The sequence below is a fragment of the Cellulophaga geojensis KL-A genome, from assembly GCF_000568425.1.
Classification (GTDB): Bacteria; Bacteroidota; Bacteroidia; order Flavobacteriales; family Flavobacteriaceae; genus Cellulophaga; species Cellulophaga lytica.
On record NZ_ARZX01000009.1, the window covers coordinates 1 to 57,671 of the forward strand.

General features: G+C 31.3%; 60 protein-coding genes and 1 tRNA gene (1 of these 61 running past the window's edge). 36 read left to right on the forward strand and 25 right to left on the reverse strand.

The genetic code is table 11. The features are described 5' to 3' along the window. The 7 genes from KLA_RS17555 to KLA_RS08375 form a co-directional block, all read left to right on the forward strand. A partial coding sequence (locus KLA_RS17555) for a collagen-like protein (protein ID WP_051456070.1) occupies positions 1–896 on the forward strand: 896 nt, incomplete at its 5' end. Positions 897–927: 31 nt separating this feature from the next. Further along, positions 928–2,946 carry a gliding motility-associated C-terminal domain-containing protein gene (locus KLA_RS08350; RefSeq protein WP_034645035.1) on the forward strand — a complete coding sequence of 673 codons (2,019 nt, stop codon included), beginning with the start codon at positions 928–930 and terminating at the stop codon, positions 2,944–2,946. Positions 2,947–2,956: 10 nt separating this feature from the next. Further along, on the forward strand, positions 2,957–3,910 hold the full coding sequence (locus KLA_RS08355) for a type IX secretion system membrane protein PorP/SprF (protein WP_034645036.1): 954 nt from the start codon (positions 2,957–2,959) through the stop codon (positions 3,908–3,910). 109 nt (positions 3,911–4,019) lie between these two features. Continuing rightward, the gene (gene idi / locus KLA_RS08360) at positions 4,020–4,547 is read left to right on the forward strand and encodes an isopentenyl-diphosphate Delta-isomerase (protein WP_013620096.1); all 528 of its coding nucleotides are present in this window, start codon (positions 4,020–4,022) and stop codon (positions 4,545–4,547) included. Position 4,548: 1 nt separating this feature from the next. Further along, positions 4,549–4,956 carry a 6-pyruvoyl trahydropterin synthase family protein gene (locus tag KLA_RS08365; RefSeq protein ID WP_013620095.1) on the forward strand — a complete coding sequence of 136 codons (408 nt, stop codon included), beginning with the start codon at positions 4,549–4,551 and terminating at the stop codon, positions 4,954–4,956. A 30-nt stretch (positions 4,957–4,986) separates the two neighbouring features. Next, the gene (locus tag KLA_RS08370; RefSeq protein WP_034645039.1) at positions 4,987–5,949 is read left to right on the forward strand and encodes a type I phosphomannose isomerase catalytic subunit; all 963 of its coding nucleotides are present in this window, start codon (positions 4,987–4,989) and stop codon (positions 5,947–5,949) included. Positions 5,950–6,035: 86 nt separating this feature from the next. Beyond that, on the forward strand, positions 6,036–6,305 hold the full coding sequence (locus tag KLA_RS08375; protein ID WP_013620093.1) for a hypothetical protein: 270 nt from the start codon (positions 6,036–6,038) through the stop codon (positions 6,303–6,305). A gap of 56 nt (positions 6,306–6,361) precedes the next feature. Here KLA_RS08375 and KLA_RS08380 read toward each other — a convergent pair whose 3' ends face one another. The 6 genes from KLA_RS08380 to KLA_RS08400 all read right to left on the reverse strand — a co-directional run bounded on the left by KLA_RS08380 (position 6,362) and on the right by KLA_RS08400 (position 12,738). Continuing rightward, complete coding sequence (locus KLA_RS08380; protein ID WP_034645042.1) at positions 6,362–7,072, reverse strand: DUF4369 domain-containing protein; 711 nt, start codon at positions 7,070–7,072, stop codon at positions 6,362–6,364. An 84-nt stretch (positions 7,073–7,156) separates the two neighbouring features. Continuing rightward, entirely contained in the window at positions 7,157–8,470 is a 1,314-nt protein-coding gene (locus KLA_RS08385; RefSeq protein WP_034645043.1) for a DUF819 domain-containing protein, read from the reverse strand. Between the two features lie 40 nt (positions 8,471–8,510). Further along, positions 8,511–9,311: a Cof-type HAD-IIB family hydrolase gene (locus KLA_RS08390; RefSeq protein ID WP_034645045.1), complete on the reverse strand. Its 801-nt coding sequence runs from the start codon at positions 9,309–9,311 to the stop codon at positions 8,511–8,513. A gap of 23 nt (positions 9,312–9,334) precedes the next feature. Further along, positions 9,335–10,273 (reverse strand): alpha/beta hydrolase, encoded by a 939-nt coding sequence (locus tag KLA_RS08395; protein ID WP_034645048.1) that lies wholly within the window; start codon positions 10,271–10,273, stop codon positions 9,335–9,337. A gap of 2 nt (positions 10,274–10,275) precedes the next feature. Further along, a complete protein-coding gene (locus KLA_RS17820; protein WP_083653473.1) occupies positions 10,276–10,446 on the reverse strand; it encodes a DUF4177 domain-containing protein in 171 nt (56 codons plus the stop codon). A gap of 45 nt (positions 10,447–10,491) precedes the next feature. After that, positions 10,492–12,738 carry a penicillin-binding protein 1A gene (locus tag KLA_RS08400; RefSeq protein WP_034645051.1) on the reverse strand — a complete coding sequence of 749 codons (2,247 nt, stop codon included), beginning with the start codon at positions 12,736–12,738 and terminating at the stop codon, positions 10,492–10,494. A gap of 105 nt (positions 12,739–12,843) precedes the next feature. Here KLA_RS08400 and KLA_RS08405 point away from each other — a divergent pair, with 105 nt between their 5' ends. After that, positions 12,844–13,617, forward strand: coding sequence for a S1/P1 nuclease (locus KLA_RS08405; RefSeq protein WP_013620086.1), 774 nt, complete (start codon positions 12,844–12,846; stop codon positions 13,615–13,617). 231 nt (positions 13,618–13,848) lie between these two features. On the opposite strand, the gene KLA_RS08410 is transcribed toward KLA_RS08405, so the two are convergent. After that, positions 13,849–14,721 carry an AraC family transcriptional regulator gene (locus KLA_RS08410; RefSeq protein WP_013620085.1) on the reverse strand — a complete coding sequence of 291 codons (873 nt, stop codon included), beginning with the start codon at positions 14,719–14,721 and terminating at the stop codon, positions 13,849–13,851. A 240-nt stretch (positions 14,722–14,961) separates the two neighbouring features. Between KLA_RS08410 and KLA_RS17560 the strand changes: the two genes are divergently transcribed. Beyond that, positions 14,962–15,552 (forward strand): hypothetical protein, encoded by a 591-nt coding sequence (locus tag KLA_RS17560; RefSeq protein ID WP_013620084.1) that lies wholly within the window; start codon positions 14,962–14,964, stop codon positions 15,550–15,552. A gap of 58 nt (positions 15,553–15,610) precedes the next feature. On the opposite strand, the gene KLA_RS08420 is transcribed toward KLA_RS17560, so the two are convergent. The 3 genes from KLA_RS08420 to KLA_RS08430 form a co-directional block, all read right to left on the reverse strand. Continuing rightward, complete coding sequence (locus KLA_RS08420) at positions 15,611–15,970, reverse strand: hypothetical protein (protein WP_013620083.1); 360 nt, start codon at positions 15,968–15,970, stop codon at positions 15,611–15,613. A gap of 4 nt (positions 15,971–15,974) precedes the next feature. Then, positions 15,975–16,607: an MOSC domain-containing protein gene (locus tag KLA_RS08425; protein WP_034645054.1), complete on the reverse strand. Its 633-nt coding sequence runs from the start codon at positions 16,605–16,607 to the stop codon at positions 15,975–15,977. 75 nt (positions 16,608–16,682) lie between these two features. Next, the gene (locus KLA_RS08430) at positions 16,683–17,027 is read right to left on the reverse strand and encodes a DUF6249 domain-containing protein (RefSeq protein WP_013620081.1); all 345 of its coding nucleotides are present in this window, start codon (positions 17,025–17,027) and stop codon (positions 16,683–16,685) included. A 64-nt stretch (positions 17,028–17,091) separates the two neighbouring features. Here KLA_RS08430 and KLA_RS08435 point away from each other — a divergent pair, with 64 nt between their 5' ends. The 5 genes from KLA_RS08435 to KLA_RS08455 all read left to right on the forward strand — a co-directional run bounded on the left by KLA_RS08435 (position 17,092) and on the right by KLA_RS08455 (position 20,381). Beyond that, positions 17,092–17,748, forward strand: a complete 657-nt coding sequence (locus tag KLA_RS08435; RefSeq protein ID WP_235183526.1) for an RNA polymerase sigma factor — start codon at positions 17,092–17,094, stop codon at positions 17,746–17,748. Beyond that, positions 17,741–18,136: a hypothetical protein gene (locus KLA_RS08440; protein ID WP_034645056.1), complete on the forward strand. Its 396-nt coding sequence runs from the start codon at positions 17,741–17,743 to the stop codon at positions 18,134–18,136. Before KLA_RS08435 ends, KLA_RS08440 begins: the two co-directional genes overlap by 8 nt. A 64-nt stretch (positions 18,137–18,200) precedes the next feature. Beyond that, complete coding sequence (locus KLA_RS08445; RefSeq protein ID WP_235183527.1) at positions 18,201–18,821, forward strand: RNA polymerase sigma factor; 621 nt, start codon at positions 18,201–18,203, stop codon at positions 18,819–18,821. Between the two features lie 5 nt (positions 18,822–18,826). After that, on the forward strand, positions 18,827–19,354 hold the full coding sequence (locus KLA_RS08450; protein ID WP_034645058.1) for a hypothetical protein: 528 nt from the start codon (positions 18,827–18,829) through the stop codon (positions 19,352–19,354). Then, a complete protein-coding gene (locus KLA_RS08455; RefSeq protein WP_034645059.1) occupies positions 19,338–20,381 on the forward strand; it encodes a hypothetical protein in 1,044 nt (347 codons plus the stop codon). Before KLA_RS08450 ends, KLA_RS08455 begins: the two co-directional genes overlap by 17 nt. A gap of 79 nt (positions 20,382–20,460) precedes the next feature. Here KLA_RS08455 and htpG read toward each other — a convergent pair whose 3' ends face one another. Further along, a complete protein-coding gene (gene htpG / locus KLA_RS08460; RefSeq protein ID WP_013620075.1) occupies positions 20,461–22,350 on the reverse strand; it encodes a molecular chaperone HtpG in 1,890 nt (629 codons plus the stop codon). 240 nt (positions 22,351–22,590) lie between these two features. Between htpG and KLA_RS08465 the strand changes: the two genes are divergently transcribed. Further along, complete coding sequence (locus KLA_RS08465; protein ID WP_034645060.1) at positions 22,591–23,601, forward strand: 3-oxoacyl-ACP synthase III family protein; 1,011 nt, start codon at positions 22,591–22,593, stop codon at positions 23,599–23,601. A 224-nt stretch (positions 23,602–23,825) separates the two neighbouring features. Next, positions 23,826–24,185 (forward strand): CoA-binding protein, encoded by a 360-nt coding sequence (locus KLA_RS08470; RefSeq protein WP_034645061.1) that lies wholly within the window; start codon positions 23,826–23,828, stop codon positions 24,183–24,185. An 83-nt stretch (positions 24,186–24,268) separates the two neighbouring features. On the opposite strand, the gene KLA_RS08475 is transcribed toward KLA_RS08470, so the two are convergent. Further along, positions 24,269–25,732: a sodium:solute symporter gene (locus tag KLA_RS08475; protein WP_013620072.1), complete on the reverse strand. Its 1,464-nt coding sequence runs from the start codon at positions 25,730–25,732 to the stop codon at positions 24,269–24,271. A 109-nt stretch (positions 25,733–25,841) separates the two neighbouring features. On the opposite strand from KLA_RS08475, the gene recR reads away from it, so the two are divergent. From recR to KLA_RS08530, 12 genes are all read left to right on the forward strand, one after another. Next, positions 25,842–26,462 (forward strand): recombination mediator RecR, encoded by a 621-nt coding sequence (recR, locus tag KLA_RS08480; protein WP_013620071.1) that lies wholly within the window; start codon positions 25,842–25,844, stop codon positions 26,460–26,462. A 95-nt stretch (positions 26,463–26,557) separates the two neighbouring features. Then, a complete protein-coding gene (locus tag KLA_RS08485) occupies positions 26,558–27,901 on the forward strand; it encodes a dihydrolipoamide acetyltransferase family protein (RefSeq protein ID WP_034645063.1) in 1,344 nt (447 codons plus the stop codon). Between the two features lie 118 nt (positions 27,902–28,019). Beyond that, positions 28,020–28,796: a 3'-5' exonuclease gene (locus KLA_RS08490; protein WP_013620069.1), complete on the forward strand. Its 777-nt coding sequence runs from the start codon at positions 28,020–28,022 to the stop codon at positions 28,794–28,796. 3 nt (positions 28,797–28,799) lie between these two features. Then, positions 28,800–29,714, forward strand: a complete 915-nt coding sequence (locus KLA_RS08495) for a carboxypeptidase-like regulatory domain-containing protein (RefSeq protein WP_013620068.1) — start codon at positions 28,800–28,802, stop codon at positions 29,712–29,714. Between the two features lie 16 nt (positions 29,715–29,730). Continuing rightward, entirely contained in the window at positions 29,731–30,342 is a 612-nt protein-coding gene (locus KLA_RS08500) for a fumarylacetoacetate hydrolase family protein (protein ID WP_013620067.1), read from the forward strand. After that, complete coding sequence (locus KLA_RS08505; RefSeq protein WP_013620066.1) at positions 30,343–30,681, forward strand: Hpt domain-containing protein; 339 nt, start codon at positions 30,343–30,345, stop codon at positions 30,679–30,681. Continuing rightward, positions 30,681–31,928: a competence/damage-inducible protein A gene (locus tag KLA_RS08510; RefSeq protein ID WP_034645068.1), complete on the forward strand. Its 1,248-nt coding sequence runs from the start codon at positions 30,681–30,683 to the stop codon at positions 31,926–31,928. Before KLA_RS08505 ends, KLA_RS08510 begins: the two co-directional genes overlap by 1 nt. 118 nt (positions 31,929–32,046) lie before the next feature. Then, a complete protein-coding gene (gene rpmB / locus KLA_RS08515; RefSeq protein WP_013620064.1) occupies positions 32,047–32,283 on the forward strand; it encodes a 50S ribosomal protein L28 in 237 nt (78 codons plus the stop codon). A gap of 21 nt (positions 32,284–32,304) precedes the next feature. Next, positions 32,305–32,487, forward strand: a complete 183-nt coding sequence (rpmG, locus tag KLA_RS08520) for a 50S ribosomal protein L33 (protein ID WP_013620063.1) — start codon at positions 32,305–32,307, stop codon at positions 32,485–32,487. Between the two features lie 42 nt (positions 32,488–32,529). Then, the gene (locus KLA_RS17825; RefSeq protein ID WP_013620062.1) at positions 32,530–32,682 is read left to right on the forward strand and encodes a DUF4295 domain-containing protein; all 153 of its coding nucleotides are present in this window, start codon (positions 32,530–32,532) and stop codon (positions 32,680–32,682) included. 90 nt (positions 32,683–32,772) lie between these two features. Further along, on the forward strand, positions 32,773–33,735 hold the full coding sequence (gene ftsY, locus KLA_RS08525; RefSeq protein WP_013620061.1) for a signal recognition particle-docking protein FtsY: 963 nt from the start codon (positions 32,773–32,775) through the stop codon (positions 33,733–33,735). 48 nt (positions 33,736–33,783) lie between these two features. Then, on the forward strand, positions 33,784–35,454 hold the full coding sequence (locus KLA_RS08530; RefSeq protein WP_034645187.1) for an amidase family protein: 1,671 nt from the start codon (positions 33,784–33,786) through the stop codon (positions 35,452–35,454). On the opposite strand, the gene KLA_RS08535 is transcribed toward KLA_RS08530, so the two are convergent. Continuing rightward, positions 35,451–36,539, reverse strand: coding sequence for a serine hydrolase domain-containing protein (locus KLA_RS08535; protein WP_034645071.1), 1,089 nt, complete (start codon positions 36,537–36,539; stop codon positions 35,451–35,453). The two genes, KLA_RS08530 and KLA_RS08535, sit on opposite strands and share 4 nt — an antisense overlap. Before the next feature lie 125 nt (positions 36,540–36,664). Between KLA_RS08535 and rimO the strand changes: the two genes are divergently transcribed. Further along, a complete protein-coding gene (rimO, locus tag KLA_RS08540; protein WP_013620058.1) occupies positions 36,665–37,966 on the forward strand; it encodes a 30S ribosomal protein S12 methylthiotransferase RimO in 1,302 nt (433 codons plus the stop codon). Between the two features lie 58 nt (positions 37,967–38,024). Here rimO and aqpZ read toward each other — a convergent pair whose 3' ends face one another. The 5 genes from aqpZ to KLA_RS08565 form a co-directional block, all read right to left on the reverse strand. Next, entirely contained in the window at positions 38,025–38,720 is a 696-nt protein-coding gene (gene aqpZ, locus KLA_RS08545) for an aquaporin Z (protein ID WP_013620057.1), read from the reverse strand. 117 nt (positions 38,721–38,837) lie between these two features. Further along, a complete protein-coding gene (locus tag KLA_RS08550) occupies positions 38,838–40,076 on the reverse strand; it encodes a DUF3999 family protein (RefSeq protein ID WP_034645074.1) in 1,239 nt (412 codons plus the stop codon). Then, positions 40,057–42,414 carry a DUF2339 domain-containing protein gene (locus KLA_RS08555; RefSeq protein ID WP_034645077.1) on the reverse strand — a complete coding sequence of 786 codons (2,358 nt, stop codon included), beginning with the start codon at positions 42,412–42,414 and terminating at the stop codon, positions 40,057–40,059. Before KLA_RS08555 ends, KLA_RS08550 begins: the two co-directional genes overlap by 20 nt. A 159-nt stretch (positions 42,415–42,573) precedes the next feature. Further along, entirely contained in the window at positions 42,574–43,719 is a 1,146-nt protein-coding gene (locus KLA_RS08560; RefSeq protein WP_034645078.1) for a serine hydrolase, read from the reverse strand. After that, positions 43,716–43,958, reverse strand: coding sequence for a hypothetical protein (locus tag KLA_RS08565; RefSeq protein ID WP_013620053.1), 243 nt, complete (start codon positions 43,956–43,958; stop codon positions 43,716–43,718). The genes KLA_RS08560 and KLA_RS08565 overlap by 4 nt, the downstream gene beginning before the upstream one ends. A gap of 220 nt (positions 43,959–44,178) precedes the next feature. Here KLA_RS08565 and KLA_RS08570 point away from each other — a divergent pair, with 220 nt between their 5' ends. The 6 genes from KLA_RS08570 to KLA_RS08595 all read left to right on the forward strand — a co-directional run bounded on the left by KLA_RS08570 (position 44,179) and on the right by KLA_RS08595 (position 51,121). Beyond that, complete coding sequence (locus KLA_RS08570) at positions 44,179–45,060, forward strand: hypothetical protein (protein WP_034645081.1); 882 nt, start codon at positions 44,179–44,181, stop codon at positions 45,058–45,060. Then, a complete protein-coding gene (locus KLA_RS08575) occupies positions 45,044–46,471 on the forward strand; it encodes a peptidylprolyl isomerase (protein ID WP_034645084.1) in 1,428 nt (475 codons plus the stop codon). Before KLA_RS08570 ends, KLA_RS08575 begins: the two co-directional genes overlap by 17 nt. A 9-nt stretch (positions 46,472–46,480) precedes the next feature. Continuing rightward, complete coding sequence (locus tag KLA_RS08580) at positions 46,481–47,434, forward strand: AAA family ATPase (RefSeq protein WP_013620050.1); 954 nt, start codon at positions 46,481–46,483, stop codon at positions 47,432–47,434. A 199-nt stretch (positions 47,435–47,633) separates the two neighbouring features. Next, positions 47,634–49,901 (forward strand): aconitate hydratase, encoded by a 2,268-nt coding sequence (locus KLA_RS08585; protein ID WP_013620049.1) that lies wholly within the window; start codon positions 47,634–47,636, stop codon positions 49,899–49,901. A 102-nt stretch (positions 49,902–50,003) separates the two neighbouring features. Continuing rightward, on the forward strand, positions 50,004–50,558 hold the full coding sequence (locus tag KLA_RS08590) for a TlpA family protein disulfide reductase (RefSeq protein ID WP_034645087.1): 555 nt from the start codon (positions 50,004–50,006) through the stop codon (positions 50,556–50,558). Between the two features lie 2 nt (positions 50,559–50,560). Then, positions 50,561–51,121, forward strand: coding sequence for a TlpA family protein disulfide reductase (locus tag KLA_RS08595; RefSeq protein ID WP_034645090.1), 561 nt, complete (start codon positions 50,561–50,563; stop codon positions 51,119–51,121). 47 nt (positions 51,122–51,168) lie between these two features. On the opposite strand, the gene KLA_RS08600 is transcribed toward KLA_RS08595, so the two are convergent. After that, a tRNA-Leu gene (locus KLA_RS08600) sits at positions 51,169–51,252 on the reverse strand. A gap of 161 nt (positions 51,253–51,413) precedes the next feature. On the opposite strand from KLA_RS08600, the gene KLA_RS08605 reads away from it, so the two are divergent. Then, entirely contained in the window at positions 51,414–52,703 is a 1,290-nt protein-coding gene (locus KLA_RS08605) for a cryptochrome/photolyase family protein (protein ID WP_034645092.1), read from the forward strand. Here the strand turns inward: KLA_RS08605 and KLA_RS08610 are convergent, their stop codons facing one another. From KLA_RS08610 to KLA_RS08635, 6 genes are all read right to left on the reverse strand, one after another. After that, positions 52,704–53,387, reverse strand: a complete 684-nt coding sequence (locus KLA_RS08610) for a lycopene cyclase domain-containing protein (protein ID WP_013620045.1) — start codon at positions 53,385–53,387, stop codon at positions 52,704–52,706. It abuts the gene before it with no gap. Then, on the reverse strand, positions 53,387–53,845 hold the full coding sequence (locus KLA_RS08615; RefSeq protein WP_034645094.1) for a sterol desaturase family protein: 459 nt from the start codon (positions 53,843–53,845) through the stop codon (positions 53,387–53,389). Before KLA_RS08615 ends, KLA_RS08610 begins: the two co-directional genes overlap by 1 nt. Then, positions 53,845–54,303, reverse strand: coding sequence for a hypothetical protein (locus KLA_RS17565; protein WP_013620043.1), 459 nt, complete (start codon positions 54,301–54,303; stop codon positions 53,845–53,847). Before KLA_RS17565 ends, KLA_RS08615 begins: the two co-directional genes overlap by 1 nt. Before the next feature lie 53 nt (positions 54,304–54,356). Further along, positions 54,357–55,193, reverse strand: coding sequence for a phytoene/squalene synthase family protein (locus KLA_RS08625; protein WP_034645097.1), 837 nt, complete (start codon positions 55,191–55,193; stop codon positions 54,357–54,359). After that, entirely contained in the window at positions 55,193–56,653 is a 1,461-nt protein-coding gene (locus tag KLA_RS08630; RefSeq protein ID WP_034645099.1) for a phytoene desaturase family protein, read from the reverse strand. The genes KLA_RS08625 and KLA_RS08630 overlap by 1 nt, the downstream gene beginning before the upstream one ends. A gap of 126 nt (positions 56,654–56,779) precedes the next feature. Beyond that, positions 56,780–57,671 carry the final stretch of a fasciclin domain-containing protein gene (locus KLA_RS08635; RefSeq protein WP_034645103.1) on the reverse strand. The gene runs 1,070 nt beyond the window's last position, so 892 of the gene's 1,962 nt are visible here — the last part of the coding sequence; its start codon lies off the right edge, out of view; it ends in the stop codon at positions 56,780–56,782.

Genomic DNA, 57,671 nt, shown 5'->3' on the forward strand with positions numbered 1-57,671 from the left:
AGACTGGCGCAACAGGAGCGCAAGGTCCACAGGGAGAAAAAGGAGATAAAGGAGATCAGGGTGAAAGAGGTGCCATTGGAGCAACAGGAGCACAAGGTCCGCAGGGACCTCAAGGACAACCAGGACAAAATGGTCAGGATGGTCAAAAGGGAGATAAAGGAGATAAAGGAGATCAAGGTGAGAGAGGTGCCACTGGAGCAACAGGTGCTCAAGGACCACAAGGCCCAGCGGGACAAAAAGGAGATCCAGGAGATCCAGCATCAGATGATCAGACATTATCAACAAATGGTAATGCAGGTTATGTAGCTATATCAGGAGGTAACAATGTTACTATTAATGTTGATGATGCAGATTCTGTAATCGGTAACGAATACAATACTAATTTTAGAGTAGTAGGTACTAATTTAAGATTAACAGATGGCGGAGGAAACTTTAATGTTCCATTATCAGATTTAGGTTCAGATGATCAATATGATGACGAAGTAGAGTTACGTACACCTATAGATGTAGATGAAGGAGGTGAAGCATCACCAACAGCAGAAACAAATGTACAAGAAGTAATACAAGCAATAGCTCCTATTACATCTAAAGCAGCACGTATATTTTATCCGCCTTCTGTAGAAGTAGATGTTGCAACAAACGGAACTAAGACATTAGATTTATATGATGAGTATATTAAGCAATATGGTACGCCAACTATTGGTAGTGCAGGTGCACCATCAGCTTTACCAACATATACTAGAACAGAATTATATTACTATGTTACATATGCAGATCCTACTGTATTTAATACGGCTACAATGTCTATAAATGCAAATGGAGTATTAACATATACAGTAACTAATCAACCTACAGACTACAACACTTTAATAAACGTTGTATTTGTAGTAAAGTAAGCTAAAGCGAATAAAAACTTATCCTAGAAATTTGAAATCAATTAAAACATATAAATTTTTATTCGCTCTGCTACTAGGCTTGTTTTGCGCTAATGTAGTTAGTGCTCAATTTTTATTGCAAGCACCAAATAGTACAGACGAGAATAATTATAAGTGGTATAATGCAGCTGATACAAGTACTGTTTTAGGTACCGATTTCTTCTATGAAGTTAGTCAGCCTGGCGTATATTTTGCAACGTATGATGGTACCTTGTGTGGTAAAAACGCAAGTACATATTTTATATTAACAGACTGTAATACTCCAAATAATGAGGTCACATTAGATATTTCTGCTAATGTGCCGGCAGGAGCAACTGTAAGTTGGTCTCCTGCGTTAACAGGTAATCAAACAGCACCACAAGTTATAGCAACTAAAGATGTTATAAAATATGTGGCAACATTGCTTAAAGCAGGTAACTCTGTTCAGCTACCTAGTTTTAAGGTAGTATGTATGAGTGAGGCAAGTGATTTAGAAGATGATATTGTTACAGTAGATGAAGACACCTCAATAATCGTAGATGTTTTTGCTAATGATAATGGTTTACCTAATCCTGGCACATTAACAACTTCAGACCCTGTAAATGGTACGGTAATTATTGATGATAATGGAACACCAAATATTCCGTCTGATGATATTATTACCTATATCCCAGATGCAAATTATAATGGTCCAGACTCTTTTACATACACCGTGTGTAATAGTTATGGTGATTGTAGTACAGCAACTGTAGATGTTACTGTTGTACCAATATTAGATACACAAGATGATGTTGTGGCAACTAATGAAGATGAAACATTAATTATAGATAATTGGCATTTAAATGATAACGATTTACCTACCAATGGTACATTTACAACAACAAACCCAACAAACGGTACAATTGACGTAAATGATAATGGTACACCAAACAACCCGTCTGATGATGTTATAACATACACGCCAAACCCAGGATATATTGGTAGAGATACTTTTACTTATACCATTTGTGATACTCTAGGTAATTGTAGTACATCTACTATTACTGTTATTGTGAATGAGGTAGAAATGACAGATTTAGATGCAGATAATGATGGTATATTAGATAGTTTTGAAGATCTGAACTTAGACGGAGATAATAACCCAGCTACAGATCCTACAGATACGGATGGTGATGGTATTCCAGATTATTTAGATATAGATGCAGATGATGATGGTATTCCAGATAACGTTGAAGCGCAAACTACAGCAGATTATGTACCTCCTAGTGGTTTAGATGAAAACGGTAATGGTTTAGATGACGCTTATGAAACTGATGGTAATTTAGGAATATTTCCGGTAGATACAGATGGAGATAGTTTGCCAGATTACTTAGATGAAGACAGTGATAACGATGGTGTGCCAGATGTAATAGAAGCTAATGATACAGACAGTAATGGTATTCCAGATGATACATTTGTAGGGTCTGATAAGGATAACGATGGTCTAGATGATGGTTTTGAAGGAGAAACATCTATTGATGATGATAAAAATGATGAAATAGATGATCCTTTAAATGATTTACCTAACTCAGATGGTGATAACGAATCTGATTATAGAGATGCGGATGATGATGGAGACGGCATACCAACTATTGATGAAGACATTAATAATGATGGAGATTATGCAAATGATGATGCAGACGGAGACGGAATTCCAGATTATTTAGACTTTCCAGAGACTGAAGAAGATGGTATAGAAATATTTAATGTAGTTACACCTAACGGAGATGGTATACATGATGTACTTAAAATAACAGGACTAGAGAGGTTCCCTAACAATACTATTAGAATATACAATAGATGGGGAGTACAAGTGTTTGTTACAAAGTCTTATGACACTCAAAACAATAATTTTGACGGTACATCTCACGGTAGAGTTACAGTTAATAAAGATAAAAAATTACCAGTTGGAACATATTTTTATGTGTTAGATTATACAACACCAGCAGGTAAAACTAAACAGCTTAGCGGCTACATATATTTAAACAAATAGCATTAAGTTTATGAGCGCAATAATAAAATATTATAAACTATTAATAGCAATTACATTGCTGTTAACCTTAGGTACTGTATCTGGTTGGGCACAGCAAGATGCGCAATACACACAGTATATGTACAATACCATTAGTATAAATCCGGCTTATGCAGGTTCTCGTGGTCATATGAGTGTTGGTTTACTGCACAGGTCTCAATGGGTAGGTCTAGATGGGGCGCCAAAAACGCAAACCTTTAATTTTCATACACCAGTTGGGTATAGAGGTGTGGGAGTTGGTTTTTCTGTGGTTAACGATGTAATTGGTCCAACTTCAGAAACCTATTTTGATGGCGATTTTTCCTATACAATATATACATCTTTAGAGGGTAGGTTGTCATTTGGTTTAAAGGCTAGTGCACACTTATTAGATGTTCGTTTTTCAGAACTAAACCAAGATAATAGCAATGGTGTAGATCCAACTTTACAGCAAGATATTGATAATAGATTTTCACCAAATGTTGGTGCTGGAGTTTATTATCATACAGAAAAATTTTATGCAGGTTTATCTGTTCCAAGAATATTAGAAACAAAACATTTTGCAGAGGGTTCTAACCCAACAGTAGCAAATGAGCAAATGCATATTTATTTAATGACAGGATATGTTTTTGATTTAAATGAATCTGTAAAGTTTAAACCAACAATTTTAACCAAAGGTGTAAAAGGTGCTCCATTACAAGTAGATTTGTCTGCTAATTTTATGTTTAACGATAAATTTATTTTAGGGGGAGCATACCGTTGGAGTGCGGCATTTAGTGGAATGTTTGGTTTTCAAGTGTCAGAAGATTTTATGATAGGTTTAGCCTACGATAAAGAAACAACAGAACTAGGTAGTACTTCTTTTAATGATGGCTCTTTTGAGGTAATGTTGCGTTATGACTTTATAAAAACTAAGAAAAATTTAAAATCGCCTAGATTCTTTTAATTTAATAATTTAGCGATAAAAATAGATGAAAAACACTTTTACTTGTAAAGGTGTTTTTTCTTTTTTATGTTGCTCATAAATAACATAAAGGTCTTATTTTTGTAATATTATGATTGAAGAACAAGTAATATTAGTTAACGAACAAGACCAGCAAATAGGAACAATGGGTAAAATGGAGGCTCATGAAAAAGCACTCCTCCATAGAGCATTTTCTGTATTTGTAATGAATGATAAAGGAGAAACAATGTTGCAGCAACGTGCATCAGAGAAATATCACTCTCCTTTGTTATGGACCAACACCTGTTGCAGTCACCAAAGAGTAGGTGAGACTAACTTAGAAGCAGGTAAAAGAAGGTTACAAGAAGAAATGGGATTTGTAACAGAACTAAAAGAACTTTTTTCATTTATATACAAAGCTCCTTTTGATAATGGTTTAACAGAGCATGAATTAGACCATGTAATGATTGGGAAGTTTAATGATGAGCCCAATATAAACAAAGCAGAAGTAGAAGATTGGAAATGGATGGCTTTAGATGATATAAAAATAGATATCAATAAAAATCCTCAAAACTATACAGAATGGTTTAAAATAATTTTTGACCGTTTTCACAAGTACACACTTCAAAACCAATATTAATATGAAGGTTAAAGTAAGTAGAAAAGCACATTTTAATTCGGCTCACAGACTGCATAATAAAGATTGGGATGCAGAAAAAAATAAAGCAGTTTTTGGTTTGTGTAGCAATCCTAATTATCATGGTCACAATTATGAACTTATTGTTAGCGTTGCAGGAGAAATAGATCCTACAACAGGCTTTGTAATGGATATGAAAGTTTTAAAAGATCTTATTAAAGAAAAAATAGAGAAAGCTTTAGATCATAAAAATTTAAATATAGAGGTTCCAGAGTTTAAAGAATTAAACCCAACAGCAGAAAACATAGCTGTGGTTATTTGGAACAAGCTTAGACCAGAGATAGATGCTACAAAAGACTTGGAGGTTGTATTGTATGAGACCCCACGAAACTATGTAACCTATTCTGGATAAAAAAATGTCAAATTTATAAACAACACATATATGTATCCGTTAAAATTTAACCCTATTTTAAAAGAAAGACTTTGGGGAGGTACCAAGTTAAGAGATGTTTTAAATAAGCCCATAGAAAATGATATAACAGGAGAAAGCTGGGAGTTGTCTACCGTTAAAGGAGATGTTTCTGTGGTTTCTAACGGAGATTTAGCAGGTATATCATTGCAAGAGCTAATTAATACACAAACAAATGATCTTTTAGGCGTAAGTGTAGCAGAACGTTTTGGCAAAGAGTTTCCTATATTGATAAAATTTATAGATGCCAAGCAAGATTTATCTATACAGTTACACCCAAATGATGAGTTGGCTAAAAAAAGACATAACTCTTTTGGTAAAACAGAAATGTGGTATGTAATGGATGCAGACCAAGATGCTGAGCTTATTGTAGGTTTTAATAAAGATGTAGCTAAAGATGAGTATGCCAACAGTATTAAAAATGATACGTTACTAGATTTACTAAACTATGAAAAGGTAAAAGAAGGTGATACTTTTTTTATTAATACAGGAAAAATACACGCAATTGGTGCAGGTGTTTTATTAGCAGAAATTCAGCAAACTTCTGACGTTACTTATCGAGTTTTTGATTTTAACCGTAAAGATAAAAACGGAAACCTAAGAGAGTTGCATACAGAGCAAGCTTTAGATGCTATAGATTACACTAAAAAGGACGATTTTAAAGTTACATATAGTACAGAGAAGAATGAGGTAAACACAATGGTAGATTGCCCTTACTTTAAAACTAATTTTATAGAATTAACGGAAAATATTAAACAAGATGTAACTAGTAGAGACTCTTTTACTATTTATATGTGTGTAGGTGGTTCTGCAACTGTGAAAAACGAATTTGGTGAAGCTAACTTGGTAAAAGGAGAAACTATTTTAGTGCCAGCACTTTCTAAATCTATAGAAATAATTTCTAGCGGAGCTAAGTTATTAGAAGTAACAATTTAACCTATTTAAGACTTAAGCTAATATATTAAGGGTTAGAAACTCTTTGTATAAGTTAAATATGTATTTTTGCATAAAAATAAATACAAATGGCAAGCATAAGAGATTTAAAAAAAGACATCAATTTTGTTTTAGGAGATATTATTGAAGCAGTTTACTTTTGGGAAGCAACTTCAAACTCTAAAGATTCTAAAGAAGGTTCTAAAATTATAGATTCTGCAATTGCTACTTTTGATGAGTTAATCGCTAAAGTAAACAATAAAGATGTAGATAATAGAAGTAAGCATTTAAGTGCTGTACGTACAGAGCTAGAAACTAAAGCTACAGAATTAATAGCAGAGGTTAACAAATTAGGTTAATTTTTACTGTTTATACAAAATAAAAACATCCGCCATTGGCGGATGTTTTTTTATGCTTATTTGTTAGCAGCTTTTACTTTGCTAATATGTTCTTTTAACTTTTTACCATATTTAGAAACCGATATACTATCTGGCAATGAGTTGTAGATAGAGTCTAGGTATTTAACATTAACATCTGGTACTTCTGTTAAAGCTAAATAAGGAGCCACGTAAGACTCTTTGTGGTTTAATGAGTAGTTTAAAGCATACAAATATCCACGTAAGTTATTTTTAGATAACATTTTATTTAAAGAATCTATAGCTTGCTCATTACCTTGTATGCCTGGCAACTGTGCCGTTTGTGCAAGGCGTAATGCTTCTGCATTAAACTTAGAAGCATTTTTTCTAAACTCTTCTAGTTTTTTTTGAGAATCAGATCCTTCAATTTTTGCATTTAAAGCAAATGTGTTCCAAGCTGTATTAATAGTAATGTTACCAAGTTCTCCAAAAAAAGTAATTCTATCATTAAATTCAGAGTTATCAGACTTGTCTAAATACAAATAAAATATTTCAGGACTTTCTAATTCAGTAGATAATGTATAATTACCATCTCCTTTAATTTGTAAAGAATCAACTGTAATTAAAACAGTATCATTCACTTTTTGTAAATACAATGTTCCTTTTTTTAGGCCTTTTACATTACCAGAAACAGTCATAGTGTTTTTAGTTGTAGAATTACAAGCAATAATGCTAATACCTAGAAGAAACAGAAGAAAAAATCTATTCATTTTATAATTTTTTAAGTGCAGCAAATATCAATAATTTTTCTTAAAAAATCGTTAATGCTTTTTGTTTTGTGTATAACTTTTTAATTAAAGAGCAGAGGCAACTTCCATAAGGTATGCACAAAGTAGTGCACCGCCTGTACCTACTACATAGCCAAAAACAGCAAGTAGCACTCCTACAGATGTTAATGATGGGTGAAACTCTGCAGCTACTATAGGCGCAGAAGCTGCACCACCAACATTGGCTTGGCTACCAACAGCTAAAAAGAAATAAGGAGCCTTAATAAGTTTAGCAACTAATATTAGTAAACCAGCGTGTATGGTAATCCAAATTAAGCCAATGGCAATTAATCCTGGGTTTTCTAATACCTTACCTAAATCCATTTTCATACCAATAGTAGCAACTAAAACGTATATAAATACACCGCCTATTTTACTAGCACCAGCACCTTCTAAGTTTTTAGCTTTTGTAAAAGATAATGCTATACCAGCAATAGTAGCTAAAACAACCATCCAGAAAAAGCTAGAACCTAAAAAAGATAAAAAACTTTTTTTATCTGCTACAGCAGCAACATTATCTCCTAAATAAGAGCTAATGTTTTCACCTAAAAAATGTGCTAAGCCAACTGCCGTAAAGGCAAAGAAAAGCAACATCATATAATCTTGTGTAGTTGGTATTCTTGTAATTTTTTCTGTAAAAGCAGTTACTTTCACCTTTAATTTTTCTATGGCAGATGCATCTGCTTTTAACCACTTGTCAATTTTAGTAGTTTTACCAACACCTAATAAAATAATGGCCATCCAAATATTAGCTACAACAACATCTATAAGTACCATACCACCATATTTTTCTGGATTATACTGAAAAATTTCTAACATAGCAGCTTGGTTTGCTCCACCACCAATCCAACTACCAGCAATGGTAGAAAGTCCTCTCCATATAGCATCAAAATCATTACCACCAACAGTATCAGGAGAAAAAATAGAAACAATTAATATAGCTAATGGCCCGCCAATAATTATACCTACAGAACCTGTTAAAAACATAATTAGAGCTTTAGAGCCTAAATTGGTTATTGCTTTTAAGTCTATACTTAAGGTCATTAAAACCAAAGCGGCAGGTAATAAATACCTACTTGCCATATGGTATAAGCCAGACTCGTGTTCTGTTATTATACCTGCATCATCTACTGTTTTCCAAGTTTCTGCAATAATTCCTGTAGAGGTTAAAATTGCAGGTAATAAGTAACAAAGTAAAATACCAGGTACAATGGTGTAAAATTTACCCCAAAAACCAGTTTTTTTTGCTGAGGTGTAAAAAACAAAGCCTAAGCAAAGTGTTAGTAATCCAAAAACAACTTTATCATCTGTAATAAGTGGTTCAATAAAATTTTCGGTCATAGGTATAGTTGTTCTAAAAAGTGAGTTTTCTCAAATATACTTAAATTATGATGTTTTGCTTAATAAAATGCGCAACTCCGTTTTCTGTATTTTTAAGAGTTATGTGGTTTGCAATTGCCTTAACTTCTGTTCTTCCGTTCTCTACAGCTACACCACAACCAACATGGGTTAGCATTTCCATATCATTATAGTTGTCTCCAAATGCAATAACTTCATCTAAAGTTTCATTTTGCAGTAGTAATTCTATAGCAGATAATTTAGATATGGTTTTAGGGGCAACTTCTATTAAAGTGTCATTAGATCTGTAAAAATGAAGAAGTTCACTTAATGCTGATGTTAAGGCTGTAAAAATAGCATCTGTAGTTTCTTTAGTTCCCATTAGCATAATTTTATGGGCACCAACACCTCTCTTTTCCCAATTTACTAATGTTACTTTAGTGTCTTCAAAAATTGGCTCTGCTTTTGTATGGTGAATTTCTTTTTGAACGCGCTCAGAGTCTTGTGGTACATACCATTCATCATTAAAATACAGTCCCATTTTTACGTTGTATTTTTCTGCAATAGTGTATATGGTTTGCAATTCTTTAATGCTTATGAAAGTAGAAAATAACTCTTTGTTATTATCTAAGACTAAAGCACCATTATAGCAAATAATAGGTAAATTTTGTATGCCTAATCTTTCTTGCAAGTAGCGCATAGACTTTGGCATTCTGGCAGAAACTAAAATTATTTTAAGGTGGTTTTTTATTCTGTTTATTTCTGATATGGTTACTTCAGAAACATCATTTTTTGTGGTAAGTAAGGTTCCGTCTAAATCAGAACACAAAATTTTATAAGTCATTATTATAGGTTCACAAGTTTTTTTTAGTTAGATACAAATTTATCTATAGTATTAATAAGCTCTTTAGATATTTTATAGTCTTTTGATGTATAAGCTTCTTGGTTTTCAACTATAGAATTCACAACTTTTAAAACATGATTCATTTTTGGAATTATTTTTAAAGTAGCTTTTGGCTGGGCGTTTTTTAATAATTGAGCATCGTCTGTACTAACTTGAAGATCTGCATCACCATTTAAAATTAAAACAGGAATCTTCATTTTTTTAATTTCAGTAGCAGGATTTTCTGTAGCCCATTCTTTCATAAATTTTTGATAAACTGGTTGAAAAACACTCATTAAAAGCGGATTAACCTCTTTAATAGTATCTGTCTGTACTAATTCTTCAAATTGTTCTTTTGCGGCTTGGCCTAAACTTGGGTTTTGCGCTGTTAATTGTTCTACAATTGTTTTGTCAAAAGTTTTTCCTGGTCCGGCTAAAGAAATATAAGAAGTAACAGCTTTATCATTACGAGCATTAATGGCCAACATACCAACCAAAGAACCTTGGCTATGCCCAATTATAGTAATGCCACTAAAGCGTTTGTCGTTTTTAAAATAATCTATAGCTACGTTGGCATCTGCAACAAAACCTTTAAAGCTAATATCTTTTACACTTTTTAAATTGTTAAGATTTGCAGATCTTTTATCATAGCTATAAAATGAAATTCCTTTAGCATTTAAACTATCTCTAAGGGTTTTTATATAGCCAATTTGCATTAGTGTACCGGCTTGGTTACCATTACGGTCACCATTACCAGAGCCTTGAATAAAAATTACAAGTGGTGTTTTATTTTTAGATTGGGCCACTGTTAAGGTACCAGGTAAACTAATGTCTCCGTTTTTTAAATCTAGTTCTTCTTTTTTTACTTCTTGAGCAAAAATTAGAATTGGGAATACGAGACATAGTATTAGTAGTTTTTTCATAATTACCTGTTTTTATCGCGCTCTAAAATTACCTTAAATAAACTTGAGCTATTCATAACAATAGAAGATTTTACTATCCAACCTTGTTTAGCTAATGCATTTAATTCATTTTCAAATTCGCTATCTGTATTACGGAATTTAGTTCTTTGTCTAACAATCTTATATTCTTTCATATTAGTTTTAATCCTTATAGTTTTTATAAATATATTAATAAGAGACTAACTACGCTTAAACTCTTTACGTTTTTTCTTATTAGGGTTTTTAAATAAACGTTTTAAAAAGCCATCTTTTTTTATGGGTTCACAGTCTAAATCTTGCAAAATTGCATCTGTAGGTTTTTTAAATTTGGCTTTTGTAATGTAATTAAAATCGGCTTCTTTATTCATTTTCTGAAGAAACAAAGCAAAAGCAGGTAATGCTGCATTTGCACCCTGACCTAAACTTGTGCTTTTAAATCCAATTTCATGATTGTCTAAACCAACCCAAGTAACGCTTACTAATTTAGGAGTTACGCCTACAAACCAAGCATCTTTATTGTTTTGGGTAGTACCTGTTTTGCCTGCAATGTCATTAGTTAATTTGTAGCTGTTACGTATTCTTGAGGCTGTGCCAGTATTAATAGTAGCTTTCATTAACTCTAACATAATCATATTAGTTTTATTAGAAAAAGCGGCTTCTTTACTAATTTGTGGTTCAAAAGTTTCAATTATAGAGTCTTTACTGGTTGCAATTTGCTTAATTAAAAACGGAGTGCTGTGCTTGCCATTATTAGCAAAAGTTGTGTATGCTTTTGCTAGTTCGTTAATTTTTACCTCTGCAGTACCTAAAGCCAAAGAAGGCTCATTAGGTAAGTCTGTAGAGATTCCCATTTTTTTAGCTTGTTCAATAGTATTTTTTATTCCTGCTTTCTCTAATACTTTAACAGCAACAGTGTTTACAGATTTACTAAGTGCTTCTTGCATTGTGTAATTAAGGTAGGCTTCATCTTTAGAGCCAGAGTTAGACGGGCTCCATTGTTTTAAATTTTTATATTCTACCTCTTGTGCAGAGAAATATGTACACGGACCAATGCCTTGCTCTAAGGCAGTGGTGTATACAATTGGTTTAAAAGTAGAGCCAACTTGCCTTTTACTTTGCGATATATGGTCGTACTTAAAGTGTTTAAAATTAACACCACCAATCCAAACTTTTACTTCTCCACTCTTTGGATCTACAGCCAAAGAGCCGATATTTAAAAACTTACTGTAATGCTTAATACTATCTATTGTACTGGCTTGTATTGTAATGTCTTTATCCCAAGTAGCTAAAGTCATTCTCTTTTTTTTGTTTAAAGAATCTAGTATTTGCTTTTCTGGTAGGTTTAGTGCTTTTAGCTTTTTATAGGGTAATGATTGTTTTACCGCTTTGTTAATAATACTTTTATTGGTTAGCCACGGTGCATTTTTACCATAACTTTTTTCAAAATCTGATTGTAATTTTTTCATATGCTCTTGCATAGCTTCTTCTGCTAACAATTGCATTTTGTAATTTAAAGTGGTGTATATTTTTAATCCGGAGGTATAAATATTTAAATCTTCACCTTTTGCATTTTTTTCTTTAGTCCATTTTAAAAGTTGCTTTCTAACCTCTTCTCTAAAATAGGGAGCAATACCATCATTATAATTAAAGTCTCTATAGTTTAATTGTAAAGGAGTTTGAGGCAGAGTATCTTTTTGTTTTTCATTTATATACCCGTTTTTGTACATCGCTTGCATTACTAAATTTCTGCGATTGGTACTTTTTTTAGGAAAAACTCTAGGGTTATAGCCGTATGTAGCTTTTAGCATACCTACTAATGTGGCAGCTTCGGGGATAGTTAATTGTTTAGCGTGTTTATTAAAAAACTTTAAAGAAGCACTTTCTATGCCGTGTGTATTATCACCAAAAGATACCTGATTTAAATAATGATATAGTATTTCTTCTTTACTATAAATACTTTCTAGCCTACTGGCAACAAACATTTCTTTAAGTTTAGCAATAGCTAAATTAAACTTTCCACGTTTTGTTCTTGGATATAAGTTTTTTGCTAATTGTTGGCTAATAGTGCTACCACCACCAGAAGATTTGTCTTGCAATAAAATACTTTTAAATGCAACCCTAAGCATACTTTTATAATCTACGCCACTATGACTGTAAAAACGCTCATCTTCAATAGCCACTAATGCATCTATTAAATGTTTAGGGAAATTTGCATAAGGTATGGGTTGCCTATCTTGTAAATAATATTTACCAATTAAAACACTATCTGCAGAATAAACTTCTGATGCTTGTTGGTACTTTAATGTTGTTAGTTCTTTTTTGCTAGGTATTTTTCCCCATACACCTACATAAACACTTAAAATAAATAATGAGATTATAAGTGTAAAAGCAAGTAATAGTATAGTGGTGTACCTTAAATATGGATTCTTTATTTTCTTTAAAATCAAAATAGAATGTTTTTGTGTATAAGGATAAGTTAAAAAATTAAAACCAACTAAAAAATAACATTACTTTAAGCTACATTATCTATTTTAGCCAAAAATATTATTAGAATGAAAAAGATAAGTATTTTACTTTTTTTAGCAGTACAAGTTTCCTTTGCTAACAACATTTTTTGGGGTAAAACAGGGCACAGAACTGTTGGTGAGGTAGCACAGAAAGAACTTAGTAGAAAAGCAAAAAAGGCAATAAAGAAAATATTAGAAGGGCAAGATTTAGCATTTGTATCTAATTATGCAGATGAAATAAAATCTGATCGTGATTTTAGAGCTTATTTTCCTTGGCATTATGTAAATTTTCCTGCTGATAAAAAGTACACAGAAATTACGCCTCCAAAAGAAGGAGATTTAATGATAGGTATAGAAAAATGTGTATCTGTATTAAAAGATGAAAAAAGCTCTAAAAAAGATAAATCCTTTCATTTAAAAATGTTAGTACATTTAGTAGGAGATATGCACCAACCTTTACACGCAGGACACGCAGAAGACAAAGGAGGTAATGATATACAAGTACGCTGGTTTAATGGAGGGTCTAACTTACACCGTGTTTGGGATTCTGATATGATAGAGTCTTACGGGATGAGTTATACAGAACTAGCCAACGCTTTACCTAAATTAGACAAAAAAGAAAAAGCTAAAATAAAAGAAGGTACTATTTATGATTGGATAGAGGAATCTCAAGATTTAGCAGAAGAAGTGTATAAGTCTGCAGAAATAGGAGAAAAACTAGGTTACAGATACAGTTACCTACATATGGGTACATTACGCAAGCAATTATTAAAAGGAGGTTTACGCTTAGCTAAGGTGTTAAACCAAATTTATAAATAGTTTTAACGATTATTTAGTAAATACAACTGTGTTTTTTTAAATTTTGGCATAACTGTTGCATTTTGTATAATGTAGTTGTGTATGAGGACATTAGTAAGGCCATCCAAACTTAGTAAAGACAGTATGTAACTTGCATTAATAAGGATAACAAATAAAAAAAATCGGTTTTAAATATATTTAAAACCGATTTTTTTTGTGCCCTATATAATAAGGTACAAACAACTAACTAATTTAAGCAACAATAGTTTTTAGTTCGTTTCTGTATTCTGAAGGGTTTTGTCCGGTAAATTTTTTAAACGATTTATTAAAGTGAGAAAAATTATTAAAACCACATTCAAAACAAACCTCTGTAATACTCATTTTTTGTTCTGCTAGTAATTTAGAAGCGTGTACTAATCTATACTCATTGGTAAACTGTATAAATGTTTTATTGGTAATTTTTTTAAAATACCTACAAAATGATGGTACCGTCATATTAACCAAAGACGCTATACTGTCTAATGTAATTTCTTCTCTAAAGTTTGCTTTAACGTAATTAAAAATAACATTAATACGGTCGTTATCTTTAACTTCTGTTTTCATAGCAAAACCTTCTGCGTTTAATAAAGTATACTCTTTAGATTTACCCAACTCATTTAATATGTTTAGTATAGATATTAATCTTTGAAAATCTGTTTGGTATTCTAATACTTCAATTTTATCTCCAATTTTAAGTTTAGTATTGCCATGAAAAGCAATACCACCTTTGCAAGTATCTAATAAAGATTTAATGTTTCTAAGCTCGGGTAAGTTAAAAAAGTTATCGCCTAAAAAGTTGGGTAACATTTGTACTACGGTTTCACTTTTGTTTTTTGTGAGCACATCTGTAAGTCCACAATGTGGTAAATTACCATCAATTAAAATTAAATCTCCATCTGTGTAATAAGATATGTGACTTCCAATTTGTCTTTTGCCAGAACCACCATTTACATAAACCAATTCTATTTCAGGATGATAATGCCAAGTATTGTTTTTATTATTAGTGGCTTCATCAAACTTTTGGTAGGTAAATGAATGTCCAAAATCTGGAGCTATAGATTCAAAAATAGGTTTTTGATTTGTCATCTTTAAATAGTTAGAATACAAAAATATAATATCTATACATTATAAAACACCTTTTTTTAAATATTTAGGCCTTTTTGTATGTTAAATTAACGTCAATAGAGTGTTTGTTTACTATTATGGTTAATATAGCATAGATATTGGAAAAAATAGAGGTAAAATAAACAGAATATGCCACATATATTTGCAGTGTAATTAATTACCAATTCATAACAAAAAGAATAACCCTAAAAAAGTAAACCTATGAAAACAATTTTTAAAATTTCCGCGTTAGTTCTGTTTCTATTTGTATCAACTGCTGGTTTTGCAATGGAAGAATCATCATTAGAATTGGTGACAAAAAAGAATTCAAAAGATTTAATCTTCAAGTTTGAAGCTAGAAATCTACAAACAGTTGTAAAATTTGTAGATCAGAATTCTTCAGTATTTTATTCTGAAGAAATTCAAAATAGATCGGTTTACACTAAAAAGTTTAATGTAGAGAGTTTAGAAGACGGAAACTACTACTTAAACGTAGAAAATATGTTAAAAAAAGTTTCTTACGCTATACACATTAACAATGGAGAAGTTATAGTAGATGAGAAAAAAGAAGTTACTAAGCCAATTTTTCAGAAAAGAGGTGATTTAGTAGTAATGAGCTTTTTAAATAAAAAGAAAGGTAAAGTTGTAGTTTCTGTATATGATTTAGAAGGAAACGAAGTTTACACAGAGAATTTTGATAATAAATTAAGAGTTGAAAAAGCTTTTAGATTTACTAATTTTGCTGAAGAAGAATTTAGATTTGTAGTAGAAGTAAACAAAGATAGATACAGCAAATTAGTTAGCTTAAACTAATTATATTAAGTATTGTTGTGAGAGTTTTAGGAGGCTATTTAGCCTCCTTTTTTTATGCTTAAAATTGTAAGTAATAATAGGCCCAATACATTAAAGCAAACTGTAAAGGTATACGCAGTAATAAAATATACCGTGGTATACCTGCGGCTGCTTTTTTACTAGAAAGCATATAAAAATGTACCAGTAAAAAAACTATAAGCATTGCTATTAATGTATAAATAGCTAAGTTTTTAGTAGGTGTGTAAAGTAAGCCTACACCAACAACAACCTCTACTATACCACTAATATGTACCAATAATAAATGTTTAGGTAAATACCTGGGCATAATACGTGTGTATATTTTTGGTTTTATAAAATGCATAATACCTGCAATTACATACAGCAGTGCCATAAGGTATAGGTGCCAAGGATATATCATAATTTTAAAGGTATTTAGCTAAGCGTGTTCTCTTTTTTTCTGGTAATGCAGTATTATTAACAGCTAGTTTTACTAGGTAGGTATCTTTTTCTTTAGCAAAAAGTAACTTGTAAAAATCTTGTACAGTAAGTTCATTTTTAGACTGTTCTACCAATGTAAAAATATCTCCTGTTTTAACTGTTCCTTCTTGTAAAATACGAACATAAGTGCCAGGACGGTTATGGTCTATAAATTGTTTTAGTATTTGTTGGTTTCCAAATCGTATACCTAGCTTATAACAAGGTTCTCTTGGTTGTGATACTTGCACAATAGCGGTTCCTATTTTGTAAATATCACCAATTCTAATTGTAGCTTCATTTAACCCTTCTACAGTAAGGTTTTCTCCAAACATTCCCCAGTTCCACTCCAAAGTAGGGTAAAGGTCTTTCCAATATGCATACACATCTGCAGAAAATAGGTAACAAGCCTTGTTTGTACCTCCGTGGTGTTTACGGTCTATTACAGTGTCGTTAACAACATCTGTACTCATTAATAGTAAAGGTGCAGTAGTTGGGTATTTGTAAATTCCGGTTACTTCTTCCTTGCCATTCCACTGTATTTTGGTTGGTTTTCCAAGGTTGGTTGCTATTACTTTCATCCTATAAAGATAAAAAACCATTGCATATAAATACAATGGTTTTATTTGGTAGTAATAATTGGTGTATAATAAAGTCTATTCCTTATCCATTTTTTTTACCATAAAAAAGCCAATTAATAAAGCCGTACCTGCAGTAATAAAAGTTGTACCAACAGCAACAGCTTCATCTAAGCCCATATTAATAAAAATATTACCAAGTAAAATTCCTAAGCCAATACCTATTATTAGCAAAGAAAAATTTAACGTAAGTATTTTCCAAATAGGTGCTGCTTTGTCTTGTTTTCCCTTCACAAATATGCCTGCATCTAAACCTTTTTCTATTAAAGCCAAGCGCTCTTTGTTACGTGTAGAAAAAAATAAGTAAAACACTCCAAATATAGATGCAAATATTAATGCTACAATTAGTACTTCTGGTCCCATAATTATGTAATTTAAATTGATTAATTTTATTTTGTTCTTATGGTAAGACGATAGTTTTTAAAATATGGTTACAAGTTTATCAAAAAAATATTTTTTAGCTACTTTGGTAACCAAACCAATTAACAGGTCGTCTAACCTACAAATGACTAATACAAACGACCAACATTACATAGCTAAAGTGCTAAACGGTGATCCGCAAGCTTACACATTTCTTGTAAATAAGTACAAGGATATGGTTTTTACTTTGGCTGTAAGAATGTTGCGTAATAATGAAGAGGCAGAGGAGGTAGCACAGGATGCATTTGTAAAAGCATATGCAAAATTAAATAAGTTTAAGGGCGACTCTAAATTTTCTACTTGGCTATATAAAGTGGTTTACAATACAAGTTTAGATAAACTTAAAAAATTAAAAAAAGATGCTTTGGTTGTGCCTATAGAAAATGTAACCGAAAGAAGTTTACATACAATAGACAATGCTTTAGAGCAAATGCAAAATAAAGAGCGTACAGTTGCAATACAGCAATGCATAGCATTACTATCTGCAGATGAAAGAGCTTTACTAACCTTGTTTTATTTTGATGAAATGTCATTAAAAGAAATAGCAGAAGTAACAGCAACATCTGTAAATAATTTAAAAGTTAAATTGTTTAGGAGTAGAAAAAAATTAGCAGCAATAATAGAAACTAGGATCTCTCCAGAAATAATAAATATATATGGATAAGGAACAAAAAAATATAGACGATTTTATAGGCAAAGCAATGCAGTCTTTACCCGTACAGAAAACATCTGCAGATTTTACAGATTTAATAATGTCTAAAGTAGTAGTAGAGAAAACGTCTACAGCCACTACTTATAAAACTTTAATATCTAAACCAGCTTGGGCACTTATTTTTGTAATAGTAGGTGGTTTATGCGTGTATTTATCATTTTTTGAAACTGCAGAAAATTCAAGTTGGTTGCCAAATACAAATTATAATGTGCTAACATCACCATTTAAAAATATACATTTAAATAGTAGTTTTGTATATGGTATAGCGGCGCTGGCGTTAATGACATTAATACAGGTGCCTATTTATAAAAATTATTACAAAAATAAATTTCAGGTATAAATACTTTAGAACTTACTTATTTTTAAACCATCACTAAAATTTAGTGATGGTTTTTTTGTTAAAAATGAAACCCTTTAAAAAAGCAATCGTTTTTAAGATAGAATACTTACAAAGATTTATGCAACAAACCACAAACCAATTAATTGCTGGCTGTAAAAAAGGAGATAAAAAATCTCAGCTACAGTTGTATACAAATTATTGTGACGCAATGTTTACCATTGCTTGTAGGTATTTAAGAAACGAAGAAGATGCAAAAGATGCAATGCAGGAGAGCTTTATAAAAGCTTTTGGTAAAATTAATAATTACGAGTCAACATACACAATAGGAGCTTGGTTAAAACGAATTGTAATTAACCAATGCTTAGATGTGTTAAAAAAACAAAAGTTAATTTTTGAGGATTTAGATGATGTTGAATATGAGTTTGAAGAAGAATCTGATTGGTATTTTAATGATGCAATAACAAAAAAAGAAGTGCTTAAAGCAATAGAGTCATTAACAGTTAAATACAAGTTAGTGGTGCAATTGTACCTAATAGAGGGGTATGATCACGAAGAAATATCACAAATTTTACAGTTGCCAATAAAAACATCTAGAACACATTTGCGTAGAGGAAGATTGCAGTTGCAAGAATTGTTAAATGAGACCAAAGTAAAAACGAATAAAGAAATTATTCAACAAAAATAAAGGAGATGAAAAATTTAAGAAACAGTTTTACTGAAGATGATTTTCCTAAAAAAGAATTACCAGTAACACATAAAGACGAGTTTTTAGAGAAGTTAGGTAATATGCCATCTGCAAAAAAGTATAATTATAGGTTTATGAAGATTGCGGCAGTATTTGTTTTACTTGTAGGATTGGCATTTGTGTTTGTGCAGCAAAATGCTACAGATGATGATGAAGAGGTAAATGCAGTACAAATTACAAAAGAACTTAAAAAAGTAGAAACAGAGTATTTAGCTAATATAAATACAGAATGGAAGAATTTTTTAGCTGTGGCCACAGATGAAAAACTAATACGCAGGTATAAACAAAAGCTAACACAGTTAGATGCGGATTACAAGCAAATTTCTAAAGAATTTAAAGCCGATAAAAACAATCTTTTTGTGGTAGAAGATTTAATTAGAAATCTGCAAACGCGTCTAAGTTTGCTTAAAGATATACAAGAACATATAAAAATATTAAACGCAAAAAAAGATCAAAATGAAACAACCATATAAAATTTTACTATTATTAATTTTAATTACAACAGGAGTAGTTAGTGCGCAAGAGGTAGTTGTGTATAAAAAGGATTTTGAAGTAAATAAAGAGGGTAATGTAACTGTTAATTTGTTTACTGATGATGTTTTAATAGAGAACTCTATTGATGATAAAGTACACGTAAATTACTCAGTTTCTTTTACTAAATACTCAAAAAGGCAAATACAAAATTATGTAGAAACTATTAAAGTAACAACAGAGAAGGAAGATGGTAACCTGATAATAACAAGTAGAGGGGAAAATTTTAAATATCGTTTTTTTGAATTTGTAACAATGACTAATAGAGCCTTGAATTTAAGAAGTAAGGATACTATTAATAGAAGAAAAACAAAAGATTCTATTGTTAATGAAATACATGCTGGTTATAAGCCATATTTAAGGTCTATTAAAACTAAGCCTAATAAAGCTAAGTATAAATATGAAAAATCTAAGGGGGCAAAGCCTAAGTTTCTAATTAAAGTTCCTGAGGGTGTTATTTTAAAAGTAAATGGTTCTGGTAGTCAAATTAATTTTTCTAAAATAGAAAACCAGACTGAACTAAAAATAAAAAGAGGCGGTGTAATTTTAGATAGAATAACAAATAGCAAAAGTAGATTTCATATAAAGGATGGTTATTTTTATGCAGAAGAAATTGAAGGAGCTCAATTTTATTTTAATGATGTTTATAAAGCTTTAATTGGGAGCATTAAAAACGCAACTATAGAAAATGACTTTTCAAAAGTGGAAATTGCAGAACTAAAAGAGAATGTAAAAATTAATGATTATAATGGTGTCTTTTGGTTTTACAATTTAAATAATAATGCGAGCTTTAATTTAGATTCAGATTACTCCAAATTAAACATATACGGTAAAAATGAGAATAATAATCTTATAAATGCTTTTAAATCTAAGGTTAAGGACGATTCAAATCCTGCAGCAAACTTTACGTTAGAGGACCCGAATATAAATTTAAAAGTAGCTAATGGTTTAATTTATTACCATAATTAAGAAAGAGCTTAGTTGGTATAAAAAAATCCGCATTAAGTAATTAATGCGGATTTTCTATTTTTAAGCCTATTGGTACTTATTACTTTACCATTTCGTAGCTTCTTTTAATAAAGTTTGTAAGCTCTTCACCTTTTAATAAGCCTTTAGATAAACGTGCTAAATCTAAAGATTGATTTATTAAACGTGTTTTTGTTTCTGGTGCATCTGCAGTTAAAATTTCAGAAACCAAAGCATGATTTGTGTTTACAATAAGGTTATACATTTCTGGCATATTACCCATACCAAACATACCACCACCGCCACCGGTTTGTTGCATTTCTTTCATTCTACGCATAAACTCTGGCTCTGTAATTGTAAAAGGAGCAGCATTACTATCCATAGCTTCTAACTGTACAGTAAAGCTTTTATTGGTAATAGTTTCTTCTAACTCTTTTTTAAGTGTTTCTTTTTCTTCTTCAGATAGTTTAGAGATTTGCTCTTCATCTTTCTTAATAAGATTATCTATATGATCTGCATCTACTCTTGCAAAAGAAATATTCTCTTTAGAAGTTTCTAATTTTTGCATTAAGTGACTAATAATAGGAGAATCTAGTAATAAAACCTCGTAACCTTTAGCTTTTGCAGCTTCAATATAACTGTGCTGTGCTTCTTTATCAGAGGCGTATAAAAGAACAAGTTTATTGTCTTTATCAGTTTGTGTAGCTTTTATTTTCTCTTGTAACTCTTCAAACGTGTAAAAAGCGCCATCTACTGTTGGGTACAATGCAAATTTGTCAGCCTTGTCAAAGAATTTATCATCAGAAAGCATTCCGTATTCAATAACAATTTTAATGTCATTCCATTTCGCTTCAAAATCTTCTCTATTATTTTTAAATAAAGATGATAGTTTGTCTGCTACTTTTCTAGAAATGTATGATGATATTTTTTTAACAGCACCATCAGCCTGTAAATAAGATCTAGAAACATTTAACGGTATGTCTGGTGAGTCTATAACACCACGTAACATAGTTAAAAATTCTGGTACTATACCTTCTACGTTGTCTGTAACAAAAACTTGGTTTTGGTATAGTTGTATACGGTCTTTTTGTATGTTTAAGTCGTTAGTTAATTTAGGGAAATATAAAATACCTGTTAAGTTAAACGGGTAATCTACGTTAAGGTGTATATGAAACAAAGGCTCCTCAAACTGCATTGGGTAAAGCTCTCTGTAAAACCCTTTATAGTCCTCTTCTTGTAAATCTGCCGGAGCTTTTGTCCAAGCTGGATTAGGGTTGTTTATAATATTGTCTACCTCCTGTGTTGGTGCAGGGTCTTCTTCCTTAGCGTCTTCTGGCTTAGGTAACGTTTCTGTACGCATACCAAACTTAATTGGTACAGGCATAAACTTGTTATACTTTGTTAAAAGCTCATTTATTTTACTGTCTTCTAAAAACTCTGTAGAGTCATCTGCAACGTGTAAAATAATTTCTGTGCCACGTTCAGTTTTGTCTGCCTCTTCTAATGTAAAATTAGGAGAACCATCACAAGTCCAATGTGCAGCTGGCTCATCTTTAAAGCTTTTAGTAATAATTTCTACTTTATCTGCAACCATAAAAGCAGAGTAAAATCCAAGTCCAAAATGACCAATAATACCAGAGTCCTTAGCAGAGTCTTTGTATTTGTCTAAAAATTCTTCGGCTCCAGAAAAAGCAACTTGGTTAATGTATTTTTCAACCTCGTCTGCTGTCATACCAAGACCTTGGTCTATAATATGTATTTTTTTACCTTCTTTATCAACCTTAATTTCTATAACCGGATTGCCGTATTCTACCTTAGCCTCACCAATAGAAGTTAAATGTTTAAGTTTTAAAGTTGCATCTGTAGCATTAGATATTAATTCTCGTAAAAATATCTCATGATCACTGTAAAGAAACTTCTTTATAAGCGGAAAAATATTCTCAACTGATACATTAATTTTACCTGTCGCCATAATTAAATTGTATTTAGTATTCCTTTAGTTAGAAAAACTGATTATTAATTTTTTTATTCTGATATGGGTATGGCAAATAAAATACCAATTAAGCTATATATGACAAACTGACACTCTATTAAAAAATATCAGATTTTTTGGTTATCTTCAATTATTGCAATTAAAAATTATCATTATTTATATATTGCAGCTTTTAATTGGGTTTTACCCAAACCAAACTAAGATATTAAAGTAAAAGTTATGTATAATTCAAAAATAATTGGCCTTGGCCATTATGTACCAGAAAATGTAGTTACTAATGATGATTTATCAAAAGTAATGGATACTAATGACGCTTGGATACAAGAGCGTACTGGTATAAAAGAAAGAAGACACGTAGTTAAAGGAGATGGTGATACAACTACAACAATGGGTGTAAAGGCTGCTAAAATAGCTATAGAACGTGCAGGTATAGATAAAGATGATATAGATTTTATAGTTTTAGCAACACTAAGTCCAGATTACTATTTTCCAGGACCTGGAGTTTTAGTGCAAAGAGATTTAGGTATTAAAACCGTAGGAGCATTAGATGTAAGAAACCAGTGTTCTGGTTTTGTGTATGGTATATCTGTAGCAGACCAATATATAAAAAGTGGTATGTATAAAAATGTACTTGTTATTGGTTCTGAGTTACACTCACACGGTTTAGATATGACTACACGTGGCAGAAGTGTTTCTGTAATTTTTGGTGATGGCGCTGGTGCGGCAGTATTAAGTAGAGCAGAAGATAATGATACAGGTATATTATCTACTCATTTACATTCTGAAGGGCAACATGCAGAGGAGTTATCTTTAATAGCGCCAGGTATGGGTAAACGTTGGGTAACAGATATTATTGAAGAAGCAGACCCTAATGATGAGTCTTATTTTCCTTATATGAACGGACAATTTGTATTTAAAAATGCAGTGGTGCGTTTTAGTGAGGTTATTATGGAGGGCTTACAAGCAAACAATTTAGAAGTTTCTGATATTGATATGCTAGTGCCACACCAAGCAAACCTTAGAATATCACAGTTTATACAAAAGAAGTTTAAACTAAATGATGATCAGGTTTTTAATAACATTATGAAATATGGTAACACAACAGCAGCATCTATACCTATTGCATTAACAGAAGCTTGGGAACAAGGAAAAGTTAAAAAGGGAGATTTAGTTGTGTTGGCAGCCTTTGGTAGTGGTTTTACTTGGGGTAGTGTTATTATAAAATGGTAATATTTACGTTAAGTATATAAAAACATAAAGCCCAGAGCAGAACTCTGGGCTTCTTTGTCATCGATAGGCTATACTAAACACTAACCATTAACTATAAAAATACAGCGTTATCAATGACCTTATCTTAAAATGTCTTTATTTAAATAACTATATATAGTTATAAGACGTAAATTTTACAATAAAGTTACAATCGTTAACAATATTTAACATTAAATTTTCAAAAAATGTCTAAAACCCTTGTTTTTGGTGCTTCGTTGAATCCGAATCGGTATAGTTATCTTGCTATTAAGAAACTCTTAGAAAAGAACATAACAACTGAGGCATTCGGTAAAAATTTAGGGACTATTTTACATCTCCAAATTAAAGATAATTTAACCGAATTTCAAAATATAAATACAGTTACTTTATATTTAAATCCGTCTAGGCAGGTAGAATATTACAATGCTATAGTAAAATTACATCCAAAGCGAGTAATATTTAACCCAGGTACAGAAAACCTTGAATTTTATAAAATACTGAAAAAGAACAATATAGAGGTTGTTGTTGGGTGTACTTTAGTAATGTTGGCAACAAACCAGTATTAAAAATAAATTTTATAATTTTTTATAAAAAATATTACAAATAATATAAAAAAGTTACTTTTCCCTAGTACTGTTTTTTCAAATTCTTATTTTTTTCTAATCAACCATAGGCCAAAAAAGGTAAGTAAGCCATTTATTGGAAGCATTTCATAACCAACTACATACCCTCCAAGCTGTTCTGGTGGCACGTTAGAAATTAGTAAAATTAGAATTACAGGTACAATTGCCACAAGCCAAACCCATTTGTCTTTAATTTTATGTTTTGTAAAAATACCAAAGGTAAAAAGTCCAAGTAAAGGGCCATATGTATAGGTTGCCACAGTAAGCAAACTGTCTATTACATTGCGGTCTAATATGTTTTTAAATATTATAATAACAATTATAAGTAAAATACTCATACCTATATGTGTAATTTTGCGTAGCTTTTTTTGTTGTTTTTGCGGTTTTTTATCTATGCCTAAAAAATCTACACAAAAAGAAGTTGTTAAAGAAGTTAATGCACTATCTGCACTACTGTAAGCAGCTGCAATTAAGCCTAACATAAATGTAATAGCAATTACAATTCCTAGTCCACTGTTTAAGGCTATTTCAGGAAAAAGTAAATCTGTTTTAGGAGCACCAACACCACCAAGAGAAGGAGTTACAATATTAAATTTATCTGCATAAATAAATAAAAGGGCACCTAATAGTAGAAAAATAAAGTTAACAACAACCAAAACTAAACTAAAAGAAATCATATTTTTTTGTGCATCCTTTAATGTCTTGCAACTAAGGTTTTTTTGCATCATATCTTGGTCTAAACCAGTCATACAAATAGCAATAAACATACCTCCAAAAAACGATTTTATAAAGTGACTTTTAGCTAAAAAACTATCTGTGTAAAATATTTTATTGTATTGTTTTAGTTCTTCAGAGGCTAGTAAGTTACCTAAACTCATATCTAATTTATCTGTTATAAAATAAATAGACAAACCAACAGATAGTAACATAAAAAGGGTTTGTAGCGTATCTGTCCAAACAATAGTTTTAATTCCGCCTCTAAAAGTATAAATCCATATAAGCAGTATAGATAGTATTACAGTAATTTCAAACGGAATATTTAAATCATCAAAAACAAACTGTTGCAATACTAATGCAACTAAAAATAACCTAAAAGAAGCGCCCAATACCCTAGATATAAAAAAGAAAAAAGCACCGGTTTTGTAACTAACCATACCAAACCGTTCTTTTAAATATTCATATATAGAGGTAACATTAAGTTTGTAATAAATAGGCATTAAAACATATGCAATTACAAAGTAACCAACTAGGTAGCCAAACACTACTTGCATATAGCTAAATTGTGAGCCTTGTACCCAACCAGGAACAGATATAAAAGTTACGCCAGATAATGATGCGCCAACCATACCAAAAGCAACTACATACCAAGGAGATTGTTTGCCTGCTTTAAAAAAATCTTCGTTAGTGTCGTTTTTTCCGGTTAAGTAAGATATTAATAGTAAAACTAAAAAGTAACAACCTATTAGTATTAATATATGGGTAGATGTCATAAGTAGTAATTTGTGGTTGCAAAGTACAAAAAGAAAAAATATCATCATAGTACTAATAGATCTTCAAAAAACAAGAATAAATTGTAAATTTGTGTAGAAAAATGATAGTATGGATTTCTCTTCTAAATTGTTAGAAAATGCAGTGTACGAAATATCTCAGTTGCCAGGAATTGGTAAGCGTACAGCTCTGCGTTTGGCATTACATTTATTAAAACAACCAAAAGACCAAACTAGTGCATTATCTAATAGTTTATTAAAGTTAAGAGAAGAAATTAAATTTTGTAGCAACTGCCATAATATTTCTGATGTTGTCTTATGTGAAATTTGTGCTAACCCAAAAAGAGATGAATCTATAGTTTGTGTTGTAGAAGACATTAGAGATGTAATGGCTATAGAGAATACAGGGCAATACAGAGGACTGTATCACGTTTTAGGAGGTAGAATTTCTCCTATGGAAGGCGTTGGTCCGCAAAATTTAACAATAGATTCTTTGGTAAATAAATCTAAAGAAGGTATAATTAAAGAGCTAATTTTTGCTTTAAGTTCTACTATGGAAGGTGATACTACCAACTTTTATATTTACAAACAAATAGAAGGTATGGGTTTAAAAACGTCTACTATAGCACGTGGTATTGCCGTTGGTGATGAACTAGAGTATGCAGATGAGGTAACCCTTGGTAGAAGTATATTAAATAGGGTTCCTTTTGAGAATTCTTTAAAATTAGGATAGTTTAAATTAAAATAAATGCACTAAATTTAATTAAATGACGTTTTAATTAGTATTTTTGCAAAATTAAGTATATAAATTGCTTTTAAAATAGTAATATGTCAAAATTTGAATTAAAATTACCTCAGATGGGAGAAAGTGTTGCAGAGGCAACATTAACTACTTGGTTAAAAGAAGTAGGGGATACCATTGAGATGGATGAGGCTGTTTTTGAAATTGCCACTGATAAGGTAGATTCTGAAGTTCCTTCTGAAGTAGAAGGTGTCTTAGTTGAAAAACTTTTTAACGTTGATGATATAGTACAAGTTGGACAAACTGTTGCTATTATTGAAATTTCTGGCGATGTAGAAGTTTCTGCTACAACAGAAGATAGTGCACTAGCGGCTGAAGAAAAAGTTGAAGAAACACCAGAAGTTGCGGCTATAGAAGGTTCTATTGCTGTAGCTAAAGAAACAGTAGCAACATCACAAGATTTTAGTGATTCAGATAAATTTTACTCTCCATTAGTTAAAAATATAGCTAAAGAAGAGGGTATTACTATTGCAGAATTAGACGCTATAAGCGGTACAGGTAAAGAGGGCAGAGTTACTAAAACAGACATATTAAATTATGTAGAAAACAGAACATCGCCTAGTAGTAATGGTAGTACGGCAGCACCAAAAAGCGCACCTGCACCATCAGCACAGCCAACAAAAGCACCAGCAACTAAGGCAGCACCAGTTGTTGCTTCAGACGGAGATGAGGTTATACCACTGTCTCGTATGGGTAAATTAATTGCACAGCATATGACAGCTAGTGTGTCTACATCTGCACACGTACAAAGTTTTATAGAGGTAGATGTTACTAACCTTGTAAACTGGAGAAATAAAAATAAAAATGCATTTTTAAAGAGAGAAGGAGAAAAACTTACATTTACTCCAATATTTATGGAGGCGGTAGCATTTGCTATTAAAAAGTTTCCGCTAATAAATATTTCTTTTGATGGAGATTCTGTAATTAAAAAGAAAAATATAAACATAGGTATGGCAGCAGCTTTACCAGACGGAAACTTAATTGTACCTGTAATTAAAAATGCAGATCAGTTAAATTTAGTTGGTATGGCTAAAGTTGTAAACGACCTGGCAAACAGAGCAAGAAACAATGCTTTAAAACCAGACGATATTCAAGGAGGTACATATACCGTAACCAATGTAGGTACATTTGGTAGTGTATTTGGCACACCAATTATTAACCAGCCGCAAGTAGCAATTTTAGCATTAGGAGCAATACGTAAAGTGCCATCTGTTATAGAAACTCCAGAAGGTGATTTTATAGGTATACGTTCTAAAATGTTCTTATCTCATAGTTATGATCACCGCGTTGTAAATGGTGCCTTAGGTGGTATGTTTATAAAAGCAGTAGCAGAATACTTAGAAGCTTGGGATGTAAACAGAGAAATTTAATACATCACTAATATAAATACTATAAAATGCCCTGTTTTTTAACAGGGCATTTTTTTATACCTATTTTATTTTCTCTAAAAGTTGCTATTCATTTATCTTTGTCTTAAAACACAGTAAAATGGATTTAAAATTAACACGCCCAATTTGTTTTTTTGACTTAGAAACAACAGGTATAAACGTGGCTAAAGATAGAGTGGTAGAGATTTCCATTTTAAAAGTATATCCTAACGGAAATAAAGAAAGTAAAACTTGGCTAGTAAACCCAGAAATGCATATACCAGATGAGGTTGTTGCAGTGCATGGTATTAGCAATGAGAAAGTTGCAAATGAACCTACTTTTGCACAATTATCTAAAGAAATTTACGCAATGATTAAGGATTGTGACCTAGGAGGTTACAATTCAGATAGGTTTGATATTCCACTTTTAGCTGAGGAAATGTTACGTGCAGGAGTAGATTTTGATATGAAAAATACAGTATCTGTAGATGTGCAAACTATCTTTTTTAAGATGGAGAAAAGAACTTTAGAGGCTGCTTATAAATTTTATTGCAATAAAGAGCTTACAAATGCTCACAGTGCTGCCGCAGATACAAATGCAACTTTTGAGGTCTTAAAATCACAATTAGACCGTTATCCAGAATTGGAAAACGACATTAAAAAACTATCAGAATTTACCACTCGTAAAAAGTTTGCAGATTTTGCTGGCTTTATTATAATAGATCAAGATGGTGACCCAGCTTTTTCTTTTGGTAAACACAAAGGTAAAAAGGTAGATGAAGTTTTAGAAAAAGAACCAGGCTATTTTGGGTGGATTTTAAATGCAGATTTTCCGTTGTATACTAAAAAAGTACTTACTCAAATTAAACTTAGTAAGTTAAACAATAAGTTAAGTTAAATAATGAAATTTTTCTTTTTGCTTTTTTTTAGTGTTGTTAGTGTGTCTGCACAAGAAATTTTAATAGACGGCACCATTTACAATGCAAAAACACAAGAGCCAATTCCGTATGTTAATGTTAGTTTTTTAAACACATTAAAAGGAGCTTCTACAGATGAAAAAGGTTATTTTTTTGTAGATGTTCCAACATCTTTCTTAGAAAAAAAAGTACACTTGTCTTCTTTAGGTTTTAAAGATACTATTGTAGATGTGAAAAAAATTGTAGCGGACAAAAAGTTTGGTATGGTAGAAGAGTCTTTTGAGTTAGATGAGGTTGTTGTGGCTAAATCTCTTGGAGACTCATACGTGCTAAACCCTATAGGTAGTTATGATCTTAAAAGTGGTTTTTCATCTTCATCTACACCGTGGGTATTGGCAACGTACTACCCAAACATAGGAGCATCAAAAAAATATGTAAATAAAGTTACCGTTTTTTTTCAAAAAAATGAAGGGTTTAAAAGAAGAGCATCTAAATTTAGAATACGTGTTTATGATGTAGACCCAGTAACAAAAAAACCAACAAAAGATTTATTACATAAAAGTATAATTTTAGAAACCTTTGCAGAGAATGACTTTGTGTCTATAGACTTGTCTGCCTTTAATATAAAAATGCCTAAACAAGGCTTATATATTGGTTTAGAGTGGTTATTTGTACCCTATAATTGGTACGCAATTAAAGGTAAAGACCCCTTAACTAGTAAATTAACTATAGAAGATAGGTTTGCACCAACATTTGGTGGCGTTTACAATAAAAACCAAAATTTTAAAGTTATGGTATATGGTATGGGAGAATGGACAGATTTTAAGGTAAAGTCTAAAGATAATACCAAGCATTTAGTACCAGCGGTAAGTTTAAAATTGTCTAAAGAAAAGCAATAACCTAATAAAGTTTATTATGAAGATAATTTGTATAGGTCGTAATTACACAGATCATATTAAAGAATTGGCCAATGAAAAGCCTACAGATCCTGTTGTTTTTATTAAGCCAGATTCTGCTGTGCTACCAAAAGAACAAGATTTTTACATACCAGAATTCTCTAATAACATACATTATGAAGTAGAGGTTTTAGTTAAAATTAAAAAAGTAGGAAAACATATAGAACAAAAATTTGCTGCCAATTATTATGATGAAATTGGTCTAGGAATAGACTTTACAGCACGTGATCTTCAATCTAAGTTAAAAGAAAAAGGATTACCTTGGGAAAAAGCAAAAGGTTTTGATGGTGCGGCAGTAATAGGTAAATGGTTGCCAAAAAGTAAATTTTCTTCTGTAGATAATATAAATTTTTCATTGTTAAAAAATGAAGAAATAGTACAAAAGGGAAATACAAATTTAATGTTGTGGAAAATAGACGAGCTTATATCGTATGTTTCTCAATACTTTATGTTAAAAAAAGGAGATGTCATATTTACAGGTACACCAGCAGGTGTAGGACGGGTAGATGCTAATGATTATCTTTGTGGCACCTTAGAAGGTGAAGAAATGTTTACATTAAATATAAAATAAATGATTTATAGTCTTGATAAATTAAATGAAATGGCAGATGGTGATAATGATTTTATCAATTCTGTAGTATCTGTATTTTTAGAAGAAGTACCTGAAGATTTAGGACTTTTAGAAAAAGCTATTGAAAGTAGGGATTATGAGCCTACCTACCAATTAGCTCATAAAATTAAACCTAATGTAGATTTGTTGGGTATGGAGCAAACCAGAGCTGCTGCTTATGAAATTGAATCTTTAGGAAAGCAACAAGGAGATTTTAATGAAATTGATAAAATTTTTAAAACATTAAAGGTTGATGTAGAACAAGTTGTAGTAGAGTTAAAAAACGACTTTAATTTGTAATGCTTGCCGAGATAATAACCATAGGAGATGAGTTACTTATTGGTCAGGTTATAGATACCAACTCAGCTTTTATAGGTAAAGAATTAAATAAGATAGGAGTAGCTGTATATCAGATTACATCTGTACAAGACAATAAACAGCAAATTTTATCTGCTTTAAACGATGCATCAAAAAGAGTAGATATTGTTTTAATTACTGGCGGCTTGGGTCCTACAAAGGATGATATAACTAAGCATACTTTATGCGAGTTTTTTAATGATACCTTGGTTCAAAACAACAAAGTGTTAGCGCACGTAGAGGAGTTGTTTAAAAAGTTTTCAGACAAACCAATATTAGATGTTAATAGGCAACAAGCTAAAGTGTTGTCTAAAGCTACCGTTTTGCACAATATAAAGGGCACAGCGCCAGGAATGTGGATAAAAAATAAGGATACTGTTTTTGTGTCTATGCCAGGTGTTCCTTTTGAAATGCGCTACCTTATAACGGAAGAAGTAATACCGCGTATAATAAAAGAGTTTAAAAGACCACACATAATACATAAAACATTTATTACTTATGGCGTTGGAGAAAGTACTTTAGCGGCACAAATAAGTGATTGGGAAGATAATTTACCAAAGTTTATAAAACTTGCATATTTGCCAAGCTTAGGATCTGTACGTTTGCGCTTATCTGGTACAAGTTTAAATAAAAGCAGTTTAGAAAAAAGTATAGAAGAAGAAAGTCTAAAATTAAAAAGTCTAATAGGAGATATAATTTATGGCGATGAGGGTGAAGATGAGTTAGAGGTTGTAGTAGCTAAATTGTTTACAGAAAAAAGAAAAACACTTGCAACAGCAGAAAGTTTTACAGGAGGTAAAATAGCAGAAATAATTACATCTATGCCTGGAGCATCTGCCTATTTTAAAGGAAGTGTTGTAAGTTATGCTACCGAAGTTAAAACAACTGTTTTGGGAGTGCCAGAAGACTTAATTAAAACGTATTCTGTGGTAAGTGAGCAAGTTGCAGTAGCAATGGCTAAAAATGTACAAAAAATGCTTAAGACAGACTTTGCAATTGCAACTACAGGTAATGCAGGGCCAACCAAAGGAGATTCTAACGCAGAAGTAGGTACAGTTTATATTGGTATTGCAACACCAACTAAAACATTTGCTGTGCATCAACAATTAGGAGGACAAAGAGAACGGGTAGTAAACAAAGCAATTAATAAGGCTTTAGAGCTATTGTATAAAGAAATATTAGGTTGTTAAATAGTGCCATTTTAGAAGTAGAAAAAATAATTTTAAAAATTTGATGAAAAGAATTTTGTCTACCCAAAAAAAAGCTATAAATTTGCAGCCTGTTTAAAATAACACAAAATCTAGCATAATGTCAAAAGTTTGTGAAATCACTGGAAAGAAAGCAATGTTTGGAAATAACGTGTCTTTCTCTATTAATAAGACAAGAAGAAGGTTTGATGTAAATCTTTCCAAAAAACGTTTTTACATTCCAGAGGAAGATCGTTGGATAACTTTAAAAGTATCTACAAGAGCTCTTAAGAGTATCAATAAAAAAGGAATCTCTGAAGTATTAAAAGAGGCTAAAGCACAGGGGATTATTAAATAATCTCTTTAAAAAATAATAAAGATGGCAAAGAAAGGTAACAGAATACAAGTTATTTTAGAGTGTACAGAGCATAAAGAATCTGGGCAACCAGGTACTTCTAGGTACATTACCACTAAAAACAAAAAGAACACTCCAGATAGAATTGAGTTAAAGAAATTTAACCCAATCCTTAAGAGAATGACTGTTCATAAAGAAATAAAATAATTTAAATTTCCTTTATCAAGGAAATTGTTAAACTATAAAGTTATGGCAAAGAAAACAGTAGCAAGTTTACAGACCAGCTCAAAGAGATTAACTAAAGCCATTAAAATGGTAAAATCTCCTAAAACAGGTGCTTACACGTTTGTGGAATCAGTAATGGCTCCAGAATTTGTAAACGAGTGGTTAGCAAAAAAATAATATCAATATACCATATTGATAATAAAGCTACTTTCATTAGAAAGTGGCTTTTTTTATTTTTATATCTTTGGTGAAATTACAGGATAAAAAATGAGTCTATTTAAAAATATATTTTCTTCAAAAAAGAAGGAGAGCCTTGATAAAGGTTTAGAGAAAAGTAAAAGCAGCTTTTTTTCTAAGTTAAGTAAAGCTGTTGCTGGTAAAACTAAGGTAGATGATGATGTATTAGACAACTTAGAAGAGATTTTAGTAACTTCTGATGTTGGTGTAGATACTACTTTAAAAATTATAGATCGTATAGAAGCACGTGTATCTAAAGATAAATATTTAGGTACAGATGAGCTTAATGTAATTTTACGTGAAGAGATAGCGGCACTTTTATCTGAAACAAATACAGGTAATGAAACCGAATTTGTAGTTCCTAAAGGTGTAAAGCCATATGTAATTATGGTTGTTGGTGTTAATGGTGTTGGTAAAACTACTACCATTGGTAAAATGGCTTATCAATTTAAAAAACAAGGCTTAAAGGTTGTTTTAGGTGCTGCAGATACTTTTAGAGCTGCTGCAATAGATCAGCTACAAGTTTGGGCAGATCGTGTAGATATTCCAATTGTAAAACAAAAAATGGGTAGTGACCCTGCTTCTGTTGCTTTTGATACGTTAAGTTCTGCTGTAACTCAAAATGCAGATGTAGTAATTATAGATACTGCTGGCCGTTTGCATAATAAAGTAAATTTAATGAATGAGCTTACTAAAGTAAAAAGAGTAATGCATAAGGTTGTAGATAATACACCGCATGATGTAATGCTTGTTTTAGACGGTTCTACTGGTCAAAACGCTTTTGAACAAGCTAAGCAATTTACAAAAGCTACAGAGGTAACTTCATTAGCGGTTACTAAATTAGACGGTACTGCAAAAGGTGGTGTTGTAATAGGAATCTCAGATCAGTTTCAAATTCCGGTAAAATATATTGGAGTGGGAGAAGGTATTGAAGACTTGCAGGTTTTTAATAAATATGAGTTTGTAGACTCTTTCTTTAATCTGAAAAAATAATTTTAAAACCTCCATATGGAGGTTTTTTTGGTTTTAAGCTATTTGGTTATGAAAAAAATATTTTTACTTACATTGGTTTTGCTTGCTTTTGCTTGTAAAAACAAAAAAGAAACATCTAAAGAAGAAGTTGTATTATGGATGCCTTATAATGACTCTTTAGAGGTAGAAAAGAATAAAACGCATAAAAACTCTAGAATGCGTTACAAACTTTTACAATCTAAAGTAATAGATAAAAATGAAATTTTTCTTCCATTATATCCAGAGGTTCAAAAATTATCAGAAAAAGAATATACAGCATTAAAGCCTCTTATTTTAGAAAAAGATATTTATACATTGCGTAAGCAATTAGATGAAGGAGTATTAACTTATGAAAAACTGGTTCTTTTTTATTTGTACAGAATTTATAAGTATGAATTAGATAATACCACAACCTTAAATACAGTAATAGCTTTAAATAAAGATGTGGTTAAGCAAGCTCGTAAATTAGATGAGCTTAAAAATGCGAATAATGAGCCAGCTAGTAAGCACCCAATATATGGTATGCCTATATTGTTAAAAGACAATATTAATACTAAAAATATGGCAACCACTGCTGGTGCAATAGCATTAAAAAATAACAGTACAGATGATGCTTTTATAGTTAAGCAACTAAAGGAAAATGGCGCCTTAATTTTGGGTAAAGTTAATTTAAGTGAATGGGCTTATTTTTTATGTACTGGTTGCCCTGTTGGTTATAGTGCAGTGGGCGGACAAACATTAAACCCTTATGGTAGAACCGTTTTTGAAACAGGAGGCTCTAGTGCTGGTAGTGGTACGGCTGTTGCAGCAAATTATGCGGTAGCTGCTGTGGGTACAGAAACATCGGGCTCTATATTATCTCCATCTAGTCAAAACTCGGTAGTTGGCTTAAAACCAACAATTGGTTTGTTAAGTAGAACGGGTATTGTGCCAATTTCTAGTACATTAGATACTCCTGGTCCAATGGCTAAAAACGTAGGTGATGCTGCTATTTTATTAGACGCAATGAAAGGTAAAGATGCCGCAGATAGTAAATCTGTAGAAAAACATTTAGGTGTACTTTCTGCGCCTTTAATAGATAATAGCTTAAAAGGGAAACGTTTTGGAGTGATAAAAAACTTGTTAGAGTCAGATTCTATTTATAAAATAACAATAGATAAATTAAGAGAACAAGGGAGTGTTATTGTAGAAATTACACCTCCAGAAGTTTCAATGAGTGGTTTTTTAAGTATTTTAAATATTGATATGAAGCACGATTTGCCAACCTACATAAAAAATCAAACTAAAAATCAACTACCAATAAATGATATAAAATCTGCTGTAGCATTTAATGCTAAAGATTCTGTTGTAAGAATACCTTATGGGCAAGCCTTATTTAGAGGAATTTTAGCAGATACCACTACAGTTGAAGAATTAGCTGTTATTGTTAGTAATTTAGAGCAAAATGGAAGGCGTTATTTTAATGAAGCTATGGATGCTCATAATTTAAATGCAATTTTATCTATTAATAATTACCATGCTGGTTATGCAGCAGTAGCTAAATATCCTGCAATTACAGTGCCAATGGGATATAAAAAAACAGGGGAGCCAATTAGTTTAACTTTTATAGCAAAACAATTTAAAGAGGCAGAATTGCTGCGTTATGCAGCAGGTTTTGAATCTGTTTTTAAAGCAAGGCAAATACCAAAAAAATACAACTAGTTAATTAAGTTATTTATTTTTTCCCAAAGTAGATTATCAAAACTAGACGGACCAAGTAATTCATCATTAGCAGCATCACCTAAACGTACAACAACTAAATTTTTGCTAGGTGAAATGTATAGTTTTTGGTCATCCTTGCCTAAGGCGGCTATTAAATCGTTGGGTGCATTAGGTATTAGTTTTCCAGTGTAATTAAGTTCAGAAGCAGGTAGTTTATATGATGTTTTTCCGTTTAGCCACCAAAAATAACCATATGCATCATTTAAGTTCTGAGACGTGCTTGTCATTTCGTTAAAATATGTTTCTGATTCTAACACCGTAATTCCATCCCAATTTCCTTTATTTAGATTTAAAATTCCATACCTGGCCATACTTCTGGCGTTGCTGTAATACAATTTAAAGTAACCAAAAGGTACCCAAGAGCCTTGCATATCAATTACATTTTTTAATTTATCATTAAAATAAGTATTAAAATTTTGCTGTGTGGCTCCTTCTATAATATTGTGTGTAATAGTGTATGCTCCATTATGATAGTACCAAAATGTGCCTGGTAAATTTTTAAAAGTGAAACACTCTGGGTCTGTGCAGTTGTTGTTAGTTACAGTATAATCTAAACCAGTAGTCATTGTTAAATGGTTTTTAACTGTAATGTTTTGTTCTTGAGCAGTTGTTAAAGAAGACCAGCCTGTACCCAAGTAATTGCTAGATGGTAAATTGATATCTAATAAACCTTCTTCAATAGCAATTCCGGCAGTAAAAGATACTAATGTTTTTGCGGCAGAATTCCAGGCTAAATTAGAGGTTGCATCAGCATTGTTACCATACCATTCAACTACGATTTTTCCGTTTTCAAGTATTAAAAAAGCTTTTGTTTTGTTGGTTTCAACAAAACTTAAAAGTGGTTGTAAAGCATCTTCATTCCAGCCTAAATCTTCAACTGTATTAGTTTTCCACTCGTCAGAGTTAATAGGTGGAAAATACATTTCATTAGAATCTGTATCGTCTATGTTATTTTCTTTATCTGTAGAACAGCTGCAAATTATACAAAGTACTAATGTTAAAAAAGAGTATGTGTAACTTTTCATCTTGTATATTTTTAAGTTTAGATAACATTATAGGCTAATGGTTTAACGTAAAAATCATAAAATTAGTTCTATATAGGTGTCATTCCTTAAGCAAGTTGTATTTTTGCAGCCAATTTTAATAGATTATGCGCACAAAATCACTAAAAACAAACAAAATTAATGTAGTTACTTTAGGTTGCTCTAAAAATGTGTACGATTCTGAAGTACTTATGGGGCAATTAAAAGCTAATGGAAAAGAAGTTGCACATGAAGAAGATGGTAATATTGTTGTAATTAATACGTGTGGCTTTATTGATAATGCAAAAGAAGAAAGTGTAAATACTATTTTAGATTTTGTACAAAAAAAAGAAGCTGGTGAGGTAGATAAGGTTTTTGTAACAGGATGTTTAAGTGAGCGTTATAAACCAGATTTGATAAAGGAGATTCCTAATGTAGACGAGTATTTTGGTACTAGTCAACTGCCTAGTTTATTAAAAGCTTTAGAGGCAGATTATAAGCATGAGTTAATAGGAGAGCGTATTACTACAACGCCAAAAAACTATGCTTATTTAAAAATAGCAGAAGGTTGTGATAGGCCATGTTCTTTTTGTGCAATACCATTAATGCGTGGCAAACATAAAAGTACACCAATTGAAGATTTGGTTACTGAAGCTGAAAAATTAGCAGCAAAAGGAGTAAAGGAGTTAATACTTATAGCACAAGATTTAACGTACTACGGTTTAGATTTATATAAGAAAAGAAATTTAGCAGAGCTTTTAGAGGCTTTAGTTAAGGTTGAAGGTATAGAATGGATACGTTTGCACTATGCTTTTCCTACTGGTTTTCCTATGGATGTACTAGACCTTATGAATAAAGAGCCTAAAATTTGTAATTACTTAGATATTCCGTTACAGCACATATCAGATTCAATTTTAAAAAGTATGCGCCGTGGTACCACACAGGCAAAAACTACTAAGTTGTTGCAAGACTTTAGAGCTACGGTGCCAAATATGACCATTAGAACTACGCTAATTGTTGGTTACCCTGGGGAAACTGAAGAAGATTTTGAAACCTTAAAACAATGGGTTACAGATATGCGTTTTGAGCGTTTAGGTTGTTTTACATATAGTCATGAAGAAAATACACACGCGTATAATTTAGAAGACAATGTGCCAGAAGAGGTGAAGCAAGATAGAGCTAACCAAATTATGGAGATACAATCTCAGATTTCATGGGAGTTAAACCAAGAAAAAATAGGAGAGACTTTTAAATGTATTATAGATAGAAAAGAAGGTAATTATTTTGTTGGAAGAACTGAGTTTGATTCTCCGGATGTAGATAATGAGGTTTTAATTGATGCTACCAAGCATTACCTAAAACAAGGAGAATATGCTAGTATAAAAATTACAGAAGCTGCAGATTTTGATTTGTATGGAGAGCCAGTGTAATTACAACTCTACAATAAAAAAAGCCCTAGAAATTAACTTTCTAGGGCTTTTGCTTTTTTTAATCTATTTTATCATCAGGAGATACTAATTTGTAAACCAGACCTGCTAAAATAGCACCTATTATAGGAGCTACCCAAAATAGCCATAATTGTGGCAAAGCACCATCTGTTTGCGCAAATAATGCCTGACTCGTACTACGTGCAGGGTTTACAGATGTGTTTGTAACAGGAATACTAATTAGGTGTATTAGTGTAAGTCCAAGGCCTATTGCTAAACCAGCCATACCTTTTGGAGCTTTAGAGTGTGTTGCGCCAAGTATAATTATTAAAAACATAAACGTCATTACAATTTCTGTAATCAATGCCGATGTCATATTGTATCCTCCAGGAGAAAACTCTCCAAAGCCATTGGCAGCAAAGCCACCAATACTAAAGCCTTCTTTACCGCTAACAATAGCGTATAAAATTGCTGCTCCTGCAATACCGCCCATTACTTGAGCAATTATGTACGGCAAAAGTTCTTTTTTGTTAAATCTGCCTCCAACGCATAATCCAATAGAAACAGCGGGATTTAAGTGGCAACCAGATATATGGCCAATTGCATAGGCCATTGTTACTACAGTTAATCCAAAGGCAAGTGCAACACCTGCAAATCCAATTCCTAATTCAGGGTAGGCGGCTGCTAATACGGCGCTACCACATCCGCCTAGGACAAGCCAAAGCGTACCAATAAATTCTGCTACTAATTTTTTCATTTTTGTTTGTTAATGGTTAATAAGTGTTTAATACCATAACAAAACGTAAGAAAGTAAGTTGTAAAGTGTTGGGGGGTTTACAAGTTACAAAAAATAAAATTACCCGTATATTAAAATTTATTCTGGTTTTGTGCTTAACATTTTATAAGAAAACCAACCAATAATAGCCATTATTAGCCCCATAATAACCCATAACCATAATTTATTTTTAAAAAGAGGTTCTTGTATTTGTGTTTCTTTTTTGGCAATATAAACAGGATTGCCCAAAGAGAGGTTTTTTATATCCTTAGGCATTTTTATATTTAACTGTGCAATATCATAACTAGGGCCGTATGCATCTTTATTACCATATGTTAAATAATATGTAGCTGGTTCTGTGAACCTTGCGGTTAGTAAGTACTTATAACCTTTAGCAGTTATATTTTTTATTTTTAAAGGCTGATTGTCAAAATTTAAAATAGTAATGCGTATTTTTTTAGAGAAGGTATTGTCAAAAGTAAATGTATTATTTTCTATAGAGGATAATGTGCCAACGCTTAATGTATTGTAGTCATACAAATACCCTTTTTGTGTTTTTACACTGTCTAAAAGTTCTTCAATTTTTATAGGTCTGTAATAATCAAAATCATTATTAATATTTATAGTTACTTGGTGTGTAGGGGCTTTTTTAGTTAAACTGATATTGATAATTGTTTTTTTGCTTTTTTTATCTTCAACAACAGTATAAGATTTTAATTTTCTGTTGGTAATATTTTCTGTAGCTTTTTGTTGAAGTTCTAATGTTGCTCTGTTTAAAATAGGTTCTTCATCACTCTTAATGCCTACTCTAAAATATGTGTATTCTGCTGCACTAAAATTAATGTCTGTAAAACTGTAACTGGTTTGTTTGTTTTTAATGGCAACAATTCTATAATCATTATATATGGTAAACCAGTTTTTTTGGTCGTGACTTCCTTGTACCAATGTTTTCCAATCAAAATTAGTGTTTTCAAAATCTAATTTTATATGATTAATAGAGTCTTTAGAAGGTACTTTTAGTGTAAAGTAGTAAGTACCATCTTTAGTACTAGCGTTTAATAATTTGTAGTCTACCGTTTTAGTTTTTAATTCTGGAGATGTGTAATTAAAAATATAAGGAGCCTCAATAGTATCTTTTTTAGGAGTTATACCGTATATGCGAATATCACTTAAATGATCTTGAGTATTAGCAAAAACAGTGTCTGGTAATACAATATTATGCCAAGTATCAGTAATATTTTTAAGTTCTATTTTTGCATCATAGTTTTGCATTTGTGCGTAAAATGCAGTGGTAACTAGTAAAAAAAGTAAAATGGTTTTATTCTGTTTTTGTCTCATCAAAAATTTTGTTTTTGTACTTGTTGTATAAAAATGAAACTCCTAAAATTAATAGCCCTAATATAACTAAAACAAGAGTTTTTGATATGGTATTTAAAGAGGCTAAATCCATAAAGAAAAGCTTAATAATGGTAATTCCAAATAAAATAATGCCTCCAATACGTATATATTTTATTTTTTTCCAGATGCCTTTAGCTACTAAAAAGAAAGAATACACTCCCCATAAAATGCTTAGTTCTAATCCGTATGTTTGCTCTGCGCCAGACAAGTCTATCCAGTTAATTAGCTCGCTACTTAAAATCCAAAGTACTGAAATATTAAGTAGTATAGAAAACGCAATTTTAAAGTTTATGCACATAAAGCTTTGCTTAGTGTAACTATATGTGCAGTATACTATAAGTGCTATAAAAGTATAAAGTATATATCTTACTGCAAGGTGCATACTTCCAGAGTTGTAATATTCAGACGGATTTAAATAACTGTCTCTAAGCTCACTTAAAATAAGTAAGCCTACAGTTAATGAAATAAATAAAACAATACTATTAATGCTAATATTTACAATACCTAACGTTCTGTTTTTTATCTTTTTAATATTTATAATACTTAGTATAGAAAAGAATAGTAAGGTGTAGCATACAAGTGTTAGTATGCTAAAGCTATTAATGTCATAATTAATAGGGTTGCTATAAATGTCTGTTTTATTTATTATAATTTTAGACTCATCCAGTGCTAAATTAAAGTAGTGTACTATTTCTACAAAGAAACTACTAAATGTTACTAATACTAATAGTATTGGAGCAATGTAAGATAAAACATTGTTTTTGGTGTTGTATTTTTTATTGGTTGTGTAAATGAAATACAATGAAACAATACTAAGTAAAGAGCCAAGTAAATTTACGTTTAATAGAGGAGTAATATTACCTGCGTAATCACTATAATAGCTATGGTCTAGATAGTAAGTTCCCCAGTCTTGAAACAAACTTAGTAATGATAATATTACCAGTGGATAAGAGATTTGCTTTAAAATAGGAGCGCCTTTTGATGAGCCAATCCAGAAAAGCAAAGCGGCAATAGTAATCCATAAAATAGTAACGTAATTACCATCTAATTGTACGGGTACAGCAATAGTTATAAAAACAAACACCATACCTAATATAAAATATAAAAGTTTGCTATCTGCTAATTTTTGTTTGTACAAAATAGTGCCAGCAATAAAATGCAGCAACGCATTTGCAACCGTAAATAAGCCTAAATAGCTATCATAATCTTGGTTAGAACTTAGTAGATAAAAACCATAACCAAAAAAGATAAATGAGTTTACTAATAGTATTAAAATAGAACTAGGGTTAAAAGCATGGTTCTTTTTTATTTTGTTAACTATAAATGTTGTGTAAAATATTAGGAAAAATACAAATAAGAATAAAAAGGCTTTTGTAAAGTGGTCATAATTATAACTAAATAAAAACCAAGAACCGTATATAAACCACGTAAATATAAAAGCAGAGTAGAATAAGCCTTTCCAATCTTTTTTAAATGATAATGTTAAAATGCCTATGTTAATAATAGACATATATGTAAATAATATACCAACTTGTCCAGATCCACTACTAAGTAAAAAAGGAACAGCATATGCGCCAACTAAGCCAATATGTGCAATGGCCTGTTTGTTGTAGTTAATGGCGGCAATAACTGTAAATATGGTGAGTAATACCATTATTGCAAAAGCCGGTATTTGTGGTAGAATATCATAAAAGCTATATGCAGCAAACGTTATAAAATAGAGTATGGCAATAGAGCCACTTACTAATACCGCACTGTAACTAGTATATTTTTCTTTTAATTTAATCCCAAGACCAAGTAAACCTAGACCTGTTAAGTATCCTAAAATTATTCTTGTTAACGGACTAATTAAGTTGTTTTCTATAGAGTATTTTGCGCCAATTGCAACACCAATTATTAGAATAAGAATACCTATTTTACTTAGTAAATTTTCGCCTATAAATTTTTCAATATTAGATTTTTGTTTAGGCTTAGAGATTCTTTTTTCTATAGGTTGTATATTTCTCTCAGGCTGTATAGCTTTAGCTTGTGTGGTATTAATAGTCTCTTTAGTAAATTCTTTTGTGGGTTCTTTTATAGGTTCTTTAGTAGGTGTTATTACTGGTGAAGCAATAGGAGTAGTTTTGTTATTGCTTATTTGCTTTGGAATACCCTCTTTTTTAAGTCGCTCTATTTCTTTATGTAAAACCATAAGCTCCTTAGCAAAATGCTCTTGCTTGCTTAAAAGAATTTCAAACTGTTTGGTTAGGTTATTTAAATATTCTTGGTCGTTTGCCATAAGCTAGTTCCTAAAAATTATATTTTTTATAGTAGCATGCAATGTACAGCTAACTATAGGTTGGTTAATACCCTATAAACCGTGAAATATAGCAGTTTACATTTGTAAAGGGGTATGTATAATAACAAGTTTATACCTTAAATAGTATAAATTGGGGGTTTAGTTCTGTTTTTTTTGCAAGTTGTAATTGTAATACTCTCTGCCTAATTCTGCTAAAAAGGGAATTCCTACGGACTCATACTCATAGGTGTTGTCATTATAAACACCATTGCTATTCACTAAAATAGTAGCTGTTAACATAAATCTAATATCATTTTTTGTGTCTTCAATAAAAGCGCAATCTGTTAAAGTTCCGTACGCGTAGCCAACCTTATTGTATATTTTAATATTACCTGGTATAGGCTTTTTTGTGTCGCCATACATAAAGAATTTTACATAGCTATCATAATAAGTGCTATCTGTATAACCGGCATCTTTAGGTGTATTACTCATTGCTTTTTTTAAGAAAGATAAATCATCTAAATATAAATTAAATTGCTGTTCACTAGAAAATGATTCAGGATAAATTATACGCTGTAAAACCTGTTGTTGGGCATCAATACTATAGTAATTTTTGAAACTAAAATCAAAAGGTTGGTTTTGCAATACTTCATCTTCATCAATATAACCAATACCCTTTTTAATTTTATCAAGTTGTAATGGAGCAATAGGGCTGTTAATTATAGCGTTGGTATTTATAGTTGTGCTATCATTTGTATAAATAACCAGTGGTTTTGTAGTAACATTATCAGCATTATCCGTAGAAAGTCTGTGAGCTATTCTAACATTATTTATGCCTTTGTCTTTAAGTTTTTTGTTAATATAATCTTGGCCTAAAAACTCAAATAATCTATTGTAAGCATCATTGTCGCTCACAGCAAATAGTTTAGTAATTTCTTTAGCAAATGTTGTTTTTAAAGTGTCACCTTCAATAAAAAACTCGGTATCCTTAGTGTAGCCTTCGCTTTCAAATATTTTTTCTAATGTTAAAACAGCAATAGGTAATTTTACAGAACTAGCAGGATAAAAGTAATTATTTGAATTGGTGTTAAAATCAAAATTATTAAACACATAAACACCATTAGTCTTTTTTATTTCAGTATATCTAAATTGTACCTCATGATTAGTAATGCTGTCTAAAACCCTTTTTATATTATCACTTTTAGATGCAATAATATAATTAATAGGATGATTTATTTTTTGTTGTTTTTCTTTACAAGAAAAAAGAAAAATAAAAGAAAGTAAGGCTAGTGTAAAAGGCTTCATTTTGCGTTGTATAATTCTCCTCTGTGTGGTTTTAATGCGTCTCTAACGGCAATCATTTCCTGTTCATTAACAACTAAAAATGCTATACTATGCATATCTGTTACAGCTGTAAATCCGGTAATATTAAGATCTAGTTTTTCTGCTTCAATAAATTCTTTTAAGTGTATTTCATGATGTTCTGCCGTTTTTTCGGCAGCCGGACCCCTAAAGTCCCATATCAGTTTTATTTTTTTAGACATATTATAAGTTGGTGTAAATATATTTAGGTAAAACTACTATTTCTTTATTAAAATTAAAGGAAGTAGATAATAATAAAAATAGTTCTCTTAAGCTAAATACTTATTTTTTAGTATTAAAATTTACTATTTTTTAGTATTTAATGCTAAAAAGTGTTAATCATTTTACAATAAATCTTGTATCGCAACATCTAATTGTTATTTTTGCGTGATGCACCAATTTATGCAACATATAAATAAGTTAGTTTTCTTGTTAGGAATACTTTATGGCACATTAACACTTAGCTCATGTCAAGGTGTTTTTGTTAGTGATAAAGATAAGGTTGCTATAGCAAGGGTAGGAGAAAATTTTTTGTATAAAGAAGATATACAAGATTTAATTCCTAAAAACACAACTAAAGAAGATAGCACCACTTTAGTAACCAATTATATAAATAATTGGGCATCTAAGCAGTTGTTAATGTCAAAGTCTAAAGTAAACTTGTCTGAAGAACAGTTGGCAGAGTTTGATAGACTTGTAGCAAATTATAAAACAGATTTGTATACAGGAGCTTACAAGGAAGCTTTAGTGCAAAAAGAGCAAGATACTGTTATTACTAATGAAGAGTTAAACGCTTTTTACCAAAAAGAAAAAGAGAACTTTAAACTTAACGAGAAAATTGTTCGGGTACGTTATGTAGAGCTGCCTCCTCAATTTTTAAATAAATCTGCAGTAATAGAAAAACTAAAAGGGTTTACAGAAAAAGACCGTATGTATTTAGATTCTATTAGTGTACAATTTAGAAAAGTTAATTTTAACGATTCTGTTTGGGTAGAAGCCTCTAGGTTAAAGAGTGAAATACCACCATTAACATCAGATAATGAACAGCAATACTTAAAAAAAGCACAATTTTTTGAGATGCAAGATTCATTAGGGGTATATTTGACCAAGGTTGTGGATATGATTGATAAAAACCAGCCTGCACCCTTACAGTACATTACACCAACAATTAAACGTGTTTTACTAAACCGAAGAAGATTAGAGTACCTAAGAAAATTAGAGGTAGATATTATAGATGAAGCTATTAAAAATAAGGAATTTGAGACATATGAAAAACAAGAATAACAACATTACTTTTTTACTAGCAATGTTATTAACTGTAACCTTTACAGCTAATGCAATGCAAGAACAAGAGCAAATAGAAGATGTTGTGCAAATAGCACAAGACACTATAAAATCTAACTTTAAAAGAATAAAATTAGATGGTGTTTCTGCCGTTGTGGGGGATTATGTTATACTAGATTCTGATATAGAAAAAACATTGATAGATTTACGTAGTCAAGGTGTTTCTGAAGATGATATAACTAAATGTGGTCTTTTAGGTAAATTAATGGAAGACCGTTTGTACGCGCACCAAGCTGTACAAGATAGTTTACTGGTTTCTGATGATGAAGTTAACGCAACTAGTGAGAGACAAATACAAAGCTTAGTAGGGCAAATAGGTTCTATGGAAAAGTTACTTAAGTATTACAAAAAAGATTCTCAAGAAGCATTAAGAGAAGATCTTTTTAAAATTAATAAGCTAAGAATGTTGTCTGAAAAAATGCAACAAAAAATTATTGAAGAAATAGAAATTACTCCAGAAGAAGTAAGGCAGTTTTATAAAAAAATACCAAAAGAGGAAAGACCAGTTTTTGGTGCACAGTTAGAGATTGCACAAATTGTAAAGCAACCAGAAGCTAGTGAGGAAGAAAAACAAAAAGTAATAGATAAACTTAATAAAATAAGAGAAGATGTTTTAGTAGGTGGTTCTAGTTTTAAAATTAAAGCAATTATTTCATCTGAGGATGAAGGATCTAGGTCTAATGGAGGTTTTTATAAAATTAAAAAGGAAACTAACTTTGTAAAAGAATTTAAAGATGTTGCTTTTAGTTTAAAAGAGGGTGAAGTTTCTGAACCTTTTGAAACACAGTATGGGTTTCATATTATTTACTTAGAAAAAATTAAAGGTCAGGAAAGAGATGTAAGGCATATTCTTATGGCGCCTAAAATATCTGATGAAAGACTTGAAGAAGCTAGGTTAGAATTAGAGAAAATAAGACAGAGAATTTTAGATGGTGAGCTTACATTTGCAGAAGCTGCTTTAAATTTTTCTGATCAGAAAGAAACAAAATACGAAGGTGGGCAATTAAGAAACCCACAAGATTTTAGTACCAAGTTTGAGCTTACTAAAATGCAACCAGAGTTGTATAACCAAGTTAGGGATATTAAAGATAATGAAATCTCTATGCCTATTTTAGAGGTAGAGCAACAGGGTGGTGCAAAAAAGTATAAGATAATGAAGATTACCAATAGGTATGATGAGCACGTAGCAGATTTTGCACAAGATTATACTAAGATTCAGGAGTTAGCATTAACGCAAAAAAGAGTAGATGCTATACAGGAATGGATGGTTGAGCATATTAATGATACTTATGTAAGTATTAATAAAGACAATAAAGATTGCGAGTTTAAAAACAACTGGTTTAAAAAATAGTAGAACTTTATGTCAGACGTAACTGCTGTTAAAAATTTAGTTGAAAAACACCACGCACTAAAGCAAGAAATTGCTAAAGTAATTGTGGGCCAGGATGTAGTAATAGATCAAATATTACTATCTATTTATACAGGCGGTCACTCTTTGTTAGTAGGTGTGCCCGGTTTGGCAAAAACCCTAATGGTAAACACAATAGCCCAAACCTTAGGGTTAGATTTTAAACGCATACAGTTTACGCCAGATTTAATGCCTAGTGATATTTTAGGTAGTGAAATATTAGACGAAAAAAGAAACTTTAAGTTTATAAAAGGTCCTATTTTTTCTAATATTATTTTGGCAGATGAAATCAACAGAACACCGCCTAAAACGCAAGCGGCTCTTTTAGAAGCAATGCAAGAAAGGGCTGTAACAATAGCTGGTAACCATTACAAATTAGATCTTCCTTATTTTGTGCTGGCTACACAAAACCCTATAGAGCAAGAAGGTACATATCCTTTACCAGAAGCACAGTTAGATAGGTTTATGTTTGCTATAGAATTACAATACCCATCTGTAGCAGAAGAAATAGAGGTTGTTAAACGAACAACATCAGACAATAAACCTACAATTAACGCCTTATTTAGTGCAGAAGAAATAGTAGCAGTACAGCTTTTGGTACGTAGAATTCCTGTGCCAGATAATGTTGTAGAATATGCTGTTAAGTTGGTAAATAGCACTAGACCTAATCTAGACACAGCCAATGATTATGTAAAGCAATATTTAGATTGGGGAGCGGGGCCAAGAGCTTCTCAAAATTTAATATTAGCAGCAAAAGCACATGCAGCTGTAAACGGAAAATTTTCTCCAGATATAGAAGACGTACAGGCTGTTGCTACAGGTATATTAAGGCATAGAATAATTAAAAACTACAAGGCAGAAGCAGAAAATATTTCTGAAGAACAAATAATTGCCAAATTGCTCTAATTAAAGAAAAATCAATTTCAAACGTTTTCGTAGATAATTTGATAATATTTTAAGTAAAAAATGATGCATTCATTTTTACAAGTGCATTTTTTTGTTTTTTTAGCAAAATAACACTAATCGTTGCCCAATTCTTTCGTTTACCCTTTAGATTTTATTAATTTTGTGGAATTGCAATAAATTAAACTCAAAACTAAAAGGAATGGCATTTGACATTGATATGATAAAAGGGGTTTATGCCCGTATGGCTGAACGAGTAGATATGGCTCGTGAAATAGTAGGAAAGCCACTTACACTTTCAGAAAAAATATTGTATTCTCACTTATGGGATGGTAATCCAAATACTAAATTTACAAGAGGTAAAGACTATGTAGATTTTGCACCAGACCGTATTGCTTGTCAAGATGCCACCGCACAAATGGCATTATTACAGTTTATGCAAGCTGGTAAGCCAAAAGTTGCAGTTCCTACAACAGTACACTGTGATCACTTAATACAAGCTAAAAGTGGTGCTGCACCAGATTTAAAAGTAGCAAATTCTACAAGTGCAGAGGTGTTTAACTTTTTAGAGTCTGTTTCTAACAAGTATGGTATTGGTTTCTGGAAACCAGGAGCAGGTATTATTCACCAAGTAGTTTTAGAAAATTATGCATTTCCTGGCGGAATGATGATTGGTACAGATTCTCATACAGTTAATGCTGGTGGTTTAGGTATGGTTGCTATTGGTGTTGGTGGTGCAGATGCTGTAGATGTTATGGCAGGTATGGCTTGGGAACTTAAATTTCCAAAATTAATAGGTGTTAAATTAACTGGAAATATTTCTGGTTGGACATCAGCAAAAGACGTTATATTAAAAGTTGCAGGTATTTTAACTGTTAAAGGTGGTACTGGTGCAATTGTAGAATATTTTGGAGAAGGTGCTAAAAACCTTTCTTGTACAGGTAAAGGTACAATTTGTAATATGGGTGCAGAAGTAGGAGCAACTACATCTACATTTGGTTATGATGAGTCTATGGAGCGTTACTTACGTGCAACAGACCGTAATGATGTTGCAGATGCAGCAAATGAAGTTAAAGAGCACTTAACTGCAGATCCAGAAGTTTACGCTAATCCAGAGCAATATTTTGATGAAATTATAGAAATTAATTTAGATGAATTAAGACCTCATTTAAACGGACCTTTTACTCCAGATTTAGCTACACCAGTAGGCCAGTTAGGAGAAAAAGCTAAAGAAAATGATTGGCCTTTAAAGGTAGATTGGGGATTAATTGGTTCTTGTACTAACTCTTCTTACGAAGATTTAACAAGAGCAGCTTCTATAGCTAAACAAGCTGTAGATAAAAAAATTAAGCCAAAATCAGATTTTGGTATCAACCCAGGTTCAGAGCAAATTCGTTTTACCGCAGAAAGAGACGGTATATTAGATATTTTTGAAAACTTAGGAGCTACAGTATTTACTAATGCTTGTGGACCTTGTATAGGTCAGTGGGACCGAAGTGATGCTAAAGGTGATGAGAAAAACACAATTGTACACTCATTTAACCGTAACTTCTCTAAAAGAGCAGATGGTAACCCAAATACACACGCATTTGTTGGTTCTCCAGAAATGGTTGCTGCAATAGCAATATCTGGTCGTTTAGATTTTGATCCTATGAACGATACATTAATTAATGAAGATGGTGAAGAGGTAAAATTAGATATGCCATTAGGTATAGAGTTGCCTCCACAAGGTTTTGATGTAGAAGATGCTGGTTACTTAGCTCCAGATGAAGATGGTTCTGGTGTAGAGGTTAAAGTTTCTCCAGATTCTGAAAGATTACAATTATTAGAGCCATTTACGCCTATTAAAGACGAAAGTTTAATGGGAGCTAAATTGCTTATTAAAGCTTTTGGTAAATGTACAACAGACCACATTTCTATGGCTGGTCCTTGGTTACGTTTCCGTGGGCATTTAGATAATATTTCTAACAACTGTTTAATTGGAGCTGTTAACGCTTTTGGCAAAAAAACAAATTTTGTTAAAAACCAATTAACAGGTGAGTTCGGTGGTGTTCCAGATACTGCACGTGCATATAAAGCTGCAGGTGTTAGATCTGTAGTTGTGGGAGACCATAACTATGGAGAAGGATCTTCTCGTGAGCACGCAGCTATGGAGCCAAGACATTTAGGTGTTGCGGCTGTAATAGTAAAATCTTTTGCACGTATTCATGAAACAAACCTTAAAAAGCAAGGTATGTTAGGTTTAACATTTGCAAATGAGGCAGATTATGACTTAATACAGGAAGATGATACATTTAACTTTATTGACATAGCAGAATTTGCTCCAGACAAACAATTAACTTTAGAGTTAGTTCATGCAGATGGTAGCAAAGATGTTATTAAGCTTAACCACACTTACAACCAACCTCAAATAGATTGGTATAGAGAAGGTTCTGCGTTAAATGTAATTAAAAAAGAAAACGCGGCATAAGCCAAGTTTGTTTTAATAAAAGAAAACTCCCGAAGTAATTCGGGAGTTTTTATTTTTATATGAATTTATCTTCATATTTTAGGGGTAATTATACAATATAAAATGAAAAAGAAAACAGTTTTTACTCTTCTAATAATGCTTCTTATAGCAGCATTTTTTTGGACTCCCTTAGGGCATATGGGGAAAATATTTTTAAACAATATGGTAGCAACTGCTCCTTCTGTTATTACTAAAGAAAATCAGAAAAAAATAACAGATTATGACTGGGTTTTAAAAGATGAAGATCACAACTTGTTTAACTTTAAAAAGTCTAAAGGGAATGTAATTTTTATAAACAATTGGGCATCATGGAAAGTTCATTGTGAAGCCGAACTACAATCCATACAAAAGTTTTATAATGATTATAAAGGTAAAATAGACTTTTATATAATTACTAATGAAGAAAAAGATGTAGTAGAAGAATTTATGCAGCTTAAAAAATTTAATTTTCCTGTTACATATTTAATTATTGATGCTAAACACGCTGTAAATACAGAAAAAGTGCCTTCTAGTTATGTAATAGATAAACAAGGCAATATTGTGATTTATGAAGAAGGTATATCTAATTGGGATAATAATACTGTATACCAAACTGTAGAAAACCTTTTAAAAGAGTAAAAATGGCTTTTACTAAAAAAAGAATATTTAATATTGCTTTTTATGTACTTATAGTTGCCATAATATTTACTCCGTTAGGGTTTAAAGTAAAGGTTTTTACAAATCAAATTTTTTCAGGTAACCCAAATACCCTAAAGCAAGAAGAGCAAATTGTGTTGCAAAATTATAACTGGAAATTTGTAGATGCTAAAGAAAACAGTTTTAATTTTAATGATTACCAAGGTAAAGTAGTTTTTATCAATTTTTGGGCAACATGGTGTCCGCCTTGTGTTGCAGAAATGCCAAGTTTACAAAAGTTATATACTGACTATAAAAATGATGTAGAGTTTATTTTTTTGGCAAGCGATAAAGTAAAAAATGTAAATACATACCTAAAAGAAAACAATTTTAGTTTTAATGTGTATTATTCTAATTACAAGTTACCGCAAGAGCTTAAACATACTGTAATTCCAACAACATTTGTATTAAATAAATCTGGAAAAATTATAGTTAAAGAAACCGGAGCAAAAGATTGGAATAGTGAAAAAACACGTAAATTATTAGATAAGCTGTTGAAAGAATAAAATATAGATGAAAAAATAAAAAGCGCTTATAAAAAGCGCTTTTTTTGTGACTACGACTGGAGTCGAACCAGCACGTTCTTAAGAACACTACCCCCTCAAGGTAGCGCGTCTACCAATTCCGCCACGTAGCCATTGGTTAAAATAATTTATAGCGCAAATATAACTATGTGCTATAGATATATAAACTTTTTAATTTGAAATTTTATGTGTTTTTGTTTCTGTATTAGCCTAGCATATAATAGCTTTTTTACTTAATAGGCCTTATTTTTGATACAAGCATAATTATAGTTTTATGAGTGATAAAATATCTGTTTTTTGGTTTAGGAGAGATTTAAGGATTGAAGACAATACGGCACTGTGTAATGCATTAAAATCTGGTAATCCCGTACTTCCTGTTTTTATTTTTGATGAAAATATTTTAAATGAACTAGATGCAGATGATGCAAGAGTAACGTTTATACATAAAACTATATCAGCTATAAATTTAACTTTAAAAGAATATAATAGTGGTGTACTATGCTTACATACAACACCAGAACTTGCTTGGAAAAAAATAGTAAGTACACACAATGTAGAGCGTGTTTTTTTTAATAAAGACTATGAGCCATATGCAAGAGAAAGAGATCAGAAAATAACTTCATTTTTAAACGATAAATCTATAAAGGTTAAGTCTTATAAAGACAGTGTTATTTTTGAAGAGAATGATGTTTTAAAGAATGACGGTGATCCATATACGGTTTATACGCCATATAAAAATAAATGGTTATCTAAATTTACTCCAGACCTAATTGAAGATAAGAAATGTGACTTTAAAGGTAAATTATTAGAGTTTAATGTAGATTTTCCTTCATTAGAAAATTTAGGATTTAGTGCATCAAACATAACGGTAGAACCATACAATTTAGAGCATCTAGATATTTATGCAGAAAAAAGAGATTTTCCGTCTGATGATATAACAACATATTTAGGTCCACATTTGCGTTTTGGAACCGTAAGTGTACGCAAATTAATTAGAGGCTTAGATGGTTTAGAAAGTGTGTTTTTAAGTGAATTGGTTTGGAGAGAATTTTTTACTCAAATCTTATTTCATTTTCCAAAGGTTGTTACCCAAAATTTTAGATCTAAATACGATGGAATAAAGTGGCGCAATAACAAAGAAGATTTTGAAAAATGGTGTACAGGTAATACAGGTTATCCTATGGTAGATGCCGGTATGAGACAGTTAAACAAAACAGGGTATATGCATAATAGAGTGCGTATGATTACTGCTGGCTTTTTATGTAAGCATTTATTAATAGATTGGCAGTGGGGAGAGGCCTATTTTGCTAAAAAGTTGTTAGACTATGAGTTGGCCTCTAATAACGGCAATTGGCAATGGGCAGCAGGTACTGGTTGTGATGCTGCTCCGTATTTTAGAATATTTAACCCTATAACACAATTAAAAAAGTTTGATAAAGATTTTAAATACGTAAAGCATTGGATTCCTGAGTTGGATGGGTTTAATTATCCGCAGCCAATGGTAGAGCATAAAGCAGCTAGGGAAAGAGCATTAAAAGTATATAAAGAAGGTATAGAAGATTAATTATTGATTTTGTTTGTTAAAGTAACGAAACAACTCAATATTCATAAAAATAAGTACAAGTCCGTAAAAACAATCCTCTACAGGTATAGTACCTATTCTAACACCTAAATTTTCTGCATTGTTATACCAAACAATAGGAGACTCTAAAAAACTGCCAGTTAACAAACCATTACTGGCTAAAAAAAATGGTATAATTATTAAATACGTTAAATAATGATAGCTAAGGTTTGTTTTTTTATAGTACAAATAAACTAAAAAAAGGACGGCTAAAATACCAGTTGTACACGTGTATAGCTTGTCTAAATTAAATAAAGCGGTAATTAAACAAGTAGCAATTATTGTAAATGTAATGTATTTTTCAATTTTTTGTAATGGATTATTTTTTATTAAAAATAATATGGCAAAGTATGTAAAAACACATGCATATGGTATGGCTATAAAAAATAAAACTTCCTCTAAAGGTAATTCTCCAAAAAATATTCCACTAAGGTAATCTTTATTAAACCCCCAAACTCCTATAGCTGTAAACCAATAATCCCAAACAATAAAAAATAAAGCAACAGGTATGCACGCTTTAAAAAATGAACCCCATTTTTTGTAAAAAGCGTGTTTTGGGTAAAAGCTAGCAATAAAAGGTATACTAATGCAAGCAAAATTTATAAGTAGGTAATAAAAGGGCTTCATTAAGGTTTGTATTGTTTATGGTATTTTTTTGGGACATATAACATTCCAAAACACTCTCCGTGTTCTTTACCTAAGTGTTTGTGGTGTACTTTGTGTGCTTTACGCAGACCTATTAAATATTTGTTTTTTGTTTTTTTAAACCATTTAAAACGTTGGTGAATTAACACATCATGAATTAAAAAATAAGCAATGCCATAAAATAAAATACCTAAACCAATAAAAAACAAAACGTTTAATTGTGGTCTAATACCAAAGAAAAATAAGGCAATGCTAGGTATCGCAAATATTACAAAAAACAAATCATTTTTTTCAAAAGGGTGTGGGTATTTTGGCTGATGATGATCTTCATGTAATACCCATAAAAAACCATGCATTACATATTTGTGTGTTAGCCAAGTTATAACTTCCATAACAGTAAATGTAACAACTGTAACTAGTGTAAAAAGTACTATTTTCATTAATTTGGGCTTATTGTATTTATATTTTTTAAAATTACTTTTTTGTAATTTTTAGGTAATTCAGATGCATCTAAATTATCTAAAATGAATTTTTTATCTGCTGCAATTCTAGTGTTGTACCCTAAAAAACTGGGGATGTTGTTTTGCACTAAGTACCTCACATACCTTGCTTCTATATCGTTTGGGTATTTTTTGATGTAATTTTCTAATGTTTTTTTACCTTCATTAAAATACGCTAATTTTTTAAAGGGCCATACTGTAAACTCAGCTTTTTTCATTGTGCATGAGGCAATGTATGGTGTAGCTTTAGAGCAATTAATTTGTTTGCTACTTTTTATAAACTTCTTTAAATCATCATTAGTTTTTATAGTATGAAATGTATTTCTAATACTTTCCAAACTTGTACAATCTGTGGTTTGGTTAAAAATTAAAACAAATAAGAGAAAAAATAATTTCATTAACTATGTTTAAAAGTCACTACTAATAAACTATAAAGTTATAAGAAATTACGTTATATAATATTAAATTTAAATCTAATATACGCTTTGGTTAAAATTAAAAACTTTAGCGGATTAGAAATACGTATTCTACTGTTCATAATACTACTAGTATCTGCCTTTTTTAGTTTGTTAAGTAATTTAGAGTAGTACTTATATGCTACAAAAACACCTAATCTGCTTTCTAAAGGAAGTTGAACAATACCTTTGTAAGCTTCAGAAAAATCGTTTTCAATATCTTTTAAAATACGGTCTTTAGCAGTATGTGTAAGTGTGTTAGTATTTAATTCAGGAAAATAAGATCTTCCTAATTCATTAATATCGTCTTTAAAATCTCTTAAAAAGTTTACTTTTTGAAAAGCAGATCCTAAGTACTGTGCAGACTCTTTTAAGTGGTTAAATCTTTCATTGTCATTATTAACAAAAACGCGTAAACACATTAAACCTACTACATCTGCAGAGCCATAAATATATTCGTTATATTCTTCCCTTGTGCTGTATTCTGTTTTGTTAAGGTCAAAACGCATGCTAGTTAAAAAGGCGTCTACATACTCTTGTAAATCATATTTTAAAACAACTTCTTGAAAAGAGTTTATAATAGGATTAAGGCTTATTTTACGGACAAGAGATTTTCTGTACTCCTCTTCAAACTCATTTAAAAGCTCTTCTTGATTATAATCATGAAAAGTGTCTACAATTTCATCTGCATACCTAACAAAACCATAAATAGCATATATGGCGGGTCTTATAGATGGTGCAAATAGTTTTATACCTATAGAAAATGACGTACTATAAGTTGTGGTTATTAATTTACTACAATTAACGCTAGAGGAATCAAACAGAGCTTTCATTATTTACTATGTTTTAAAATTAGTTCACTTACTACTTTGCCAGATATTAATGATGGTGGCACACCTGGTCCTGGAACAGTTAATTGTCCACAGAAATATAAATTGTCTACTTTTTTACTTTTTAGTTTAGGTCTTAAAATATGGGTTTGCATTAGTGTATTGGCTAATCCATATGCATTTCCTTTGTAAGAATTGTAATCGTCTTTAAAATTGTCTACACAATAAGATTCTTTAAATAATATATCTTCTTTTAATTTTTGATCTGTTAGTTTTTCTACTCTTTCTATAATCTGATTAAAGTAGTGTTCTCTTAGTTCTTTAGTGTCTTCAATATCTGGGGCAATAGGTACTAAAAATATAGCGGCCTCTTTGCCTTCTGGAGCGCTAGTAATATCTGTTTTACTAGGGAAACTGGCATAAAACAAGGGCTTGTTAGGCCATTCTTTAGTATCGTAAATTGTTTTCGCGTGCTCTTCAAAATCAGTATCAAAAAATAATGTATGATGATTTACAGCTTCAATTTTTTTATTAAAACCAACAAAAAATAATAGGGCAGAAGGAGCAAATATTTTTTTGTCCCAGTAACTTTCTGTGTATTGTCTATATTGTTCAGGTAGTAAAGTTTCTGTGTGGTGATAATCTGCACCGCTTAAAAGAACATCACACTCTAGATACCCACTTTTACTTTCTACACCTTTTACTTTGCCGTTTTGTATATCAATTTTTAAAACAGGGCTATCTGTAATGGTTTTTACACCTAAACTTTGTGCTAATGTTTGCATACCTTCAACAACTTTGTACATACCTCCTTGTGGGTGCCAAGTACCAAGTTTAAGGTCTGCATAGTTCATAAAATTATAGAATGATGGTGTATTACTTGGCTTAGCGCCTAAAAATAAAACAGGAAATTCTAATACTTTACGTAGCTTATCATTTTTTACATAACCAGATACCTGATTTTTTATAGTAAGTATAAACTCGTACAATTTGGTAATTGTTTTACGGTTTATAATTTCAAAGATGTTTTCACCAGGGTTGTATACTAGTTTTTTTATAGCAATATCATAATTAATACGAGCTTTGTTAATAAAGCGTTCTAATTGTTTACCGCTACCAGGTTCTATTTTTTCAAAAGTATCTCTTGTTTCATTAAAATCTTCAGAAATTGAAATAGCATCGTTTTTACCAAAATAAATTTGGTAAGCAGGGTTTAGTTGGTCTAGCTGGTAATAATCGCTTGTTTTTTTATTAAAGTCAGCAAAAAACTTGTCAAAAACATCTGGCATCCAATAAAATGTAGGGCCAATATCAAAAACAAAACCGTTTGTTTTTAGTTGTCTAGCTCTACCGCCAGTAGTTGTGTTTTTCTCTAACATAGTAACATCATAACCAGCTTTTGCTAAGTAGCAACTAGCAGATAGTGATGAAAAACCAGAGCCTATAATAATTACTTTTTTCATAAACTATTAACAAGTATCTTCCTAAGATACTATTTGTTTTTAAATATAATATTAAAAACCGGTGATTTTTACATCACCGGTACAACAACCAAATTAACCCAACCAACAGGTTAATCTAATTTTATGTTAATGAGTGTCTGGCATTAACACTTTGTTTATGATGTGTACAACACCATTGCTAGCTTCTACATCTGCAGTAGTTACCTCTGCATTGCTACTGGTTGCATCTGTAATAAATACACCGCCAGTTAGGTTAACTGTAACATCTTGGCCTAGTGCAGTAGTTACCATTTGTCCGTCTGTTAGGTCTGATGATAATACAGCAGCACCAGAAACAACATGGTATTTAAGTATGTTAGCTAAAAGCGTTTTTTCATCTTCTGTGTCAAAATCTGCTAAACTTGTATAGTCCGGGCCTAAATCATCTAATAAAGCTTCAAATGCTGCATTGGTTGGTGCAAATACAGTAAAAGGACCTTCAGTACCTAATAACTCTACCAATCCTGCATCTGCTTGTTGCAATGCAGTAACCAATAATGATAAGTTGTCTGTAGCAATTGCAAGTTCTACTATATTAGGTTGTAATGCATCAACAATTTCTTGTGGTAACAATACTTTGTCTACTATATGAATTACACCGTTTTTAGCTTCAATATCTGCAGTAGTAACAGTCGCATCAGTTTCAGTCGCATCTTGTATAAATACGCCTCTTGTTAGGTTAACTGTTACGTCTTCACCTTGTGCAGTAGTAATCATTTGCTCATTACTTAAATCTGTAGAAAAAGCAGCTGTACCAGCAACAACATGATATTTTAATATTGTAGCTAGCATTGCTTTTTCATCTTCGGTATCAAAATCTGATAACTCGTTATAATCATCTCCTAACTCATCTAATAATGCAGCAAAAGCAGCATTAGTTGGTGCAAATACAGTAAAAGGACCATCTGTACCTAATAAATCTACCAAACCAGCATCTGCTTGTTGTAAAGCACCAACCAATAATGATAAATCATCTGTA

Excerpts from the sequence above, each read along its gene's own strand:
- KLA_RS08615 (WP_034645094.1), bottom strand. The coding sequence starts at position 53,845 with ATGAAAATAGTACTTTTTACACTAGTTACAGTTGTTACATTTACTGTT.
- KLA_RS08490 (WP_013620069.1), top strand. The coding sequence starts at position 28,020 with ATGGATTTAAAATTAACACGCCCAATTTGTTTTTTTGACTTAGAAACA.
- KLA_RS08575 (WP_034645084.1), top strand. The coding sequence starts at position 45,044 with ATGAAAAACAAGAATAACAACATTACTTTTTTACTAGCAATGTTATTA.
- KLA_RS17825 (WP_013620062.1), top strand. The coding sequence starts at position 32,530 with ATGGCAAAGAAAACAGTAGCAAGTTTACAGACCAGCTCAAAGAGATTA.
- KLA_RS08435 (WP_235183526.1), top strand. The coding sequence starts at position 17,092 with ATGGTTACAAGTTTATCAAAAAAATATTTTTTAGCTACTTTGGTAACC.
- KLA_RS08390 (WP_034645045.1), bottom strand. The coding sequence starts at position 9,311 with ATGACTTATAAAATTTTGTGTTCTGATTTAGACGGAACCTTACTTACC.
- KLA_RS17560 (WP_013620084.1), top strand. The coding sequence starts at position 14,962 with ATGAAAACAATTTTTAAAATTTCCGCGTTAGTTCTGTTTCTATTTGTA.
- KLA_RS08465 (WP_034645060.1), top strand. The coding sequence starts at position 22,591 with ATGTATAATTCAAAAATAATTGGCCTTGGCCATTATGTACCAGAAAAT.
- rpmB (WP_013620064.1), top strand. The coding sequence starts at position 32,047 with ATGTCAAAAGTTTGTGAAATCACTGGAAAGAAAGCAATGTTTGGAAAT.
- KLA_RS08470 (WP_034645061.1), top strand. The coding sequence starts at position 23,826 with ATGTCTAAAACCCTTGTTTTTGGTGCTTCGTTGAATCCGAATCGGTAT.
- KLA_RS08395 (WP_034645048.1), bottom strand. The coding sequence starts at position 10,273 with ATGAAAAAACTACTAATACTATGTCTCGTATTCCCAATTCTAATTTTT.
- KLA_RS08555 (WP_034645077.1), bottom strand. The coding sequence starts at position 42,414 with ATGGCAAACGACCAAGAATATTTAAATAACCTAACCAAACAGTTTGAA.
- KLA_RS08385 (WP_034645043.1), bottom strand. The coding sequence starts at position 8,470 with ATGACCGAAAATTTTATTGAACCACTTATTACAGATGATAAAGTTGTT.
- KLA_RS08380 (WP_034645042.1), bottom strand. The coding sequence starts at position 7,072 with ATGAATAGATTTTTTCTTCTGTTTCTTCTAGGTATTAGCATTATTGCT.
- KLA_RS08510 (WP_034645068.1), top strand. The coding sequence starts at position 30,681 with ATGCTTGCCGAGATAATAACCATAGGAGATGAGTTACTTATTGGTCAG.
- KLA_RS08425 (WP_034645054.1), bottom strand. The coding sequence starts at position 16,607 with ATGAAAGTAATAGCAACCAACCTTGGAAAACCAACCAAAATACAGTGG.
- KLA_RS08420 (WP_013620083.1), bottom strand. The coding sequence starts at position 15,970 with ATGATATATCCTTGGCACCTATACCTTATGGCACTGCTGTATGTAATT.
- KLA_RS08485 (WP_034645063.1), top strand. The coding sequence starts at position 26,558 with ATGTCAAAATTTGAATTAAAATTACCTCAGATGGGAGAAAGTGTTGCA.
- KLA_RS08450 (WP_034645058.1), top strand. The coding sequence starts at position 18,827 with ATGAAAAATTTAAGAAACAGTTTTACTGAAGATGATTTTCCTAAAAAA.
- idi (WP_013620096.1), top strand. The coding sequence starts at position 4,020 with ATGATTGAAGAACAAGTAATATTAGTTAACGAACAAGACCAGCAAATA.
- KLA_RS08610 (WP_013620045.1), bottom strand. The coding sequence starts at position 53,387 with ATGAAGCCCTTTTATTACCTACTTATAAATTTTGCTTGCATTAGTATA.
- KLA_RS08355 (WP_034645036.1), top strand. The coding sequence starts at position 2,957 with ATGAGCGCAATAATAAAATATTATAAACTATTAATAGCAATTACATTG.
- KLA_RS17820 (WP_083653473.1), bottom strand. The coding sequence starts at position 10,446 with ATGAAAGAATATAAGATTGTTAGACAAAGAACTAAATTCCGTAATACA.
- KLA_RS08530 (WP_034645187.1), top strand. The coding sequence starts at position 33,784 with ATGAAAAAAATATTTTTACTTACATTGGTTTTGCTTGCTTTTGCTTGT.
- KLA_RS08570 (WP_034645081.1), top strand. The coding sequence starts at position 44,179 with ATGCAACATATAAATAAGTTAGTTTTCTTGTTAGGAATACTTTATGGC.
- KLA_RS08590 (WP_034645087.1), top strand. The coding sequence starts at position 50,004 with ATGAAAAAGAAAACAGTTTTTACTCTTCTAATAATGCTTCTTATAGCA.
- KLA_RS08365 (WP_013620095.1), top strand. The coding sequence starts at position 4,549 with ATGAAGGTTAAAGTAAGTAGAAAAGCACATTTTAATTCGGCTCACAGA.
- KLA_RS08410 (WP_013620085.1), bottom strand. The coding sequence starts at position 14,721 with ATGACAAATCAAAAACCTATTTTTGAATCTATAGCTCCAGATTTTGGA.
- KLA_RS08550 (WP_034645074.1), bottom strand. The coding sequence starts at position 40,076 with ATGAGACAAAAACAGAATAAAACCATTTTACTTTTTTTACTAGTTACC.
- KLA_RS08445 (WP_235183527.1), top strand. The coding sequence starts at position 18,201 with ATGAAACCCTTTAAAAAAGCAATCGTTTTTAAGATAGAATACTTACAA.
- KLA_RS08505 (WP_013620066.1), top strand. The coding sequence starts at position 30,343 with ATGATTTATAGTCTTGATAAATTAAATGAAATGGCAGATGGTGATAAT.
- KLA_RS08405 (WP_013620086.1), top strand. The coding sequence starts at position 12,844 with ATGAAAAAGATAAGTATTTTACTTTTTTTAGCAGTACAAGTTTCCTTT.
- aqpZ (WP_013620057.1), bottom strand. The coding sequence starts at position 38,720 with ATGAAAAAATTAGTAGCAGAATTTATTGGTACGCTTTGGCTTGTCCTA.
- KLA_RS17565 (WP_013620043.1), bottom strand. The coding sequence starts at position 54,303 with ATGAAATTATTTTTTCTCTTATTTGTTTTAATTTTTAACCAAACCACA.
- KLA_RS08605 (WP_034645092.1), top strand. The coding sequence starts at position 51,414 with ATGAGTGATAAAATATCTGTTTTTTGGTTTAGGAGAGATTTAAGGATT.
- KLA_RS08585 (WP_013620049.1), top strand. The coding sequence starts at position 47,634 with ATGGCATTTGACATTGATATGATAAAAGGGGTTTATGCCCGTATGGCT.
- KLA_RS08370 (WP_034645039.1), top strand. The coding sequence starts at position 4,987 with ATGTATCCGTTAAAATTTAACCCTATTTTAAAAGAAAGACTTTGGGGA.
- rpmG (WP_013620063.1), top strand. The coding sequence starts at position 32,305 with ATGGCAAAGAAAGGTAACAGAATACAAGTTATTTTAGAGTGTACAGAG.
- recR (WP_013620071.1), top strand. The coding sequence starts at position 25,842 with ATGGATTTCTCTTCTAAATTGTTAGAAAATGCAGTGTACGAAATATCT.
- KLA_RS08565 (WP_013620053.1), bottom strand. The coding sequence starts at position 43,958 with ATGTCTAAAAAAATAAAACTGATATGGGACTTTAGGGGTCCGGCTGCC.
- rimO (WP_013620058.1), top strand. The coding sequence starts at position 36,665 with ATGCGCACAAAATCACTAAAAACAAACAAAATTAATGTAGTTACTTTA.
- KLA_RS08475 (WP_013620072.1), bottom strand. The coding sequence starts at position 25,732 with ATGACATCTACCCATATATTAATACTAATAGGTTGTTACTTTTTAGTT.
- KLA_RS08560 (WP_034645078.1), bottom strand. The coding sequence starts at position 43,719 with ATGAAGCCTTTTACACTAGCCTTACTTTCTTTTATTTTTCTTTTTTCT.
- KLA_RS08455 (WP_034645059.1), top strand. The coding sequence starts at position 19,338 with ATGAAACAACCATATAAAATTTTACTATTATTAATTTTAATTACAACA.
- htpG (WP_013620075.1), bottom strand. The coding sequence starts at position 22,350 with ATGGCGACAGGTAAAATTAATGTATCAGTTGAGAATATTTTTCCGCTT.
- KLA_RS08595 (WP_034645090.1), top strand. The coding sequence starts at position 50,561 with ATGGCTTTTACTAAAAAAAGAATATTTAATATTGCTTTTTATGTACTT.
- KLA_RS08630 (WP_034645099.1), bottom strand. The coding sequence starts at position 56,653 with ATGAAAAAAGTAATTATTATAGGCTCTGGTTTTTCATCACTATCTGCT.
- KLA_RS08535 (WP_034645071.1), bottom strand. The coding sequence starts at position 36,539 with ATGAAAAGTTACACATACTCTTTTTTAACATTAGTACTTTGTATAATT.
- KLA_RS08430 (WP_013620081.1), bottom strand. The coding sequence starts at position 17,027 with ATGGGACCAGAAGTACTAATTGTAGCATTAATATTTGCATCTATATTT.
- KLA_RS08625 (WP_034645097.1), bottom strand. The coding sequence starts at position 55,193 with ATGAAAGCTCTGTTTGATTCCTCTAGCGTTAATTGTAGTAAATTAATA.
- KLA_RS08500 (WP_013620067.1), top strand. The coding sequence starts at position 29,731 with ATGAAGATAATTTGTATAGGTCGTAATTACACAGATCATATTAAAGAA.
- KLA_RS08440 (WP_034645056.1), top strand. The coding sequence starts at position 17,741 with ATGGATAAGGAACAAAAAAATATAGACGATTTTATAGGCAAAGCAATG.
- KLA_RS08495 (WP_013620068.1), top strand. The coding sequence starts at position 28,800 with ATGAAATTTTTCTTTTTGCTTTTTTTTAGTGTTGTTAGTGTGTCTGCA.
- ftsY (WP_013620061.1), top strand. The coding sequence starts at position 32,773 with ATGAGTCTATTTAAAAATATATTTTCTTCAAAAAAGAAGGAGAGCCTT.
- KLA_RS08580 (WP_013620050.1), top strand. The coding sequence starts at position 46,481 with ATGTCAGACGTAACTGCTGTTAAAAATTTAGTTGAAAAACACCACGCA.
- KLA_RS08375 (WP_013620093.1), top strand. The coding sequence starts at position 6,036 with ATGGCAAGCATAAGAGATTTAAAAAAAGACATCAATTTTGTTTTAGGA.